Source organism: Rahnella sp. AA (assembly GCF_002834385.1).
In the GTDB taxonomy this organism is placed as follows: domain Bacteria; phylum Pseudomonadota; class Gammaproteobacteria; order Enterobacterales; family Enterobacteriaceae; genus Rahnella.
Map to the genome: position 1 here is coordinate 1 of NZ_PITQ01000003.1, position 57,671 is coordinate 57,671.

The 57,671-nt window shown below is 53.1% G+C and carries 50 protein-coding genes (1 of these 50 running past the window's edge); 39 read left to right on the forward strand and 11 right to left on the reverse strand.

All coding sequences use genetic code 11. The features are described 5' to 3' along the window. The first annotated feature begins 82 nt into the window (after positions 1-82). From CWS43_RS08320 to CWS43_RS08365, 10 genes are all read left to right on the forward strand, one after another. The gene (locus CWS43_RS08320; RefSeq protein WP_101076483.1) at positions 83-952 is read left to right on the forward strand and encodes a hypothetical protein; all 870 of its coding nucleotides are present in this window, start codon (positions 83-85) and stop codon (positions 950-952) included. Between the two features lie 3 nt (positions 953-955). After that, positions 956-2,977, forward strand: coding sequence for a hypothetical protein (locus tag CWS43_RS08325; RefSeq protein WP_101076484.1), 2,022 nt, complete (start codon positions 956-958; stop codon positions 2,975-2,977). Next, on the forward strand, positions 2,974-3,231 hold the full coding sequence (locus CWS43_RS08330; RefSeq protein ID WP_101076485.1) for a PAAR domain-containing protein: 258 nt from the start codon (positions 2,974-2,976) through the stop codon (positions 3,229-3,231). Before CWS43_RS08325 ends, CWS43_RS08330 begins: the two co-directional genes overlap by 4 nt. Beyond that, a complete protein-coding gene (locus CWS43_RS08335; protein WP_101076486.1) occupies positions 3,231-4,670 on the forward strand; it encodes a hypothetical protein in 1,440 nt (479 codons plus the stop codon). Before CWS43_RS08330 ends, CWS43_RS08335 begins: the two co-directional genes overlap by 1 nt. An 11-nt stretch (positions 4,671-4,681) precedes the next feature. Then, positions 4,682-7,771, forward strand: a complete 3,090-nt coding sequence (locus tag CWS43_RS08340) for an ImcF-related family protein (protein ID WP_232776859.1) — start codon at positions 4,682-4,684, stop codon at positions 7,769-7,771. A gap of 13 nt (positions 7,772-7,784) precedes the next feature. Then, complete coding sequence (tssF, locus tag CWS43_RS08345) at positions 7,785-9,560, forward strand: type VI secretion system baseplate subunit TssF (RefSeq protein ID WP_101076488.1); 1,776 nt, start codon at positions 7,785-7,787, stop codon at positions 9,558-9,560. Further along, the gene (gene tssG, locus CWS43_RS08350; RefSeq protein ID WP_101076954.1) at positions 9,560-10,591 is read left to right on the forward strand and encodes a type VI secretion system baseplate subunit TssG; all 1,032 of its coding nucleotides are present in this window, start codon (positions 9,560-9,562) and stop codon (positions 10,589-10,591) included. The genes tssF and tssG overlap by 1 nt, the downstream gene beginning before the upstream one ends. A 102-nt stretch (positions 10,592-10,693) precedes the next feature. Continuing rightward, entirely contained in the window at positions 10,694-11,041 is a 348-nt protein-coding gene (gene yajD / locus CWS43_RS08355; protein WP_101076489.1) for an HNH nuclease YajD, read from the forward strand. 259 nt (positions 11,042-11,300) lie between these two features. After that, positions 11,301-12,284, forward strand: coding sequence for a DUF1852 domain-containing protein (locus CWS43_RS08360; RefSeq protein WP_101076490.1), 984 nt, complete (start codon positions 11,301-11,303; stop codon positions 12,282-12,284). Positions 12,285-12,310: 26 nt separating this feature from the next. After that, positions 12,311-13,342: a methionine synthase gene (locus CWS43_RS08365; protein WP_101076491.1), complete on the forward strand. Its 1,032-nt coding sequence runs from the start codon at positions 12,311-12,313 to the stop codon at positions 13,340-13,342. Between the two features lie 50 nt (positions 13,343-13,392). Here CWS43_RS08365 and CWS43_RS08370 read toward each other — a convergent pair whose 3' ends face one another. After that, a complete protein-coding gene (locus CWS43_RS08370) occupies positions 13,393-13,797 on the reverse strand; it encodes a helix-turn-helix domain-containing protein (protein WP_101076492.1) in 405 nt (134 codons plus the stop codon). A 99-nt stretch (positions 13,798-13,896) separates the two neighbouring features. Between CWS43_RS08370 and CWS43_RS08375 the strand changes: the two genes are divergently transcribed. Further along, a complete protein-coding gene (locus tag CWS43_RS08375; RefSeq protein WP_101076493.1) occupies positions 13,897-14,628 on the forward strand; it encodes an SDR family NAD(P)-dependent oxidoreductase in 732 nt (243 codons plus the stop codon). Between the two features lie 177 nt (positions 14,629-14,805). Next, the gene (locus tag CWS43_RS08380) at positions 14,806-15,483 is read left to right on the forward strand and encodes a class I SAM-dependent methyltransferase (protein WP_157825364.1); all 678 of its coding nucleotides are present in this window, start codon (positions 14,806-14,808) and stop codon (positions 15,481-15,483) included. Here CWS43_RS08380 and CWS43_RS08385 read toward each other — a convergent pair whose 3' ends face one another. Beyond that, positions 15,484-16,521, reverse strand: coding sequence for an NADP-dependent oxidoreductase (locus CWS43_RS08385; protein ID WP_101076495.1), 1,038 nt, complete (start codon positions 16,519-16,521; stop codon positions 15,484-15,486). It abuts the gene before it with no gap. Positions 16,522-16,641: 120 nt separating this feature from the next. Continuing rightward, positions 16,642-17,748 carry an NADH:flavin oxidoreductase gene (locus CWS43_RS08390; protein ID WP_101076496.1) on the reverse strand — a complete coding sequence of 369 codons (1,107 nt, stop codon included), beginning with the start codon at positions 17,746-17,748 and terminating at the stop codon, positions 16,642-16,644. A gap of 222 nt (positions 17,749-17,970) precedes the next feature. Between CWS43_RS08390 and CWS43_RS08395 the strand changes: the two genes are divergently transcribed. Continuing rightward, positions 17,971-18,549 carry a TetR/AcrR family transcriptional regulator gene (locus tag CWS43_RS08395; protein ID WP_101076497.1) on the forward strand — a complete coding sequence of 193 codons (579 nt, stop codon included), beginning with the start codon at positions 17,971-17,973 and terminating at the stop codon, positions 18,547-18,549. 208 nt (positions 18,550-18,757) lie between these two features. Here the strand turns inward: CWS43_RS08395 and CWS43_RS08405 are convergent, their stop codons facing one another. After that, the gene (locus CWS43_RS08405; RefSeq protein WP_101076498.1) at positions 18,758-20,083 is read right to left on the reverse strand and encodes a CitMHS family transporter; all 1,326 of its coding nucleotides are present in this window, start codon (positions 20,081-20,083) and stop codon (positions 18,758-18,760) included. Between the two features lie 43 nt (positions 20,084-20,126). Further along, positions 20,127-20,822 carry an RraA family protein gene (locus CWS43_RS08410; RefSeq protein ID WP_101076499.1) on the reverse strand — a complete coding sequence of 232 codons (696 nt, stop codon included), beginning with the start codon at positions 20,820-20,822 and terminating at the stop codon, positions 20,127-20,129. A gap of 125 nt (positions 20,823-20,947) precedes the next feature. Between CWS43_RS08410 and CWS43_RS08415 the strand changes: the two genes are divergently transcribed. The 5 genes from CWS43_RS08415 to CWS43_RS08435 all read left to right on the forward strand — a co-directional run bounded on the left by CWS43_RS08415 (position 20,948) and on the right by CWS43_RS08435 (position 27,721). Next, the gene (locus CWS43_RS08415; RefSeq protein WP_255414156.1) at positions 20,948-21,871 is read left to right on the forward strand and encodes a LysR family transcriptional regulator; all 924 of its coding nucleotides are present in this window, start codon (positions 20,948-20,950) and stop codon (positions 21,869-21,871) included. A 171-nt stretch (positions 21,872-22,042) separates the two neighbouring features. Next, positions 22,043-22,681 (forward strand): NAD(P)H-dependent oxidoreductase, encoded by a 639-nt coding sequence (locus CWS43_RS08420; RefSeq protein ID WP_101076501.1) that lies wholly within the window; start codon positions 22,043-22,045, stop codon positions 22,679-22,681. A gap of 340 nt (positions 22,682-23,021) precedes the next feature. Continuing rightward, positions 23,022-23,738 (forward strand): hypothetical protein, encoded by a 717-nt coding sequence (locus CWS43_RS08425; protein WP_101076502.1) that lies wholly within the window; start codon positions 23,022-23,024, stop codon positions 23,736-23,738. A gap of 99 nt (positions 23,739-23,837) precedes the next feature. Then, on the forward strand, positions 23,838-26,030 hold the full coding sequence (locus CWS43_RS08430) for a GTPase (RefSeq protein ID WP_157825365.1): 2,193 nt from the start codon (positions 23,838-23,840) through the stop codon (positions 26,028-26,030). Beyond that, positions 26,030-27,721, forward strand: a complete 1,692-nt coding sequence (locus tag CWS43_RS08435; protein WP_101076503.1) for a LeoA/HP0731 family dynamin-like GTPase — start codon at positions 26,030-26,032, stop codon at positions 27,719-27,721. Before CWS43_RS08430 ends, CWS43_RS08435 begins: the two co-directional genes overlap by 1 nt. 52 nt (positions 27,722-27,773) lie before the next feature. Here CWS43_RS08435 and CWS43_RS08440 read toward each other — a convergent pair whose 3' ends face one another. Further along, on the reverse strand, positions 27,774-28,178 hold the full coding sequence (locus CWS43_RS08440) for a GFA family protein (RefSeq protein WP_101076504.1): 405 nt from the start codon (positions 28,176-28,178) through the stop codon (positions 27,774-27,776). A gap of 161 nt (positions 28,179-28,339) precedes the next feature. On the opposite strand from CWS43_RS08440, the gene CWS43_RS08445 reads away from it, so the two are divergent. Then, on the forward strand, positions 28,340-29,551 hold the full coding sequence (locus tag CWS43_RS08445; RefSeq protein WP_101076505.1) for a multidrug effflux MFS transporter: 1,212 nt from the start codon (positions 28,340-28,342) through the stop codon (positions 29,549-29,551). Here the strand turns inward: CWS43_RS08445 and CWS43_RS08450 are convergent. Further along, positions 29,548-30,504: a helix-turn-helix domain-containing GNAT family N-acetyltransferase gene (locus tag CWS43_RS08450; protein ID WP_101076506.1), complete on the reverse strand. Its 957-nt coding sequence runs from the start codon at positions 30,502-30,504 to the stop codon at positions 29,548-29,550. The genes CWS43_RS08445 and CWS43_RS08450 overlap by 4 nt on opposite strands. Before the next feature lie 141 nt (positions 30,505-30,645). Here CWS43_RS08450 and CWS43_RS08455 point away from each other — a divergent pair, with 141 nt between their 5' ends. From CWS43_RS08455 to CWS43_RS08500, 10 genes are all read left to right on the forward strand, one after another. Then, entirely contained in the window at positions 30,646-31,497 is an 852-nt protein-coding gene (locus tag CWS43_RS08455) for a MurR/RpiR family transcriptional regulator (protein WP_101076507.1), read from the forward strand. 24 nt (positions 31,498-31,521) lie between these two features. Further along, entirely contained in the window at positions 31,522-31,818 is a 297-nt protein-coding gene (locus CWS43_RS27180; protein ID WP_157825366.1) for a hypothetical protein, read from the forward strand. Continuing rightward, the gene (locus CWS43_RS08460) at positions 31,751-32,587 is read left to right on the forward strand and encodes a transporter substrate-binding domain-containing protein (protein WP_101076508.1); all 837 of its coding nucleotides are present in this window, start codon (positions 31,751-31,753) and stop codon (positions 32,585-32,587) included. The genes CWS43_RS27180 and CWS43_RS08460 overlap by 68 nt, the downstream gene beginning before the upstream one ends. 3 nt (positions 32,588-32,590) lie before the next feature. Then, entirely contained in the window at positions 32,591-33,220 is a 630-nt protein-coding gene (locus tag CWS43_RS08465) for a DUF1989 domain-containing protein (RefSeq protein WP_101076956.1), read from the forward strand. Further along, positions 33,204-33,851: an urea carboxylase-associated family protein gene (locus tag CWS43_RS08470; RefSeq protein ID WP_101076509.1), complete on the forward strand. Its 648-nt coding sequence runs from the start codon at positions 33,204-33,206 to the stop codon at positions 33,849-33,851. Before CWS43_RS08465 ends, CWS43_RS08470 begins: the two co-directional genes overlap by 17 nt. A gap of 3 nt (positions 33,852-33,854) precedes the next feature. Continuing rightward, positions 33,855-34,508 (forward strand): amino acid ABC transporter permease, encoded by a 654-nt coding sequence (locus tag CWS43_RS08475; protein WP_101076510.1) that lies wholly within the window; start codon positions 33,855-33,857, stop codon positions 34,506-34,508. After that, positions 34,508-35,173 (forward strand): amino acid ABC transporter permease, encoded by a 666-nt coding sequence (locus CWS43_RS08480; RefSeq protein WP_101076511.1) that lies wholly within the window; start codon positions 34,508-34,510, stop codon positions 35,171-35,173. The genes CWS43_RS08475 and CWS43_RS08480 overlap by 1 nt, the downstream gene beginning before the upstream one ends. Positions 35,174-35,187: 14 nt before the next feature. Then, positions 35,188-35,865 (forward strand): DUF1989 domain-containing protein, encoded by a 678-nt coding sequence (locus CWS43_RS08485; RefSeq protein ID WP_101076512.1) that lies wholly within the window; start codon positions 35,188-35,190, stop codon positions 35,863-35,865. A 662-nt stretch (positions 35,866-36,527) separates the two neighbouring features. Next, a complete protein-coding gene (locus CWS43_RS08490; protein WP_101076513.1) occupies positions 36,528-37,181 on the forward strand; it encodes a hypothetical protein in 654 nt (217 codons plus the stop codon). Positions 37,182-37,448: 267 nt separating this feature from the next. Further along, positions 37,449-37,928: a type VI secretion system tube protein TssD gene (locus tag CWS43_RS08500; protein ID WP_101076515.1), complete on the forward strand. Its 480-nt coding sequence runs from the start codon at positions 37,449-37,451 to the stop codon at positions 37,926-37,928. An 80-nt stretch (positions 37,929-38,008) separates the two neighbouring features. Here CWS43_RS08500 and CWS43_RS08505 read toward each other — a convergent pair whose 3' ends face one another. Further along, a complete protein-coding gene (locus tag CWS43_RS08505; RefSeq protein ID WP_101076957.1) occupies positions 38,009-38,644 on the reverse strand; it encodes an NADPH-dependent F420 reductase in 636 nt (211 codons plus the stop codon). Between the two features lie 104 nt (positions 38,645-38,748). On the opposite strand from CWS43_RS08505, the gene CWS43_RS08510 reads away from it, so the two are divergent. After that, positions 38,749-39,636 (forward strand): LysR family transcriptional regulator, encoded by an 888-nt coding sequence (locus CWS43_RS08510; RefSeq protein ID WP_101076516.1) that lies wholly within the window; start codon positions 38,749-38,751, stop codon positions 39,634-39,636. Between the two features lie 17 nt (positions 39,637-39,653). On the opposite strand, the gene CWS43_RS08515 is transcribed toward CWS43_RS08510, so the two are convergent. Next, positions 39,654-41,969 carry a molybdopterin-dependent oxidoreductase gene (locus tag CWS43_RS08515; RefSeq protein WP_101076517.1) on the reverse strand — a complete coding sequence of 772 codons (2,316 nt, stop codon included), beginning with the start codon at positions 41,967-41,969 and terminating at the stop codon, positions 39,654-39,656. A gap of 247 nt (positions 41,970-42,216) precedes the next feature. On the opposite strand from CWS43_RS08515, the gene CWS43_RS08520 reads away from it, so the two are divergent. From CWS43_RS08520 to CWS43_RS08540, 5 genes are read left to right on the forward strand one after another with little or no spacing between them, the layout of a single operon-like run. Further along, positions 42,217-43,764, forward strand: coding sequence for an ABC transporter substrate-binding protein (locus tag CWS43_RS08520; RefSeq protein WP_101076518.1), 1,548 nt, complete (start codon positions 42,217-42,219; stop codon positions 43,762-43,764). Then, positions 43,764-44,762, forward strand: coding sequence for an ABC transporter permease (locus CWS43_RS08525; RefSeq protein ID WP_101076519.1), 999 nt, complete (start codon positions 43,764-43,766; stop codon positions 44,760-44,762). Before CWS43_RS08520 ends, CWS43_RS08525 begins: the two co-directional genes overlap by 1 nt. Then, entirely contained in the window at positions 44,759-45,574 is an 816-nt protein-coding gene (locus CWS43_RS08530) for an ABC transporter permease (RefSeq protein WP_101076520.1), read from the forward strand. Before CWS43_RS08525 ends, CWS43_RS08530 begins: the two co-directional genes overlap by 4 nt. Next, positions 45,574-47,199, forward strand: a complete 1,626-nt coding sequence (locus CWS43_RS08535; protein ID WP_101076521.1) for an ABC transporter ATP-binding protein — start codon at positions 45,574-45,576, stop codon at positions 47,197-47,199. The genes CWS43_RS08530 and CWS43_RS08535 overlap by 1 nt, the downstream gene beginning before the upstream one ends. Then, a complete protein-coding gene (locus CWS43_RS08540) occupies positions 47,196-48,200 on the forward strand; it encodes a dipeptidase (RefSeq protein ID WP_101076522.1) in 1,005 nt (334 codons plus the stop codon). The genes CWS43_RS08535 and CWS43_RS08540 overlap by 4 nt, the downstream gene beginning before the upstream one ends. 631 nt (positions 48,201-48,831) lie before the next feature. On the opposite strand, the gene CWS43_RS08545 is transcribed toward CWS43_RS08540, so the two are convergent. After that, on the reverse strand, positions 48,832-51,609 hold the full coding sequence (locus tag CWS43_RS08545; RefSeq protein ID WP_101076523.1) for a flavocytochrome c: 2,778 nt from the start codon (positions 51,607-51,609) through the stop codon (positions 48,832-48,834). Positions 51,610-52,199: 590 nt separating this feature from the next. Between CWS43_RS08545 and CWS43_RS08550 the strand changes: the two genes are divergently transcribed. Then, positions 52,200-53,711, forward strand: a complete 1,512-nt coding sequence (locus tag CWS43_RS08550) for an anion permease (protein WP_101076524.1) — start codon at positions 52,200-52,202, stop codon at positions 53,709-53,711. Positions 53,712-53,792: 81 nt separating this feature from the next. Here the strand turns inward: CWS43_RS08550 and CWS43_RS08555 are convergent, their stop codons facing one another. Next, a complete protein-coding gene (locus tag CWS43_RS08555; protein ID WP_101076525.1) occupies positions 53,793-54,458 on the reverse strand; it encodes a GntR family transcriptional regulator in 666 nt (221 codons plus the stop codon). Positions 54,459-54,643: 185 nt separating this feature from the next. On the opposite strand from CWS43_RS08555, the gene CWS43_RS08560 reads away from it, so the two are divergent. The 3 genes in view from CWS43_RS08560 to CWS43_RS08570 are tightly spaced (at most 1 nt apart) and all read left to right on the forward strand, a layout consistent with a single transcriptional unit that may run on beyond the window. Next, the gene (locus CWS43_RS08560) at positions 54,644-56,137 is read left to right on the forward strand and encodes an ABC transporter substrate-binding protein (protein ID WP_101076526.1); all 1,494 of its coding nucleotides are present in this window, start codon (positions 54,644-54,646) and stop codon (positions 56,135-56,137) included. After that, a complete protein-coding gene (locus CWS43_RS08565) occupies positions 56,134-56,979 on the forward strand; it encodes an ABC transporter permease (RefSeq protein WP_101076527.1) in 846 nt (281 codons plus the stop codon). Before CWS43_RS08560 ends, CWS43_RS08565 begins: the two co-directional genes overlap by 4 nt. A 1-nt stretch (position 56,980) precedes the next feature. Then, positions 56,981-57,671, forward strand: the 5' portion of a protein-coding gene (locus CWS43_RS08570; RefSeq protein WP_101076528.1) for an ABC transporter permease. The gene runs 224 nt beyond the window's last position; the window shows 691 of its 915 coding nt (coding positions 1-691); the start codon lies at positions 56,981-56,983; its stop codon lies beyond the right edge, outside the window.

Below are 57,671 nucleotides of genomic sequence, written 5' to 3' on the forward strand. Positions count from 1 at the left end.
ATAAATTAGGTTCCTCACTGAGTAGTAAATTTAGTTGTAACGTTGATCTGATGCCGACTAAACCAAAAAATCAAGGATGACCATGAAAAAGCTAACATTACTCTCAGGTGCACTAATATTTTCGCTGTCCAGCCTGAATAGTTGCACCGTGCCACCGCCTCCGGTGCAAGCATCGACGCAGCCCGAAAAGCGGGCAGTACAGACCATCCCTAACCCACCGCAGGTGATTTATCGTATCGATAAAAATCGCTATCTCACGCTGGAGGATTATACCAACTGCGATGATGGCTCAATTTATTATCATAATGATGTCAAGAAGATAAAAACGAAGCTTTGGTTCCTTTCCAAAGGAACAATGAATTATAAAGGCAAGTTTATCTGGGCCGCGAAAAACGATGACATGCTGGCGATTCCATTTGTTCGTGGTGATAACGATGCATGCGGCGACTCGCTAAGAGGCTGTGCTTACAGCATTTTGTCAGCAAGTATCGATGGTGGGAAAAAATTTAGTGATATTAAATTTGGTGCAATTAATAGCTCAAGCTCTAAAAATCACACAATCGTTGTGACTGATGATGCAATTTACTTCAAAAGCAACCTATATCCATCTACTGATAAGTATGCAATCAATAGCAATGGCGAGTTTTATAACGTAAGGCAAGCCTGGATCCAAGATGAATTTTACAAAGGGATGTTGAAGTTAGGTGTTCCTGAAGACGTTTTGGATAAAAAAAATCCAATGGGTTATTCCGACCGCTGGCTAACAAATAAGTATCACTATTCAGATGCACAGGTAAATGAGCTAGGTTTAAAGGCTAGTGCGCTTTTTGATAAATATAATAATTCTCCGCATACCGAAAAACTTCCCGATATAAAGATAAATAATATTGCCAGTGAGCAGTTTAGTTGTAATTCCGCACTAATTCCTTCCCAGCCAAAAAATCAAGGATGACTTATGCCTGAAGCCTATCAACATGACGAGCCTACTCGTTTGCTAAACAGTGAAACGACACCTAATGGTATTCAACAAGCCAGAAGTACTATGAGCCCGCAAAATGTTTGTGTTCGGGGGGAGGTAAGAAAAGGTATTCAACTCCCAGGCTTGGTTATCTTTGTTCACGGCGTAAACTCAGAAGGTGAATGGTACAAAACAGCCGAACAATATCTTTGTGAAGGCCTTAATCGACGTCTTGGTCTGGAAGGCTGTGAATTCGCTTTAACCCCCATAACATACAATGAAGACAGTGCATTTCCAGTACAGGTAATTACTAAAGGCCGTTCCCCTGTTATACGCTTCTACTGGGGCTACTCAGCAAAACCAGGTACCGAAAAGGATTTCGTCATACCGCTAAGGACAGAAAAAGGAGTTAGCTGTACAGATCTCAATGATGAAGAGACCAAAAATAGTAAATATCCTTTTTTCTGGGGAGGAGGTCCCTTCCAAAACGGTTGTACTTCGTTGTATTCGTTGTGGAGTAAATACGGCTTCAGTAAATGGGTCAAAAAAATCCCGATCCCGTTCAGTACGCAGTTTATCAACGAGGAAACTGACCGTCTGTTAGCGAATGCACCGCCGCGTGAATATTATTCTCATGCTGCTGAACGACTGGCAAATTTGGTGAGAAAGATCCGTGAACTCAGCCCGAAGGATACCGTCACCGTTATCTCTCACAGTCAGGGCACGATGATTGCCGCCGCAGCGGCCGCAATGGAGGGCGCCGCGCCCGATGCGCTCTTTGTAATGAATTCCCCGCTCTGTCTGGAAAGCAAAGGGATGGACTATCTCTCTTACCCGTTAGCGGAATGTATTTCTGATGCCGCGAGACGCGTCACCTTTGCTGATATTGTCGGCAAAGTGGCTGAAAATAAGGACCGGCTTAAAAACGCCGATCCTAAGAAACTCGTCTGCGGTCTTGATGGTGCGTGCGAAAACTGGCAACCGGATGGGAAAACCTCAAACCCTGACGTTCCTGAGCGCGATAATCACGGACGCACGTATATTTATTGCAGCCCGCATGACCGGGTAATGGGGTCGTCACCGTTATTGAGTATCGGCTGGCAAGGGCTTCCCAATACGAAAGCCAGCAACTATACCCAGCCGCACCCGGTTTTTGCGATGGTTCCGGAAAAATCCCTTTTCGTGCGCATGCTCGCCCGCAATATGGCCTGTGGTGAAGCGCCTGATGCGCAAACTCCGTTTGGTACGTTGCCGGATATGAGCAGGGACTGGAAACCAGATGGCGGCAAAAAATTCTGGGACAGTAATGACTCTGTGTTTAGTCGTCAGGCATGGCCAAATCCGGACTCAAACCAAAAGCTGTTTATCAATGCCGAACAGGTCCCTCAACCTATTACTGCGGAGCAGCTGGCTGATTTCGATAAAGACCGCAAACATATTGAAGACTTACCCGCCGATAAAGCGGCGCATGAGATCTATCTGGCCGACAAGGACTATGACGATTATGGCTACGGATGGGGGAATAAAGATCCGGCTTCAAAGGGTTTCAACGACAATACCTACAAATATTACATCAAACTCTATGGCTTCAATGAGCGTAAAACCTTCCCCGCTCCACCTGGCTCTCCCTATGATAAACGCAATGTTGACAGGGAAAGCGTTGAGCATATGCGCTCGCGTATCAGCCAATATATTTCCCGGCCTGCCGACCACAGTGATTTGCCCCAAAACCCGTTGTTTCTTCAGCAGGTGGTAGCCTACGACTTGCCGATAGGGTTCTGTAATATTGGTCAGAAAGAAGAATGGATGCTGATGTTAAGGAGAATGGCTGACTGGACATATCAAGGTAGCGATTCTTATTACAAAACAGGCATATTCACGCCACCTAAGCTTCCCCCCATAATCCGTAAAGACGTAGATACCGATGCCCGGCAGCGTTATGACGACGCGGTGAAAAAGGCCGAGGCTGACAATATCGCGTTAGTCCGGGCACAGAAACCGCAGGGAGAACTCGCATGAAAAATGTGGTGGTTCTCGGGGATAAAACCTCCCACGGCGGCACGGTGATCTCTGCTTCATCAACGTTTGAGATTGAGGGAAAAAATGCGGCACTGTTACATGACAGCGTGAGCTGCCCTGAACACGGCCCAAACCGCATTATTGAATGCGCGCAGGGTTATGAAGAACAGGGAAAAGGCATTGTAGTGCAGGGCTGTAAAACCGAATGCGGTTCGGTGGTGTATGCCAGCCTGACTGATGCAGGGTTCGAATAATGGGCTGGTCAGTTCCTCAGGCTAAACCTCAGCAAAAGCCACCTGCGTGGTCGCCGTGGGTGTGCGTGTTTATCTTCCTGACGGCTTTTGCACTGGCATTAGTCTGGATCGTGCTTGATACGCCATCAACCGGATTGTATCCGTTGTCTTCAGGTCATTATCTGCCGCTGACCGGTTTCACGCTGGTCGGAATACTGGCGTGCCTGTCGCTTTATCTCCTCTCATGGGAGGTGAGTGCGCTGATGTATTACAGCTGGACACACTGGCAGGCAAATACCCACGCGGCATGGCAAAACTGGACACATCAGCATCTGCACATTGTTGATAGCGTGAACTTCACCACCCGCCTGGATTTATACCCGCAGATCGCGGGTTTATCCCGCGATGAAGATGATGAAGAGGAACCTGCCGTGTTGCTGTTTCCTGAGGACGATGCGCCGCCGGGTATTTATCGCTTTGAAATCATCTGCCGCCATATCCTGACGTCGTTTGAAGCCGCCATTAAAACGCTGAATCTGCCCGGGCAGGGAACGATCAACCTCTACGTGCAGACACAAACGGAGGTAACTGAAACACACATTCTCTACCTCGAAGAACTCTGGCAAACGCTTTATCCCGAAAACATCTTGCAGATAAAACCTGTCGGGCCGCAGGCGTCTCTGGAAACGCTGGGATCCTGCTTAGACGCACGCATACCCTCTGTCGTTATCGCCATGCAGTACTACGACGGAGTGGAGGAAAAGCCTCTTTGCGAAATCGCGACCGGCCTGTTGCTATCACCTGCCAACCAGCTCAAACCTGATGCACAAAAAAATACCCCGCAGCTCTTCAGGGCCATGCCATTAAATCTGAAAAAACTGCCGGAAGATTTGCGGGAACTGCGCGATATGACACAACAACCGGCTGATTCACTCCGGCTGGTGTGGTTCTCCGGGCTGACTGACACACTGCGTCAAAAGCTCAATGCCGTTATCCATGACCTGAAATTGCCACTACGCCACGAAGCTCCGATGGGCGGGCAACTGGATTTCGACAAGGGGTGTACCGGGTATGGCCCTCTTTCAGGCTGGCTGATGCTAGGCGCCGCCGCCGACATGATTAAGCGTGGTCAGGGCAGCCAGTGGGTATTGGCTGCTTCAGAAGAATCTGCCTGGGCAGTCGTTGTCGGGAATCGAGCGCCGGTTCAGGCCGACTATCAAAGCCAGCTACCTCGCGATGTTTACCCTGCCGGATGCGTGGTCGCTTCACTGCTGTTCAATCTGGTGCTGTTCTGGTCCCTCGGCCATGCCTTCCCGGACTGGCTGTTTTCTTTCTGGGGCGCGGTCACGCTGATCCTGACACTGGTTGTCACAATGATTGGCAGCGCCGTTGGCCTGCGGGTCATACTGAATCGCCTGCTTGAGCCAGGCTTTATCCGGTCTGCACAGCAAGGAAGCTGATTGTGAAGAAAATGATTAAGCCACTGGGAATACTGTTCCTGCTGCTGGCTGTTGCGATTGCGATTATCAGTGTGATCCTGCAACTCAGCGTGTTTTCTTCGTCCGCAAATGGCCCGGGTATTTCAATATCAGTTCTGGTCATCACGCTGATTATCACGCTTATTGTCCTGTCATTGAACCTTGTCACCACGTCGGCCAACTGGCGGGCGCCTGTGCATCCAAAGCGCGCAACGGCGGATACCGAATCGGATCGCCCTGTTCAGGCTTCCATTGACGTCAGCCGGTTGAAATCTGCACTCCGGCATCGCTACGGCCTTCGCTGGAAACGCAAACTCCCCTGGCTGCTGGTGATGGGTGAAATGACCGATGTTGAAGCGGTTGCCCCGGGGCTGACTCAATCTGGCTGGATGACGGTCGGCAATACCCTGCTGTTATGGGGCGGGTTGCTGGCCGCAGGCGGCAATACCGCAGACCTTCAGGCGTTACGCCGTCTGCGTCCTCACGCCCCTGCCGATGCGCTGGTCTGGGTCAGTCATGAGGCGCACTATACTCAGGCGGCGCAGGCTGACGCGGTGCTTCGCGGTTACGAAATCGTCCGCCATCATCTGCGCTGGGAGCTGCCGGTCTATCTGCTGGACCGGCGCGAAGAGAAGTGGCCGCAACCCGAACGGCCGGTGCAGCTGGTCGGGGTGTTCGAGAACAAAAGGCTGACACCGGAGTCTTTATCGTCTTCTGTCGATTCACTGCTCCCCGAACTTCGCGCACAAGGCATGGCACAAATCAGTGAAAACCTGCGTCATGCGTTTTTGTTGCAACTGGCCAGCGATTTAAAAGCACGTCTGGCTGGCTGGGCGGCAGCTTTTAAACCCCTGCTGAACAGCTATCACCCGTTGCCTCTTTACGGCGTGGCGTTTTCACCGGCGCTTGTGTTACACACCTACAGCCCGCATGAACATTCGGATTCTCCAATCTGGCGGGAGTTGTCTGCAGGCATTCACCGCCGCGCCGGTCGTCCGGTTGGAATAACGGCGCGAACAGTGGCGAAGTGGAGCGCCGCGACCGCGATGCTGGTGTTGGCCATCGGTACAATCGTGTCCGGCATCAGTAATTACCGGCTGGTGACCGGCAGCGCGGAGCAGGTCCAGCAGGCGAAAAACTCGCCCTCACCTGCCGTCTTGTCTTCATTACAACAGAAAGTGCAAACCTTACTGACTCAGCAGGAACAGGGCACGCCGCTGTACCGCCGTTTTGGTCTGGACGTTACGGATTATCTGCTTCCCACGCTCTGGCCGGAATACTCGGCGCTGGCGGAGAGGCTTATCGTTCAACCGGCGCAGAAGCAGCTGAGCGCGACGCTGGTATCATCCACGCCGTCTTATGACGCCCTGAAAACCTACCTGATGCTGGCACATCCCGACAAAAACACCGGTGCTGAAGCACAACAGTACTTAGCGCTGCAACTGACGCCGTTGCTGAATAACATCGCGCCGCAGGATATTGCTTTTTTCGCCTCACAGCTTGCGCTTCATCCTGGCTGGAAAATCACGCCTGACACCACGGCGGTCGCTCAGGCGCGGTCGGCCTTGCTGAACGCCATGAGCGGCGCGGACGCTGAACAGAAACTCTATGGTTCCCTGATATATCGTACTTCGCGCAATTTCGGCGATTTGTCTCTGACTCAGTTGCTTGACGGTCAGGAGACTGGCGGGATGTTTACCCTCGCGGCAGAAGTGCCGGGCAGCTTTACCCGTCAGGCGTATGAAGGTGCGATAGCGCCGGAAATTGCGGCGCTGGTCATACAGCGTCAGGAGCAGGTCAGCTGGGTGCTGGCAGAGCCGGAGCATCCTGTGGAAACCTCGCTGTCACCCACGGCTTTGGGCGAACGGTTAACGGCGCGCTACTTTGCCGAGTACGGCACTGCGTGGCAGAAAACGCTGAACCAGCTGAAGGCGCATACGGCGGCGGATCCGGCGGGACAGCTGACGCTCGCCTCTGATGTCAGCCGTTCACCACAGATAGCCCTGATGAAACAGCTGGCCTGGCAGGGGCTGGCAGGCAGCCCGAACGCACGGCGCAATGAGCTGAATCCCGCGCTGCAACCGGTGTTTGGAGGTATCGTTTCAATGGCGAGCGGTGCCGGTAAAAGCAACGGACTTACGTTATCTGCGTGGCGGTCACAAACGGCTGGCCTGCGTGACAAAATGCGCAACCTGTCGGCGGCCAGCGGCGGCACGGCGGCGCTCTCACAATCGGTTTTTCGCGGCACGCAGATTGATAACACGGTCTCTGAGTTACCCGCCCGCCTGAGCGTTCAGCTGGGCAGCGGCTGGCAACCGATGGCACAGGCACTTTTTTTATCGCCGCTTAGCCAGACATGGAAAGGCGTGATGACCACCGGCGTGAAGGGTATGGATGCGCAGTGGCAGCAGGAGATTGTCGCAGCCTGGCATAAAGAATTCGATAACACCTTTCCGTTCACCGGCAGCCAGAAAGACGCGTCGCTGGTGGCGCTGAATGATTTTATCAACCCGCAAACGGGCCAGATTGTCAGTTTTATCCGCGGGCACCTGAACGGCGTGCTGGAGTACAAAGAAAACCGCTGGCAGAAGGCCGACAAACTGCCGCCGGGGCTGACGGTCAGCCCGGCCTTTCTCAGTAAGCTGAATCAGCTCGACCGTTTAGGTCATGCGCTGAACGATAACGGCTGGGGTTTTCGTTTCAAACTGCAGGCGGGCACGGCCAGAGACGTGGTGCAGACCGGGCTGAGCATCGACGGTCAGAGACTGGTGTATTTTAATCAGATGCCGTTCTGGGCGGATATTCAGTGGCCGGGCGACACCTATTATCCCAATGCCGAACTGGTGTGGACCAGCGTGCGCGCAGGTGCGCGGCTCTATTTCGATACGCCGGGTACCTGGGCGTTTTACCGCCTGCTGAAGAAGGCCAAAATCTCGCCGGTGGACGACACACATTATCAGCTGACCTGGACCGCCGAAGACGGCCTGCCGCTCAACTACCGGCTGGCCTTTACCGCCGGGAACGACCCCGTCAGTTTGCTGAGCCTTGATGGCTTCCGGCTCCCTGACACGATATTCCGTTAACACAGGTAACGACATGGAAGACGATTTCTTAAAATATTTTGACGGCGAAATGCGCTACCTGAAGGAAGCCGGGCTGGAGTTTGCGAAGGAATTTCCGGCGCTGGGCCGTACGCTGGGTCTGGACGGCAGTCCGGTGCCGCGTGATGAATCGGTCGAGCGGTTGTTTCAGGGCTTTTCGCTGATGATGGCCAAACTGCGGCAGAAGATTGATGACGACATTCCGGAACTGACCGAACCGCTACTCTCGCATCTTCTGCCGGTGATTAACCGCACCCTGCCCTCAACCGCCGTGGTCGAACTGACGCCCGCCGCGCCGGAGCTGCACGTGCGCGAAGAGGTATTACCGGCAGAAAGCGAACTGTTCACCCAACCACTGGGCAATGACCGCCAGCGCTGCGCCTACCGCACCGTCCGCGCCATGAAAGTGCATCCGTTTGCGCTCGATAATGTGTCGCTCTGCACCCTGCATGAAGGGCAGCAGGCGCTGCGGCTGCGTTTCACCCTGCCCGCGCTGACCGAAGTCCGCCCCGCCGACTGGCAGGATCTCAGCCTGTATCTCAATGGTGACCGCGTGCTGCAGTCGGCGCTGTATCTGGCCCTCAGCCGTCAGGTGAAACGGGTGAACGTGCGGTTCTGGCAAGAATCAACCGAGCTGATGCCGGTGGACGCGCAGTTTATCCCGCGCTGGCAGACCGAAAGTGATGCAAGCCTGTGGCCGGAGAGCGACAGCCCGGCGCTGTGCGGCGAAGTGCGCCCGTGGCTGGAGTATTTCACCTTCCCCGAACGTTATTTCTTTATGCAGCTGCGCGGGCTGGAAACCCTGAGTTTTCCGCCGGAGACCACGGCATTCGATATCGAGGTGACGCTCAGCGAGCGCTGGTCATACGATTTGGCCGTGCCGCCGGACGCCATCCGCATGCACTGCGTGCCGGTCATTAATCTGTTCCGCCTGCTGGCTCAGCCGCTAACCGTAACCTCGGCGGTCAGCGATTACCGCCTGCGACCGCACCGGCTCAGCGATGGTCACACGGAAATTTACGCGGTAAACGATGTCGCGGAAGTCACCGAAGACAACGCCGAATTCAGCTATGTGCCCTACAGCCAGTTCCGCCAGAAAGGCGGGATGCTGAAATATGAAAAGTCCTGGCCCGACCGTTATTACCACACCCGCATGTACCGCGGCACGTCCGGGCTGAACGAAACCATTCTGATGCTCGGTGGCAGGACGCACGCAGAACAGGACGGTCTGAAAATGCGCCTGAACATGACCTGCACCAACGGCGCTTATCCTCGCATGGCGTTACAGGAAAGCATCTTCGATGGAGAAATGGCCCCCGGTAATCTCAAGCTGAAATGTGCGACCCGCACGCGCCCGTCCATGCCGTATTACCCGCCGGCCGCCGGACTTTATCAGTGGCAGGTGCTGTCATTACTGCATCCGCAGGCCATTGCCGGACTGATGGAAACCGATACGCTGCGTCACGCGCTGACGCTGCTGGACTGGACGCATGATCAGGATAATGCCCGCCGCATTGCGGGCATTACGCACGTCGGATACACGCCCTCCCATTACCCCGCCGAAGGCTGGCACGGTGTGGCGATCCGCGTGACGCTAGATGAACATCAGTTCTTCGGGCAAGGCGACGCGCTGCTGTTTTGTGAGGTTCTGGAGCAGTTTTACACCCAGTACGCCGATGTCCGCCGCTTCACGCAGCTGACGGTGACGCTCAGTCAGTCCGGAACAACGTGGACGTGGCCGGAACGACGCTTAAAACGGATTTTATTCTGATGACGACGGATGATAACGAAAAGCGTCTGAAGGAATTCTGGCGGGACAAGGACGGCAATGACCGGGCGCACGCCTTTAATTTCTATCGCTTTTGCCAGCTGCTGGAAAAACAGCTGTCAGATCAGAAACCGATCGGCAGCACCTTCACGCCGAAAGACGACCCGGTGCGTTTTCGTCCGCACCCCGGAATGGGTTTTCCGGCCAGCGAGCTGAAAGCGGTAGAAACGGATCCGGAACGACCGGACGCGCCGCCGACGGTGCGCACCACGTTTATGGGATTGTACGGCGTGGATTCCCCGCTGCCGACCCGTTACATCGATGACATTGCCCAAAAACGTGAAGGCCATGAAGCGCTGGAAGCCTTCTCAGATATCTTCAACCACCGGATGATGACGCAGTTTTACCGCATCTGGCGAAAGTACAGCTATCCGGCCACCTTTGAAGACGGCGGCACGGACAAAACATCGCGCAGCCTGATGGCGCTGACCGGTATCACCGACAGCGGCGATGTCCCCGCCTCGCGCCTACTGGCATTACTGCAGCCGCTGGTCAGAACTACCCGGACGGCGGAAGGAATCGCCAGTGTGATCCGCACGCAGGCCCCGAATACGCAGGTGACAGTCAAACCGCATAAAGTTACGCGTATGCCCGCCGGTAAACGGGCGAAATTCTCGTTTTCAGATCAACAACGGCTGGGTGATCACCCGGTACTGGGCAGTCAGACATCGGATGTGAATTACTGTATCGGTGTTGAAATGCTTACCGAAGACGCGGCAGAGGCCAGAGGCTGGTTGCCCGGCGGCCTGCTGAGTAAGGACGTATTCGAGCTGCTGCGCGTTTATCTGGGCTGTGATTACGATGCCAGCCTGACGCTGACTATCCCGATGAAACTCGCACCGTTGCCGCGCCTCGGCGACCGTTCACTGCTGATGGGCTACAACGTGGTGCTGGGGTTGCGGGAGGATAATCTGGATGAAATGCCGGATCAGGTGACAATGAAACTGGGGCGGATCCAGGATAAAAAGAACTGAAGTAAATACGCAGAGGCGGCTTTCTTTTTTCCTCCCGCACGATTGTGGGATATATTGGACGCACGCTCTTAAAATCATCTCTTTGTAACGGATAACATCGCCATGGCACTGATCCCAAAAAACTACTCGCGTCTGGAAAGCGGGTATCGTGAGAAAGCACTCAAAATCTATCCCTGGGTCTGCGGACGCTGCTCGCGGGAGTTTGTGTACTCCAACCTGCGTGAATTAACGGTTCACCATATCGATCACGACCATACCAATAATCCGGAAGACGGCAGTAACTGGGAGTTGTTGTGCCTGTATTGCCATGACCACGAACACTCAAAGTACACGGAAGCTGACCAGTACGGCACACGCGTTGTCGCGGGAGAGGATGCGCAAAATGATGTTGATGCGGCAACCTATAATCCCTTTGCCGATTTAAAATCGATGCTTAATAAGAAGAAGTAATGTCAGCAATGTCGGCCTCTGACGCAGGGGCTGACAGCAACAGCGCCCGCCCCTCACTACCCCGTCGGTAATCCTCCTTTTTCTTCGCGCTGCTACGGGTTGTTCAACCGGCGAAGATGAACATCTCCCCTGAATCTACACCTGATCATGAATATCGTTCATGTTTAATGAAATTAAATCACTTTTCCTCAATCAATGACTCAGGCATAAATTATGCATAGCAATTATCTCCAGATATAAACCAGGGCGCCGGATGACAATGAATAAAAAATTTGCATTTACTATTAAGAGCATTCGCTTCGACGAAAATTATAACCCTTCAGAAAGTACGCGTATTACGACTAACTTTGCTAATTTGGCCCGAGGTGAGAAACGCCAGGAGAACTTACGCAATACCCTGGTGATGATTGACAACCGTTTCAATTCTCTGGCGCATTGGGATAATCCTAACGGAGATCGCTATTGCGTCGAACTTGAAATCATTACTGCTCAGTTGAATATTGCTATTGAAGGTAAGGCCGACGCCTTCCCGGTGATTGAAATATTAAAAACAAATATCGTTGATAAAAAAACCAACGAACGCATTGAAGGTATTGTCGGGAATAACTTCTCCTCTTACGTGCGGGATTTTGATTTTAGCGTTTTGCTACCAGCGCATAATAAGGATAAAACCCAGTTTTCCCTTCCGGACAACTTTGGTGAATTACACGGAAACATATTCAAACAATTCGTCAATTCAGAGACTTATAAAAACAGTTTCAATAAAACGCCAGTTATCTGCCTGAGTGTTTCAAGTAAAAATGTTTATTACCGCACGGGAAATGAACATCCTGTATTGGGTATCGAATATCAGCAGGACGAACTTTCACTGACAGATGAATATTTTGCAAAAATGGGATTACATGCCCGCTATTTTATGCCTGCAAACAGTGTCGCGCCTTTGGCCTTTTACTTCACTGGCGATTTGCCCAGCGATTACACTAATCTTGAACTTATCAGCACCATCAGCACGATGGAAACGTTCCAGAAAATTTACCGACCTGAAATTTACAATGCTAATTCCGCCGCGGGGAAATGCTATCAGCCCAGCTTAAATTTCCAGGATTATTCTTTAACTCGAATTGTTTATGATCGAGAAGAACGTAGCCACTTAGCGATTGAGCAGGGAAAGTTTACTGAAGAGAACTTTATTAAACCTTACCAAACTGTTCTTGAGCAGTGGTCCGCAAGTCCCGTTCTTTGATTAACTAAAACACAGGGTCATCTATTATGAAAAAGTTATTACCCACTTCAACGGCGGGCAGTTTACCTAAACCTTCCTGGCTGGCACAGCCTGAGGTACTTTGGTCACCCTGGAAACTGCAAGATCAGGAATTAATCGACGGTAAACAAGATGCCCTGCGCCTGTGCCTGGAAGATCAGCAGCAGGCAGGCATTGATATTGTCAGCGATGGCGAGCAAACCCGTCAGCATTTTGTCACCACGTTTATCGAACACCTTAACGGCGTTGATTTTGAGAAACGTGAGATCGTTAAAATCCGTGATCGCTATGATGCGAGCGTGCCGACCGTCGTGGGACCCGTGAGCCGCCAAAAGTCGGTGTTTGTTGAAGATGCCAAATTTTTACGTCAGCAAACAGACCATCCTATTAAATGGGCCCTGCCGGGTCCCATGACGATGATCGATACGCTTTATGATAACCACTACAAAAGCCGTGAAAAACTCGCCTGGGAATTCGCTAAAATTCTCAATGAAGAAGCCAAAGAATTAGAAGCTGCGGGTGTCGATATTATTCAGTTTGATGAACCCGCATTTAATGTTTTCTTTGATGAAGTGAACGATTGGGGAATTGCCACGTTAGAAAGAGCCATTGAAGGGCTTAAATGTGAAACGGCTGTGCATATTTGCTACGGCTATGGCATCAAAGCCAATACAGACTGGAAAAAAACGCTGGGAACAGACTGGCGACAATACGAAAAGATTTTCCCGAAATTGCAAAAATCGAATATCGATATTATTTCACTGGAATGTCATAACTCGCATGTTCCTATCGAACTGCTGGAACTCATTCGCGGTAAAAAGGTGATGGTTGGCGCGATTGACGTGGCAACCAATACTATCGAGACGCCTGAAGAAGTCGCCGCGACGCTTCGAAAAGCATTGCAGTTTGTCGACGCCGACAAACTCTACCCTTGCACTAACTGCGGCATGATCCCTTTGCCACGTGGAGTCGCACGAGGCAAACTGGATGCGTTAAGTGCAGGCGCAGAAATCGTACGCAAAGAACTTTTGGCTAAATAACGCCACCAGACAGTCAAACGCCTGAACAACTCTCTGACCGGGTTGAGCGATCAGAACGATCGCTCAACCGGTATCTCACTTTTTTCATCCGCATGTATCCGGTCATAGGCCGCCTGAGCCTCTTCCAACGCCGGGCCAAACTTCAACGCCCAGTCATACAACGCCACAAACGGCTGCTGCAATGTTTGCGCCAGCGGTGTGAGGCTGTATTCCACGCCTACCGGCGAGGTCGGTAACACCTCACGCCTGACCAGTCCGTTTCGTTCAAGCCGTTTTAAAGCATCGGCCAGCGCTTTATGCGTAATGCCATCCAGCCGGCGGCGAATTTCATTAAAACGTGAAGGCCGGGTGCAAAGTACCGTGAGAATTAAAATCGACCATTTATTGGTGATGTGCTCAAGCACCGGGCGCGTTTTTCCTACATCTCTCAAGCTGTTACCGTCGATTTCTGCCATGCCGATATACTCCGCTATACCTGATATCAATAAAGTGCGTAATTGTTATCTAGTATAAATTTTATATCATCTGTTTTCCAACCCAACGGGAGATGACAGATGAGCAGATTAGAAAACAAAGTGGCCGTGGTATTGGGCGGCGCGAAAGGTATTGGTCTGGCAATCAGCCAGCGGTTCGCCAGCGAAGGCGCAACAACCTGGCTGACCTCACGCCGGGAAGAAGAGCTTAAAACGGCCAGCGGGAAAATATCAGGCACTTCAATCCCGCTGCGTGCTGATGTCAGCCAGCCTGTCGAACTGACCCGCATTATGCAGACCATTAAGGACGAATCGGGTCAGATTGATGTGCTGGTCATCAACGCCGGAATGTCGGAGTACGCCACCATCGGCGAGATCGGCGAAACGCATTTTGATCAGATATTCGGCCTTAATGTCCGCTCGCCGGTTTTTGCCTTGCAGGCTGCATTACCTCTGCTAAAACCCGGCGCCAGCGTCGTGCTGATAGGTTCAATCGCTGATGTCATTGGCACTCCGGGATACGGCGTTTACAGTGCGAGTAAAGCGGCGTTACGCTCTTTCGCGCGAACCTGGACTCGCGAACTTTCTGCACGCGGCATCAGGATTAACGTGGTTGCACCCGGCCCCGTGGATACTGAAATGATGGCGGCAGCCTCTGATGAAGTGCGCGAAGGATTAACCGGTGCAATCCCGCTGGGAAGGCTGGGCAAACCTGAAGAAGTCGCCAGTGCCGCACTCTTCCTTGCGAGCGACGAGAGCAGCTATATTGCCGGTGCTGAAATCTGCGTGGATGGCGGCCTGACGCAGGTCTGATACGGTTCTCTCTTACTTTACAGCTATCCCCGGATAGCTGTTTTTGCCTGTTTATCTTTACTTAAATCTGATGGGGCAACGTCTGCCTATTTTTAACAGACTGCTCGTACAACTGGAATGTCATATGATGAGGGCCAAACTATATTCTACCGTTCCAATTGTTCGGATAACGCTGCCATGACCATCAATCAGTACGAGCAAATCTACCAGACGCTTAAACATCAGGGGGCCCCCGCGTGGACCGATAAGGGATACGCCAGAGCGTGGGAAAACCTCTGTATCACACTTGCTCGTATACAGGACTCCGGCATTCTGCCTGCACCGGGGGCCATTTCTCTTGAACTGGGATGTGGCAACGGAGCAATGGCTTCATTGTGGTTATCACGCCACGGATATCAGGTTTACGGCGTGGATATTTCGCCAACGGCCATCGGGTGGGCAACCGAATCTTTCAGAGCACAAGGTCTGGAAGGCCATTTTAACGTGGCGGATATCAGCGCGCCGGTGGCGTTGCTTTCGCAGCACTTTGATCTGATTTATGACGGAAGTTGCCTTCATTGCCTGACGGGCGAACAGCGAACACACTGCTTTGAAAATATCCGTCATGCCCTGAAGCCTGAAGGAATGCTGATTATCAGCAGTATGTGCGGTGAACCGAAGCGGGACGAAGACCGCCTGAATTACGATGCTGAACGTTTTCAGCTCAATAAGGATGGTCAACCCTGGCGTACATTGTTGCCACTGGACCTCCTGCAAGAGGAGATCACAGCACAAGGTTTTGTTATCGCACAGACACAGGTGCATGAAAACCCGTGGTGGGATCATGCAACGTTGTGCTGCTATCTGAGGACGTGATTACCCTATCTGGCGGTTTAAATCCACGGGAACTGTTGCAATGCCGAGATCAATAACCACTTTCCCCTTCGTCCGTCCAGACTCCACGTAGGTTAGTGCCTCTGCCGTCTGCTCAAAAGGGAATACCTGGTCGATGACAGGACGAATAACCCCTGATTCGATCAGTGCGGTTATCTCACTGAGCTGGCGTCCGCTGGCACGCATAAAAAGAAAGGAATATTTTACACCCTGCCGCTTTGCCTTCTTTCTGATGCGGTAGCTCATCAGCCGCATAATTTGCCGGAGATACCACGGCAAACCCTGTTCAGTTGCAAATTCTGGCGTTGGCGGGCCGGATATCGAGATAAGCTTGCCCCCGGGTTTCAGGATGCTGAGCGATTTTTCAAGAACGTCCGTTCCCAGGCTGTTGATCACCACGTCGTAGTCACGATCGCCGTTTTCAAAACTTTGCGTCTTATAGTCAATGACCACATCCGCGCCCAGCGTTTTGACCCATTGAACATTTTTTTCACTCGTCGTGGTGGCAACAAAGGCACCCAAATGTTTGGCGAGCTGTATCGCAATCGTTCCGACGCCTCCCGATCCCGCATGAATAAAGATTTTCTGCCCTTTTCTCAACTTGGCGACATCAACCAGCGCCTGCCATGCCGTCAGGCTCACCAGCGGGACAGAAGCCGCCTGCAAGAAATCCAGATTGTCAGGTTTAAGCGCCAGAGCACTTTCCTTAACTGCAATAAATTGTGCGAAAGAACCGATGCGCTCCTGATCAGGCCGGGCATAAACTTCATCGCCCGGCCTGAACGCATGAACGGCAGACCCTGTGCGCACAACGACACCGGCCACATCGTTACCCAGAGTCAGTGGCAGCCGGTAAGGCAGCAGCAGTTTAAATTCGCCTGCTCTGATTTTATTGTCGAGGGCGTTCACACCCGCCGCGTGAACGCGGATGAGAACGTCATCGTCCTGCATCTGCGGCTCCGCAACCTCCGCTATCCGCCCGCTGTGGGTGCCGTACTTATCGATGATGAATGCTTGCATACTTTGGTCGTTATCCCCATGCAGAAACGATATAAATGATATTCGTCATTTATATATTCAAAATTAAACCGACAGTTTTAGTCTAAACAACATGTCGGTTTACAGGCGTTATTCAGAAACTCAGACCAGTGCGCCCAGATCTGCCGCGTTAAAGCCTTTCAGCTCTGCCAGTTGCGCATTTTTCACTTTCTGCACCCAGTGCGCGTCTGAAATTAATGCACGCCCGACGGCAATCAGGTCAAACTCTTCACGTTCCAGCCGCGTGTAGAGATTGTCCAGAGCCGCTGTGCCTGAGCCTTCACCACCGAAAGCGGCAAAAAAGTCAGAATCCAGCCCGACGGAGCCGACGCTGATGGTAGCTGCACCGGTCAGCTTCTTCGCCCAGCCTGCAAAATTCAGCCCTTCAGTGCCATCGATCTGTGCAAATTCTGGCTCCCAGAAACGGCGTTGTGAGCAGTGAAGAATATCCACGCCAGCCTCAACCAGCGGAACCAGCCAGCTGGCCATCTCATCCGGGGTATTCGCCAGACGCGCTGCGTAATCCTGTTGTTTCCACTGGCTGACCCGAAGAATTAACGGGAAATCAGGCCCCACGGCAGCACGAACTGAGCGGACAACTTCAGCGGCAAAACGAGCACGTTCGCGAATCGTTGCCCCGCCAAATAAATCAGTGCGTTTATTGGTGCCGGACCAGAAGAACTGGTCAATCAGATACCCGTGCGCCCCGTGCAGTTCGACCGTATCAAAACCCAGTCGTTTAGCGTCTGCCGCCGCGCTGGCGAAGGCAGCTACGGTATCGGCAATATCTTCTTCCGTCATTGCCACGCCACGGGCTTCATCCGGCCCCACTAAGCCGGACGGGCTCTCAACCGGTGCGTCAGGTTCCCAGCCACGGCCATGCGTTGAACCGGTGTGCCACAGCTGTGGCCCGATGCGGCCACCGGCGGAATGGACAGCTTTTACAACAGAATCCCAGCCAGCCAGGGCTTTTTCGCCGTGGAAGAACGGGATCCCGGCCATGTTTCTTGAGGCCGGGCGGTCGACCACAGTACCTTCTGTGAGGATCAGCCCCACATCGCCCTGCGCGCGTCGCCGGTAGTATTCTGCATTCGCTGCACCGGGGATCCCGCCTTCCGCCATACCCCGTGTCATGGGGGCCATGACGATTCGGTTAGGCAAAGTCAGGCCTTTCAACGTAAAAGGGCTAAACAGAATATCGCTGGACATAAATCTTCCTTCTGAGTGTTGAAATCATTGAACCCGGATGGGATGAGAGGAATTACCCCGAACCCATTTAAATGATGGTTATCATTTATTTTGGATGTTATGATCATGCCTCACCACTGTCAACGATGAAGATTTCAGTACGGCAAACGGATTAGGGAAAACGATGTCAGGGATTTATTGGTATCATCGCGTATAAAGTGATGTTTTTGGAGGATAAGATTTATGCCACGGGTATCGAAACAACAGATGGAACTCAACCGCGAGGCGATTATTCAAACGTCTTCTCAGCTCTTTCGCGCCAGAGGGTTAAACGGCGTCAGTGTGAATGATTTAATGGCAGCTGTCGGGCTAACCCACGGCGGTTTTTACGGACACTTTGCATCCAAAGACGAGCTCGCGGCTATCGCAAGCGGTAAGGCACTTAAGGACTCAGAGGCCCGCTGGCTTGGGCTCAGCAGCCAGCCAGGACAGGATAATCTGCGCACATTGGTCGAATTCTATCTCTCCCCGGCCCACCGGGATAATATCGCGGAAGGCTGCGCCCTTACTGCGCTGGCAAGCGATGTCGCCCGTGAAAGCGATGATAAACCGGTCTGCAAAGTCTATTTAACCGGGGTGAATTATATGCTGGAAAAACTGGCTTCTTTCTCGAATCTCGACGATGAGGCATCGCGCAGAGCCGAGGCACTTAAACAGTTTTCATTATTGTCCGGCGCCCTGGCATTAGCGCGTGCGACCGCTGGCGATAAAGTATCAGATGAGTTTCTCGATGCGGCCAGGAAAGCCTTGCTGGGGGAATGACGGGATCCATCACGACCGGCATTGCCTATGACAGCAGCTTTTACAGGTCGCAGGACAATACGTCTCTGACCATGCCTTCCGGCGCTGCGTGGCGGTTCAGTGCCGGGGTGCAATACCAGCTCATCCCGGCCTGCAAGACAGGATGTGAGAATGGGTTGCGCGCTCTCCTGGTCGCCCCCGGTCAGAACCGGAGGCTGAGATATTTTTTTCAGAAGGGCACGGTATTCGTCAGTACTAATGAAAAGACCATGATTAATGAAATAATCACAACCGGTGTGAATGAGAAACGGATATGATCTTTCAGCTCGACGCCGGTTAAACCGATGGCCAGATAGGTTGTGGCAAATACAGGGCTCAGCATCATCGTGATATTTTTCCCCACCACCATCGTCAGCCCCATTTGCTCCCACGTCAGCCCGTAGCTTGTGCCGACTTTCGCGACCAGCGGATAGATCCCGTAGAAGAATGCATCCGGGCCGATGACAAAGCCGATTAACCCGCCTAATACGCCCATGATGATATGCAGATGCGTTCCCAGCGCGGCGGGCATGACATGCAATACCACATCTGCCATTTCCGTCAGGATTGAGTGCTCACCACCGCCCCCCAGAATACCGACAAATGCCCCCGCGGCCATGACAGTGCCGGATATCATATAGGCAGAATAAGCATATTTTTTCATCACGCCCTCCTGCAATTTCAGCGACCGGTGGTTAAAGATCATCGCAACTGAAAAGGCGCACATGAAAATGACGTAGGCCTGAATTTTCGTCACCAGGAGCAACACGGTCACACCGATGACCAGCAACACGTTCATGTAGAACAGCGCTTTATTACCTGGTGCGGCGTTATTATGCACATCGCCCTGCACATATTTTTCCGGTTCGGAAACATTCTCGGGAATATCCAGACCGAGGCGAATACGCTTTTGTTCGCGAACGCCAAGGAAGGCCCCCAGAAAAATAATACATACCAGCCCCACCACCTGAGTCGGGATCAGATGATGGTAAAGCTCGTTAACGTCCAGGCCTGAAACCGCGGCCACGCGCGCAAGCGGGCCTGCCCACGGCGTGATATTTGTCACCCCCATCCCGGCGGCGAGCATACACAGCAACACCACGGGGCGGATCCCCATCTTTTTATAAACCGGTAACATCGCGCCGACGGTAATGAGCACCGAAGGCACCGAGGAGCCATCCAGATGGGCTACGGTGGCAATAAACCCCGTGACAATGACAATAGCGGTGACGTTATTCCCAGCCAGTTTCGTCAGCCAGTTAACCAGCGGCTGAAATACGCCCGCATCAGTCATAATACTGAAGAAAATAATTGAAAATGTAAAAAGTACAGCATTAGGTGCCGTTTGCATGACACCTTTAATGATATATTCATTCATTTCTAACGGTGAGTAACCGGCACAAAAACCGGCGACCACTGACAGGAAAATAAACAGCGAAATTGGCGTTGCTTTCCCTTTAATTAAAAAGAACATCAGACAGGCTATGAGCACATAGCCAACCAAGGCAAGGTACATTGGATTTTCCTTATTTTAATTCTTTATATTTTTATAAATAACGTCAAACAGGACAGCCCGCCTGACGTAAAATGGAATTAAACCGCTCAGGATCACTGGTGCCATTTTCATTACTTTCCCGGATTTTGGCCTCTTTACACAAATGCGCCAATGCTTTGGTCAGGATATTTTCGGCCTGTGACGCCGATATAGCAACCGCACCGTCACTGTCAGCAATCACTAAATCGCCGGGGTTCACTACCATTCCCGCGCAGGTTATAGCGACATTCACCATGCCCGGCCCCGATTTGTCAGGCCCGCGATGCGTGTGCCCTTTCGCAAATACCGGGATCTGACCGTCTGCCCATTCCGCCAGATCACGGATAGCGCCATCAACAACGAATCCGGCAATCTTTTTAGTGATTGCTGTCGTTCTGATCAACCCGCCGATCAGTGCCTGAGTCAGATCGCCACCGCCATCAATCACAATGACATCACCGGGTTGTGCCATTTCCAGGGCTTTGTGAATCATTAAATTATCACCCGGACGCACTTTCACCGTAATTGCCGGGCCACAAATCGTAATACTTACATCATCATGGTAACGGTGCATATTCATGGTGCCGGTATTACGCCCCATGCAGTCTCCGGCAACGGCAGCAGGCACCACTTTGAAGGCTTCAATGGTTTTTTTATCAATCACGTTCAGCCGTGGTGCAATATAAAAACCGGCTGGCCAGTCGGCATGTTCATTACGCATAGCAATCCTCAATCTTGAAAAAATTCCGGGATATTAACCTCATCTTTGCGTGGAGATTATTGACCCTTCGACCTATGCCTTCTAATATATTTTTTTATTAAACCTATGAATTTAAGATATAGATGATGAATAACAGAGACTTAGATTACTTTGTTGCGGCGGCACAGATAATGAATCTGGGATTAGCATCACAAAACCTGAATATCACGCAGCCTGCGCTCTCGAAGTCTATTTCACGGCTGGAAAAAGAGCTTGGGGTAAAACTCTTCAAGCGCGCCGGACGCGGGCTGGAGCTCACTGAAGCGGGGAGATTGCTTTACCAGCGGGGCTTATCGCTGCAAAGCGCGTATAACGAAACCACGACGGTGATAAAGGAGCTGAGCCGTGGCACCGGCGGTATTGTCCGTATGGGGATTTCCGGTTCTGCGACACAATTTCTGTTACCGGAAATGTGCAAAGTGCTGCAATCAGAAGTCCCCAATGTGAAACTGGAAATTCAGATCGGCATGAACGACGTCCTCTACCATCAGCTCGAGCGGCATGCGCTGGATATTGTGATCGGTCCTCTGATTAACTATGAGCGGGCGTTAGTACAGCTCCCGGTAACTGCGGACCGGGTCGTGGTGGCCGCATCACGCAGCCATCCTCTGGCCGGCAAGCCAGCGTCCCTGCATGACCTTAGCCGTTACGGGTGGATTTTACCGGCCAAAACCGTCTCTATGCGACAATGGCTGGACCGGGTGTTTTATGAGAATAATTGCCCGGTACCTGACGTTAAAATTGAGATCAGCTCGCTGGCCGCCGTGCCCGGCCTGATAGCGAAAAGCGGGTTGCTGAGTTTTTTGTCGGAAAACAGTCTTAAGGAAGAAGAGTTCGCGTCAAGATTAATTCGCATCGATAATGATCAGCTCATCATGGAACGACGCGTTGGTATTACTTACCTTGAGGATGCATTCCTGACGCCGGCAACACAAAAGGTTGTTGAAGTGACACAAATTTTAGGGCAAAAAATGGGGATAACGCCCCGCCGCCATAATGATCCACAGTGAGACCCGTAGCCGCGATAACCGAACCTCACGCTGCGGGTGATTTAAGATATTTTCAGGGCTCAAATCCATAAAACCTTAAATAGCGTTCATGCGACTATCTTGCGGCTATTTGGGGAAGTAATTAACGAGCAAAGCGCTCCCTGCATTCAAACTGTTGATAAGGAAAATATTATGACGACCTTAAATGAGAGACTGGCATGGCGCTATGCCACTAAAAAATTCGATGCGACCAAAATTGTGCCGGCAGACAAGCTTGAACGCATCATCGAGGCCGTCCGCCTTGCCCCCACGTCAAGCGGCCTGCAACCGTTTGAGCTGTTTGTCGTCACCAACCCGGAAGTTCGCGAAAAAATCCGCGCCGTTGCGTGGAATCAGGCTCAGGTGACTGACAGCTCTCACCTGCTGGTTTTCGCAGCATGGGATGACATCACCGAAGAACGCGTGAATATGATGTTCGATCTGACCAACGACGTACGCGGTTTCGTCAACGAAGGCTGGGAAAACTATCGCAAAATGTTGCTGGGGATCGTCGCTGAGCGCGGAACCGAAGCAAATTATCAGGCCGCTGCCCGCCAGGCTTACATCGGCCTGGGTGCTGCGCTGATCGCCGCCGCTTTCGAAGAAGTGGACGCCACCCCGATGGAAGGTTTTGATCCGGCTGCCGTGGATGAAATCCTCGGTCTGAAAGAGAAAAACCTGCGCAGCGTGATCATCCTGCCAATCGGCTATCGCGCACATGAAGGCGACTGGCTGGTTAACCTGAAAAAAGTCCGCCGCAGCCGCGACAACTTTGTGACTGAAATTAAATAATTTCTGAAGAACCCCGTCTTTACGGCAGCGAAGTGGGCGTATTTCGCCTCAACCTGCCGGTAAGGATGGGGCTCATTTTACTGACAAAGCTCCCTCTGTATCCCTTCACGCAGCGATCTGTCCTCTGATTCCCCGCACCTGCCCGGCCTTTGCAATTCATCACCCGAAAACATCGCATCATTTTTTACCCGAAAAGCTAAAGATTTGGCATAAGGTGCCGATGATCCCCACGCTGGCTTTAGGGTCATTTTTCTAGAAAAAAGAAGCAGCCTGGAAAACCACTCATCGATATAGCTAAAAGCAATCAATCAATAATGGGTTATGATAAAGGAATATATAAATGGCACCACACAACGCTAACCGTGGAATTTTAGTCATAGAAGCCCCCTGGGAACTGGACGAAGGTGATTCCAACCGTTCTTCTGTCGTTCCTTTCATTGAGGGTATTGCGAAATTTGTCGGTGATACCGAAGTTTATTACGCAAATTTCTACGATAAGAAAAGTTTCAATTATGCGCTGGATTGCTTATGCAAACGCCCTTTCAAAGATACCCTCGTTTATATCGCGGCACACGGTAACCGGAAAAAAATCAATAATGTTGATATGCAGGAAGTGTTGCGGGCAATCGGGAATAAATCTAAAAAATACAATATTACCGGTGTAATATTAGGATCCTGCTATGTAGGCAAAAATACCGATCTTATCGAGGCAATGACGACCGGCAATAACCTTCGCTGGTGTTCCGGCTACAGTTCAAGCGCTGAATGGTTGCCGGCCACCATGGTTGACTGCGCTATTATTAGCCAGATACTGCAACTCGATGATCCTGATTACAAAGATCGTGACGAAATGATCCGCACTTTTGCCGATGCCATCGCACCATTTAATGTTGACTATGTCATTGGTGAGGATAATAAAGGCAGGGCCGTCGTGCTGAAAGACTCACTGCAATTTATTGTTCAGCCTGGCGGACAGGGCTATAAACCCAAAACGGTATCCGGCGATGTATTTTCCCTGGCCGGCCCCGCTGATGACGAAGACACGGCAGATCAATAATCATTGAAAAACCCGATTTATTTAAAGTAAAAAGAGCCGCGTATTTATACATTCACCAGTCTGCGCTAATGTGAAAGTTATGTTTCATAAGGACATATAATGACCACGTCGATTCATTCACCCCATATGATTTATCAGCGAATCGCTAAAGAAGTTGAAATAATACTGGACAGCTTGTCATTGACAACCTCTGATGACTCTTTGCAGCAAGCCAATAATAACGCGACAGAAATTCTTCAGAAATTTCAAATAAACCTTAATAATAATATTGCCGAACTGCAAAAAAATGCCGAGTGGGATACTTTCACGATTGCTTTTTATGGCGAAACAAATGCCGGTAAATCGACCTTAATCGAGTCACTGCGTATTATCTTAAAAGAAGAAAGCAAAGTGGCTCAGCAACGTGCGTTTATTGCGTTTCAGCACAAGCATAAGCTGAGTGACGAGAATATATCCAGACTGAAAACAGCGATGAGCGATCTGGACCTCAAAATCAGGGAACTGGCGCAGGCTGCGGTTGCTGTTAAAGAGCGCTATGCTCAGCAGGAAAGCGAGCTTCAGGTCCACATTGATACGCTGGCCTCTCTGATAGCGGCACATCATAAACAAAGCAATCTCTGGCAAAAATTTCTTAACTTGTGGGTGAAAACGCCGGAGCAAAAAGAACAGGCTCATTCGCGTGAAAATCTTCTGCTACTCGGGGGGGATAAAAGTCGCGAGCTTGGCGCAATAACCCACAACCAAAATGCGGCTGAGGCTGAAAATAAAGCACTGGCGCTGGAATACGCCGGAATGGAAGCGCATTTTTCACATCTGAATACGTTGTCTGATGGTGTCATTATTGGCGACGGACGTTCCGATTTCACACTCGATACAACGCATTATCACTTTACCGCCAATAATCAAAAATTTGCCTTGCTGGATGTTCCGGGCATTGAAGGTAAAGAAAATAAAGTCCGTGAACAAATTCACTCAGCAGTGCAAAAAGCCCACGCCGTCTTTTATGTCACCGGCAAAGCCACCGCCCCGCAAAAAGGAGATGACAATACACAAGGGACGCTGGAAAAAATCAAAGAACATTTAAATGCACAGACTGAAGTCTGGACACTGTTCAATAAGCGAATTACTAATCCGCTTCAGCTAAACCGCCCGACGCTGGTGAGCGAGGATGAGCAGGAAAGCCTGACCGACCTCAATACCAAAATGCAGGAACAGCTAGGCGATAATTACCGGGACGTAGTGCCGCTCAGTGCCCTTCCCGCCTTTTTGAGCGTCGCGGAACATCTGGTACCAAATACCGAAAATGCGAAAAAGCGCGAAAAGCTGCTGGAAAAATATGATGTGCCACAGGTACTTGAAAAATCAGGAATGACCGCCTTTCTGACGCTGCTGACTCAGGATCTCGTCGCGAACAGTAAAACAAAGATCATGCGTTCGAACCTCAGTAAAGCCAGAAACACGGTTCAGTCCGTCATCATTAAGATCTCTGCACTTCGGGAAGGAACCTACTGCCCGATTGTCCGGCAATTAACCGAAAATGCTCAAAAAGCTGACGAGCGCCTCAACACTGCTCTCGAATCACTCAAGGCCCGGCTTAAAATAGAGGCTGAATCGGCGGTTGATGCCTTCCGCAATACCACCCGTGAAAAAATTTATGAGGTTATCGAAAAGGACATCAGCAACGATGAATTTAAAGATGCGCTGGATGCCTGCATTAAAAAACAACATTCCAGTCTGGAAAAATGCCTGCCGGAACAACTGAAAAAAGAACTGGAAATATTTCGGGAGGAAGTTTCAGGTATTATTACCCGCTTCCAGCAGTTTGCCGGAGAAATCGTATCCACTTATTCCAGTTTGAAAATTGATAATAATTTTGATTTGAAAATAGATATTGATAATGGTCTGAAGCTCACCAGCCTGATAGCAACACTCGCGGGTAGCGCGTTGCTGTTCTGGAACCCCGTTGGCTGGCTGGTTCTGGCACCGGCCCTGGCGGGCATGGCATTTGCCGCTTATAAAGCAGTGCGCAGTTTCTTCAGCTCAGGATATAAAATGTCCCAACAACGAAAATCTGCGGATGAAAACCTTGAAAAGGTCGAGAAATCAATAAGATCATCAATTTTTGAAGGGTTGGAGAAAGCCTACCCTGAACTGGACAGTAAAGTCGCCGGGTTGAAAACTATGCTTAAAGAACCGGCACAGCAGGCCTCTGAAATAGAGCGCGTATTACACGACACCGTGACCAAACTCACCGCATTATCGTACAGCCTGATACCTGAAGGAGAAAAATAATGGAAAAAACGCTGAATGCATTTAAATCCCGACAATCCCGGGCCCTCGATATTTTAAATAGCCTGAGCGCTTTCCTGAAACAAGGCGAGGAATTCGGGATCCAGATGGATACGCAGTTAAATAATAAGCTGCAAACGGCGATTCACACCGCCGCCAATGAAAAACTCAAAATTGCGCTTATTGGCGGGTTTTCTGAAGGTAAAACATCCATTGCCGCTGCATGGATGGAAAAGCTGGATAAAGCCAGCATGAACATCAGTCATCAGGAGTCCTCCAACGAGATCAAAGTTTATGATGTCGGTTCGGATTTCGTCCTGATCGACACCCCGGGGCTGTTTGGATTTAAAGAGGACAGCGATTCAAAGGAAAAATATAAAGACATGACGAAAAAGTATGTGAGTGAAGCACATCTGATTCTGTACGTCATGAACTCCACGAATCCCATTAAAGAAAGCCATAAAGAAGATTTGCTCTGGCTATTCCGGACACTGAACCTGTTGGATCGCACGGTCTTTGTGCTGAGCCGTTTTGATGAAGTCGCCGATGTAGAAGATGAAGCCGAATATCAGGCCAGTGCAGCCATTAAATATCAGAACGTGACATCACGTTTGCAAGATTTGATTGCCCTGACGCCAGATGAGCAGAATAAACTCAGCATCGTTGCTGTCGCGGCTAACCCCTTCGATATGGGCACGGAGTACTGGTTATCTAACCCGGATAAATTCCGTTCTCTTTCCCATATTGCCGGTCTGCAAATGGCAACAACGGAGAAGATCCAGCACAATGGCGGCGCGATGGTGCTGGTAGAAGAAACGCGAAAAAGCGTCGTCCGGGACGTCCTCACCCGGCAGTTGCCGGTGGCCATTGAGCGGGATGAAAAAATTCGCGGCGAAGTGAAAAATCTTAGCGTGATGAGCAGCCAGCTGAAAACGCAATTGGGTGCCGCAAAGGGTCATATCACTAATGTCAGGGTTGGCCTGCGCACATTTGTGAACACATATTTTACCGATCTCATCCTGCAACTGCAGGGGCAAAGCATGGAAACTTTTGCTGATTTCTTTGAACGCAAAATTGGCAACGGGGGCATAATTCTTTCAACACATTTGCAAAATGAATTTGACCTACGTTTGCAATCCGTCTCGCACGAGCTCAATAAAATACGCCAGAGCTATGATAATGAAGTTAATCATTATAACAACACGCTGACCAACTTCGGCAGGCAAGGCCTGGACTATGTGGTGAAGAGCAAAATGGTCAATAACACGACCATTATTGCCGCCCGTGACGGGATCGCTTCCGTCGCTAAGGCGGTCGGACTGGATTTAGGGAAAATGCTAAATTTCAAACCCTGGGGCGCGGTTAATCTGGCGAAAAACATCAACGGCGCACTGGCGATTGTCGGGCTGGCAATAGAGGCATGGGATAGCTGGGAGGAAGCCAAACGTGAGAAAAAATTCGTTGAAACGATCCTTGTCATGAAAAATAACTTCGAACAACAGCGAGAGGAACTGCAGGATTTGCTAAGCGCAAGTGACTTCGAAGAGAAGTTTTGTGGTGATTACATCAGCCTGCAGCAGCAAATCAGTGAACTGGATCAGACGTTGTTGCAGAGCCAGGAGCGCCAGCGTCAGTTCGAAACATGGCGTCATCAGGCCGAAGCGATTGATGCTGAATTCACCCGCATCGCCTGATACTTCCGGTGCGATTAAAACTCCACGCAGCCGCGTGGAGTGATTTCAAAAATTACTTTGGCTGGTAGGACAAAATGCCTGCCACACCGCCCCCGCCGCCGTCTTTCGGATGGTTAATACCGTCAGTCACCTTCAGTGAAGAAAAATCAAACGGCGATACGCCGTCTATACAGGCAACATTCACGGCGAACTGTTCCGGGTTCGAACGGCTCTGGTGGAATGTGTAGATACCGCAGACGGAACAAAAGTAATGGGCAACGGATTTGCTGTTAAAGCGATATTCCGTCAGCACCTCTTTACCTTTCACGATCTCAATCTCCGATGCGGCTGCAACCACGGCACCGCGCATCCGGCAGAATGAACAGTTACAACGCCGGGCTGTATTCAACCCGTCAATCAGTCCGACCTTAAATACAACCGCGCCACAATGGCAGCGGGCAGGCATTTTATCTGACATAACCATCTCCACAGAAAACGGAACGAAGGGATATTTGCATAAATTAATATAACCAACTGCATTAATGAATCCCACTCATATGCCTATGCTCTTTCGGGGGATTATCCTTTGCAGATTTACCGGTAACATACGTTTCTTTATTGAAAACCAGAAGAATAACGATGAATGAATCTCACGCGCGAGCACAAACTGCCACCGGAAAATCGGCCGGACTGACTTTTATTATTATCCTCAGCGCGTTAATGGCGTTCACCTCTTTGTCTACTGACATTTATCTGCCCGCAATGCCCCTGATGGCAAAGGATCTGCACGGTAATGCGGAGCTGACCATCACCGGTTTTTTAATCGGTTTTTGCATCGCACAGTTAATCTGGGGGCCGATCAGCGATCATTTTGGCCGCCGGCTGCCACTGTTTGCGGGAATGGCCTTATTTATCATCGGCTCTGCAGGTTGCGCCCTGGCTGACAATATTCCGCAAATTGTTTTCTGGCGTGTTTTTCAGGCACTCGGTGCCTGTACCGGCCCGATGCTGGCGCGGGCGATGATTCGTGATCTGTTCAGCCGGACACGGGCGGCACAGATGCTTTCTACACTGATGATCATCATGGCCATCGCGCCGATTGCCGGCCCGCTGCTGGGCGGGCAAATGATTAAATTCACCACATGGCACACCATTTTCTGGCTACTGGCTGTGATCGGTGCACTGATGTTTATCTCTTTATTCTGGCTGCCGGAAACGCTCACGGAAGAAAAACGGGTAAAAGCCTCCCTGCCCGGCGCATTTCGCAACTACTATGCCCTGCTGACGAACGTCAGATTCATGCGCTTTACGTTATGTCTGACCTTCTATTATGTTGCAGCATACGCCTTTATTACCGGCTCACCTTTTGTCTATATCACCTATTTCGGCGTGGATCCGCAGCACTACGGCTGGCTGTTTGCCGTAAATATTGTCGGGCTGATGGCCGTAAGCCTGGCAAACCGCCGTCTGGTCCATCTCTATCCGCTTGAAGTGCTGCTTAAACGCGCCGTGCTTATTGCCGCCCTCGCCGCCCTGGTGCTGGCATTTGCGGTAAAAATGCAAACCGGCGGCGTGGTCATCATCGTCATCACGGTATTTGTCTTCTTCTCAATGAACGGTGTGATAGCGGCAACGTCAGCTGCTGCCGCACTGGATGAAGTGCCCAACGTGGCGGGCTCCGCGTCAGCGCTGATGGGCTCACTGCAATATGGCAGCGGAATCATTTCATCTTTACTGCTGGCACTGCTGAGTGACGGTACGCCGTGGACAATGTCGTGGATCATTGCCCTGTTTACCGTCATCAGCGCCGCCATTGCCCTGACTACGCGGGTTTCAGTCAGAGCGGATTAACGCTGACCCGCAGATTTTCGGGTGAATTGCTGTTCAGTCATGGTCATTCCCCACTGATCGCCCGACCATTCATTGAACAATTCAAAACCAAAAGACTCATAAAGACGCCGCGCGGCATTGAGGCCACTGAAGGTCCAGAGCTGAACGGCGTCGAACCCGCGTTTATCACAAAACGTCATCGCCTCACGGAGCAACGTCCTGCCTGTTCCGCTTCCCCGGCAACCCTCATCGAGAATAAACCAGCGCAAATGCGCTTCGTTATTTCCGAGATCCTGACCATCAATGGCGACAGAACCAATAATTTTTCCGTGGCTGACGGCCAGCCAGATTTGATTGCAAGGCTCATGTAAACGTCCCGCGAACTCAGCCAGCCCTGACGCGACTTTACCTTCAAAGAAATGCCCGAATCCGTAGTTTTTCGCATAATACATGCCATGCATTTCCGCAATCCGGCCTATCATGCCGGGCTGGTAGCCGGTGATAATTTCAATATTATTTAGCGGCGAGGCACTATGCACACTGCGGCAGCGCTCAAGTGCACGGGCGTAAGTCGTCAGCCCCTTCGCCACGGCTAACTGCTGTGTATCATCAAGTTTTTCCAGCGCGTTAATCACCCGCATCGCGCCATAGTCATTTATCCGGCTGACCGTCTGCCGGCCCTTTTCGGTCAGTTTCAGTTGCTTCACTCTGGCATCATGAGCAGAGGGTTCTTCCCGCAATTCCCCTGCCGCTAACAGCCGTGAAAGCATCCGGCTGACGCTGGACTTTTCCAGCCCGAGGATCAGCACCAGTTGCGCGGCAGTCATTGCGCCCTGATTTTCAATTTCCACCAGGCTGTGTACGGCAGAAGGCGAATAGTCAGTGGCCGCCAGTGTTGAATTCATAAACCCCAGCTCACGCACCATAAGACGCGAGGATGAGCGGATTTCTTCTATTAATACCGGGTCAGGCATGCGTTATTCTTTTATGGATAATAAACGGTTGTATAATACAACCATCTTCCGCATCCCGCTGTCAATACGCAGGATCAGATTCCGGATGACAACCCGGCACGTTCTGTGCAGGATGAGACTTTTGTTTTCCGGGGATTATGCATGAACGCAAAAACGGCATCGTTAGAAGGCCGTATCCGCCAGAACTGGGATCAGCTCTCGTTGCACGAGCAACGTTTAGCTGACGTCCTGCTTGCGGCGCCAGGCCAGTTAGCAATGAACACCGCCACCGAACTGGCACAAAGCGCCGGGGTATCCAAAGCCACCGCAACGCGCTTTTTCCGCCACATCGGATATGAGAGCTATGATGCCGCCCGCCGTCAGGCGCGTGAAATGCAAAACAGCGGCTCGCCTTTGTATATTCAGGCCGCACCCAGCGCTTCGCCCCCTGACAGCCTGATGCAAAACCATCTGGAAAAAGAGATTTCTAACCTGGTGAATACCTTCCGCTCGCTGGAAAGCGATCAGATGGCCGCCTGCGTGGAAACCATTGCCAAATCGCGCCGCGTGGTGGTGATGGGATGGCGTCACAGCCAGAGTATTGCAATGCTGATCTACCGTGACCTGATCCACGTTCACCCGGATGTCCGTTTGCTGCCGCGCCCCGGCGATTCGCTGGCAGAGCAACTGGCCGCACTCGGGCCGCAGGATATAGCGATTTGCGTCGGTTTGCGCCGGCGAATGCCCGCACTGGAGGCCGCCATGGGTGCCCTGCAGGAACTCAATGTGCCGATGCTCTATATCTCCGACGTTCTGGCGGGCAAACCGGCAAAGCACGCCCGCTGGGTATTTCGCTGTCACACCGATGGCAGCCTGATTTTTGACAGCACCGTCGCGCTTTCCGGCGTGTGTAACCTGCTCTGTTCGCTGGTAGCACGCAGCATGGGGAAATCTGGCAGCGACCAGCTTGCCGCCATTGAAGCCCTCCATCAGAGTCTCGACGAACTCGAATAACACTGCGCCATGCCGGTGCATGGCGTGAACAACTCCCCCCAAAACAGTGCAATATGGCATTCTGACGCGCCGCCTTTGTTTGGCGGCGTGAAACCAGAGAAATTTAATTACCAGATAAAGAAACAAATGTTTCTTATTGATTCTCTAAGAAAAAAACGTTTCTGGTTATTTTCATCTGCATGCTGGTTAAAAAAGTGGCACGAAACCTGCTCTGTTGTGAATGACATTTCACCAACACCAGGGAACTACCATAATGAAAAAAACAGCACTGCTGATCGCCACTTTGCTCACGCTCGGCGCAGCAACAACCGCTCAGGCTGATACGCTTTCTGATATCAAGAGCAGCGGAAAAATCACCGTTGGCATCGACCCGACCTTCCCACCTTATGAATTCACCAATGACAAAGGCGAGATCACCGGTTACAGCGTGGCGATCATGCAATCGTTCGCCAAAGACCTGGGTGTGAAACTCGAGTTTCAGAAAACCGCCTTCAGCGGCATTTTGCCTGGCCTGATTTCAGGGTCGTTTAATGCCGAAGGCTCTTCCCTGAATGTGACCGCCGAGCGCGCGAAAAAGGTGCTGTTCACCGTGCCTTACAGCAAAACCGTTAACGGTGTGCTGGTACGTGAAAGTGAGGCGAAAAAATTCAGCGGCAAAACGCTGACCCCGGAAGATCTCTCCGGCCTGAGCGGCGCGGTGAAAAGTGCCAGCGTGCCGGAGCAATTGCTGAAAGGGTTTAACGAGACGCTGACCAAAGAAGGTAAAAAACCGATCACGATTATCAGCGTGGATACGCTGGATCAGACAGTCAGCACACTGATGACCAAACGCGCTGATTTCGTCTTCGACGATATCTCGGTTCTGGCACCGATCGTCAAAAAATACCCAAATAAAGTGGTACAGGCAGGTGAAGCCGGCCCTTCTCAGTGGATGGCGTGGGCGACGCGTAAAGATGACACCAGCCTGAACAAAGCCATCAGTGACCACATTCTGGCGATGCAAAAAGACGGCGAACTCAGCGCGCTGCAAAAACAATATCTCGGCACCACTTTTGTTGTGCCCGCCAGTAATTTCATTCCCCAGGAGTAAGTTATGTGCCAATCCATGCTGACGGTTCCCGCCGGTCACGGCAAAACCTTCAAGGTGAGCAAAGGGCAATTTATTACCGTCATTGACGCACAGGGCCAGCAGGCCGCCGATTTTGTGGCGGTCAGCGCTGATGACCTCAGTGAAAAGCTTTCGCCGGTGCATACACGCCAGCACCTGCGCTCACTGTTCTTTAAACCCGGCGACTCACTCTGGTCGAGTGCAAACCGCCCGATGTTGCGCATTGTCGCCGACACTATCGGCATTCACGATGCCAACGTACCGGCCTGTGACCGCACCCGTTTCAGCATCGATTTTGGCGTTGAGGGCCACCGTAACTGCGTCGACAACCTGCTCGAAGGTATGAAGTCGCACGGTGTGACTTACTTCACCCTGCCGGAGCCGTTCAATCTGTTCCAGAACGGCCCGGTCACCGCCGATGGCCGGATGGAAGTCACCGACCCTAACAGTAAAGCCGGTGACTGCATCGTGTTTGAAGCATTGTGTGACCTGATTTGCGCCGTTTCATCCTGCCCGCAGGACATCATCCCGGGCAACGGTTTGCAGGTAACGCCAATCGATATTCAGGTCAGCAATCATTACCACGGAGAGATTCAGCATGCTGTTAATGCGTGAGGCCTGGGCCGAAAGTGAAGTGCGTCCGCTTGCCGCACCGGTCGACATTAAAGCAGGCGAGACGGGTTCCATCCGTGTGCTGCGTGGTCAGTTACTGCGCATCACCGCACTGGGTGAAGGTGCCGTCGCCTCCCTGTTTGGATTCAGCCTGACCGATCCCGACGTCTGGTTGTCCGTCCACCACACCCGCGTATTCAGCAACAGCTATCTGCTGGGTTCCGGGATGCGGCTGGTGAATAACCGCCGTCGTCCGGTCATGGTACTGGGCAAAGACAGCGTGAAACGCCACGACCTGCTGCTACCGGGTTCCACCACCGCATGGCTGGCAGAGCAGGGTTATCAGGGCGAAGGTTGCATAGAATCGGTGAGCAGCGAGCTGGCTCGTCTGGGTATGCAAGTTCCGAAACTGCCAGATCCGATCAATCTGTTTATGCATGTCCGTCTGACGCGTGAAGGTGAAATTCTGCCTGAAGTCAACCGCACCCAGCCGGGCGACAGCATCACCTGCCGCGTCGTTGCTGACACCCTGTTTATTGTTTCCGCCTGCTGCACCGGCATTGAAGGCAACGATCAGCCTGCTCCGCTGCGGCTGTCAGTGGCGGAAAATTTGTCCGCTTTTGGCGAGGAATAACGCATGTTGGGGCTGAGTGAACAGGTCATTGCCGCCTTTCCCGAATTAGGGCGTGGCCTGCTGATGACCGTGATCCTGACAGCCCTCGCGGCGCTGCTCAGCATCGTTCTGGGGCAGATTGTCTGTTTTCTCCAGCTCCGCCGTGCGTGGCCGTGCCGTGCGTTCGGGCGGCTTTATGTCAGCCTGATGCGCGGCACACCGGCCATCGTGCAGCTTTTTGTGGTGTTTTTTACCCTGCCGCGTCTGGGGCTTGGCGGACATCCGATGCTCGCCGCAGTCCTGGCGATCGGGATGAACAGCGGTGCTTACGTCGCGGAAATCTTGCGGGTGAACCAGAGCCTGGTCACCCGGGGTCAGCGCGAAGCGGCCCGTACGCTGGGGCTGAGCCGCTGGATGACCTGGTGGTTTGTGATCAATCCGCAAATCCTGCGCGCCAGCCTGCCAATGCTGGTTAACGAGTTTACTATTTTGCTGAAAACCACGCCGCTGGCGTCAGTCGTGGCACTCACCGAACTGACCTACGCCGGGCAAATTGTGATTGCCCGTACCTATGACGCGACGCAGGTTTTGCTGCTGGTTTCAGCGGGATATCTGCTGATTGCGCTGCCGCTGATCGGTGCCGTACGCCACCTCGAAGCTAAAAGGAGAGCGGCATAATGGACTGGCAGGCAATTATCACCTCTTTACCTTCGCTGGGCGACGGTATGATCGCGACGCTGAAACTTTGCGCCATCGCGGCATTTTGCTCACTGGCGTGGGGCACGCTGATGGCGACCGCCCTGATGCGTGCGCCCGCTTTCTGGCAGCGGATCCTGCAGGCCTACACCAGCCTGACGCTGGCACTGCCGCTGCTGATCGTCATCTATTTGCTCTACTTCGTTTTGCCGGAATACGACATCACGTTCAGTTCGCCACAGGTTGGCGTGCTGGCGCTGACGTTGTATTACGCGCCGTATATCGCACAGGTGATCCGTTCCGCGGTTGAGGCGTTACCGCGCGGCCAGTGGGAGGCCTGCCGGGTTCTGGGGCTGAGCCGCACCGAACAGCTGCGTGACGTAGTTTTGCCACAAACACTGCCGCAGATGTTATCGCCGCTGGTCGGGCTGATGATCGGCCTCATCAAAGATTCCGCCCTGCTGTCGATTGTCTCGGTGCAGGAATTTATGTACGCCGCCAAACAGGCGATTTCGGATACTTACGCGCCGCTGGAGATCTATCTCACCGTGGCGTTGTGTTACTGGGTGCTGAACAGCCTGATTGACTGGCTGGCGCGCCATATTGAATTTCGCATGACGCGCTATCGTCGCGGCCTGCAACATTAACCAGGAGAAAAAACATGTCAGCTGACCTTGAACATCGCGACATCCAGCTCATTCCGGCGCGCCACGGCAAAGCGGTGCATTTGAAAAAGGGCGAAGCGGTGCAGGTGGTGAATTTACACGGAACCCAGGTGGTCGATTGCTGGGCGTATAACGCGGCGGACGTCAGTGAATATATGTGCATGGAAGCCACGCGGGTGTGGAATCAGCGGCTGAATCCGCAGGTCGGCGACAGCTTTATCACCAGCCAGCGCCACCCTATTCTCACGCTGGTGGCCGACACGTCGCCGGGCGTCCACGATACCTTTATGGCCGCCTGCGATGCACGTCGTTACGAACTGCTCGGTTGCACCGAACCGCACCGCAACTGCCACGACAACCTGTTCGAAGGCATGGCGGAGCTGGGTGTTAATTTGCCGCACGGCAACCTGGCGTCGTTCAACATTTTCATGAATATCCAGGTTCAGCCCGATGGCCGCACGCTGAAAACCCTGCCGGTCGTCACACGCCCGGGTGATTACATCATTTTGCGCGCCGAGATGGATTGCTATGTCGCCTTCTCCGCCTGCCCGCAGGATATTGTCAGCATTCAGGGGCAAGGCGATAACACGCCACGCGACGCCGAACTGCGCATCCTGACAGCGGGGTTCCCGCAGGTGAAATTGCAGGGGGCGTGGGTGCCGGAAGGGGTTTGAGGCCAGCAACCTGGGCTCACCGCCCAGACTGGCTTCAGGCCAAAATCAAGACCTTGGGCTCGCCGCCCAAACTGGCCCAAAGGGCGCGTTATCGCGCGCGCCCTCTGGACACCCACGCTTTTAACTGCGCGCTACCGCTTGCTGGCTATGTTTTAGTAACTTCTGCTATTGCCGCAAAATCCCGCCGCTGCGCGGTTCCCTTCACTCGGGTTTCAAACCGCGCGAAAAGAGTCGCGGTTTTCCACCTCTCCTTTCAGCGTGATTTTTGAAAGCGGCGAGAGGCTATGTAATTCGGCAGATTTGCTTGTTTTTTTGCCGGTCATTTTTTTGGAATACAATTTAATGAATGTATATTTGTTTTCGCTTCCCCCTGCGAAGGGGGAGACGAAGTTTTATTTGCAAATCCAGCAAATAAATATTTAGGGATACTAATTCTTCTCAAATGAAATTTCATTCATACGCTGCACAGACCCTTATGTATACTCACATAATTAAGAAGAACAGATAATTTTTCAAATCTATACATCATCCATAATGCATAGATTCTTTGCATTATACCCACGCAAGCCACCGGAGTATATTAGCGGGCATTAGAAAATGCTAAAGAATGGCGATAGAAAATTTAGAAAAGAATGTAATAACTTACTGTTTAATGGACTAACATGACAGATACTGATGATATAGCAGATCGGATAGCGGAAATTATTTTATCTCCAGAAACTATCACGGGGTTAGTGCATGGTGCACTTACTGTTCCTCTCGATTTCGGGTATCTGGTGTATGGGGTTTTTGATACAGATTCCCACTACAAACACGAAACCACCAGAATAAGAATGGCTGATGCCATTAAAAATGACATTCTTAATTATGAAAATATAACTAATGCTGTGAGCATGGTATTTAATACGTTCAATGAATATCTCTCTGAGTCAGCGCAAGATAAAGTGTATCGTAATGTCATCGCATCAATCATTGGGAGGATGGGAACCAATACAATAATATCGATCACCACTGCCGCCGTACTAGAGCGTGTTTCTTTTATAACAGCCACTTTTAAATCAAGACCCATAGCCGCGCTAACCGGTGTTCTGCTCATTGGCGGCATGATGGAACGTTCGATAAGAACGTCAGAAAGGTTGGAACAACAGAGCCCAGACATATACAAGATGCTAAGGCAACGAAATTACGATCTTCTTTATTTTTTATTTGAAGCCTCTGCACAACCCTTCGTTGATGCGATACAAGTTCGCGTTACGCAGGGAGCGCCTGCATTCAGAAAAATAATGGAAAAATTGAGAGGAAAACTGAATGCATGACAATCGGCTATTTTTTAAAACTGTCAAATCCATACTTAATGCATTAAGAAAAACTCTGTCATTTTTAGTTTACTATGCACTGGAATTTTTATATCCCTTGTTGGTAATAATGGGCTCACTACTGTGCATTATGAAGCTTGAACCATGGCCTGCGAAGTTTATTGGCATGGCTCTCTGGCTGGTCTTTCTATACGGATTATATAATATTATTGATAGGTTTTTCGGGAAAAATTAAGAACATCACAATTCACTTAAAAAGGTTCTCGTATGTCAAATCCAGTTTATCTTTGGTTAAATGACGAAAATGGCTCTCCAATTATTGGAGAGTCGTTAGTGACAGGGAGAATTGGCTCAATTGAGATAAAATCGCTGAGTCATAATATGCATATTCCTGCGGATGCACACACTGGAAGATTAACAGGCACCCGAGTTCATGAACCGATTACACTGCAAAAGGAATTTGACCGAGTAACGCCTTTTCTGTATCAGGCCTTAACAAATGGGCTAACGCTCAAATCAGCAGTCCTTAAAATGTATCAAATTCTGGATGCCGGGATAGAAAGCGAATACTTCAATATTATTTTGGAAAATATAAAAGTAACTGCAATTACCCCGAACTTGTTTCCGGGTGGGATGACAGGAACACATTTAGAAAATATTCAATTACGCTATGAATCAATTACATGGAAACATTGTAACGGTAATATAATACACAAAGATTCATGGAACGGACGGATAACCGCATAGATAAAACGATATCCAAAAAATATGACAACATCACTCTGAACATCAAAACCCAGTCATCCCTCCGGGCTTTGATGCCTGTATTACTGCCCTTCCCGCGTCGTCTTCTCCAGTCCCGCTTTCAGATCTTCTTTCGACATCAGCACGCAATAGGTCGGCGTACCGCGTTCAAAGCGCCAGCCTTCAGAGAGTGCGCCTGCATCAACGACGTCGAAACCAAACGCATCGTATAAACCGGTCACAAGCTTTTTCGTTTCGGCGTTGTCACCGGCCAGCGGGAGTGCGCGGCGTTGCGGGTCGCTGGCGGGTAAGCCTTCGTTTTCAAGATCGATCATCCGAATCGAGTTGAACGCCTTAGTGATGGCCGCACCCGGCAGGAAACCGGCGAGATATTCGCTGGTCGTCGTAGCGTGGTTATCCAACTCGGGCACCTGACCGTCGCGATCCGGGTAATAATTTACTGCGTCGATGACCTGTTTCCCGGCGAGTTCGGCGGCCGGTAATTGCCCGATGGCAGTCAGCGGCACGGCAATCACCACGATGTCACCGAAAATTGCGGCTTCCGTGGCAGTACCGATTTCACAACCAATCATTGGTTTCAGGCTGAACAATGTCTGCGGCCCGCGTGAATTACTCAACATCACCTGATGCCCCGCCTTTAGTGCCAGTTTGGCGACTGCGCGGCCGACAAACCCCGCGCCAATAATGCCTATTTTCATGATTTCACCTTTCATTTCGTTGCAGAAAGATAAAGAATAATTCAATACTCAGTGTTGATAAATCGCCGTCATCGATACAGACAAACAACAAAAAGGAGCGAATCTTGGACCGGTTAACCAGCATGAATGTGTTCGTCAGGACGTCCGAACTGGGCTCTTTTGCCGCCGCCGCAGAGGCATTGCGGATTTCACCGCAGATGGTGGCGAAGCACATTGCCCGGCTCGAATCGCGGCTGGGCACGGTGCTGATCAACCGCACCACGCGCCGCCAGCACCTGACCGATATTGGCCGCAGCTACTATGAACGCTGCAAACTGGTGCTGGCCGAGGCAGAAGCCGCCGATGCGATTGCGCTGGAAATGAAAGCCACGCCCTCCGGCGTTATCCGCGTGAATGCGCCGGTGACTTTCGGCTCTTCGACCCTTGCGCCCTTTATTACGCAATACCTGGATAAATTCCCGGAAACGCAGGTGGAGCTGACGCTGACCGACCGGATGGTCGATCCGGTCGAGGAGGGTTATGAGGTGATTTTGCGCATTGGCGAACTTACCGACGGCCCGATGATTGCCAGCCCGCTCCGGCCTTACCGGCTGATTGCCTGCGCTTCGCCGGGCTATCTGGCGCAGAACGGTGTGCCGGATACGCCTGCCAGCCTGGCGCAGCATTCGTGTCTGGTTTACGGGATCTGGTCACCGCAGGATCCGTGCCGCTGGATATTCAGCAAGGACGGGAAAACGCATGAAGTCCACCCCGCCGGGCGTTTGCGTGCCAATGACTGGCGTGCCTTGTTGCATGCTGCGGTCAAAGGTTACGGCGTGACGCTGGGGCCGGAAGATGTGCTCAATGAGGAAATTACGCAAGGACGGCTGGTGCAGATTTTGCCGGATTACACCGGCCCTTCCCGGCCGATGCATGTTCTGACACCGGCCGGGCTGAGGCAAACTGTGAAAATCCGCTGCTTTATTAATGCGATTAAAGAGGCGTTTGGCTGAATCGCACCGTCATAGATTTACGAATCTGCCCCGACAAAAGCCGGAGGCTGAAACGCCGTCACATCCGGCAGTGGCGCATCCCAGCGTTCAATCTCAATCCAGCAACTTTGCGCGGTACACCCCTGACCAAGCCGCGAACTCCCGCGATCTTCCGTCAGTACGTTCGGATTGCCGTGCTTATCGATTGAATCCGGCTGCGTCGGATCCTGCGGGTCATACCAGGCCCCGGTAGACATCTGCACCACGCCGGGACGCAAATCTTCCGAGATATGCACGCCCGCTAAAATCGCCCCGCGATCGTTAAAGACGCGCACGATGCTGCCTTCGGTGATGCCGCGCGCCGCTGCATCCTGCGGGTGAAGCCACAACGGTTCGCGATCCTGCACTTTGGTGCTGCGGCTGACAGCACCGTGATCGTACTGGCTGTGCAGACGCGTACGTGGCTGGCTGGAAAGCAGATGCAGCGGCCATCGGGCGCTGAATGCCTGCTGTTCCTGCGCATCCTGTTCATACCAGAACGGGAAACCGGGACATTCTTCGTAATCAAAACCGGCGACAGTCTGCGAAAACAGTTCGATTTTTCCCGATGGCGTGGCGAGCGGCGAGCCTTGCGGGTCATCGCGAAACGCCTTCAGGAAGATCTGCGGCGCGTCCGGGCGCGCGTATTCCATTTTTCCCTGTTGCCAGAAATCTTCAAAATCCGGCAGTTCGATACCGTCGGCTTCCGCGCGCGGACGCGAGATTTCATAGATATGGCGCAGCCATTGCGCCGGGTCGCGCCCTTCGCTGAATTCCTCGCCAAAGCCCATTTTGCCCGCCAGTTCAGCGAAAATGCCGTAGTCACTTTTCGCTTGCGCGAACGGCGGAATATGCTGGCGCATGGCAATCATAAAGCCGTCATTGCTGGCACTGCCGATATCTTCACGCTCCAGCGACGTCGTCACCGGCAACACGATATCGGCGAATTTCGCCTGCGCCGTCCAGTACTGTTCGTGAACCACAACGGTGTCCGGTTTACGCCAGGCATTGATGAGCCGGTTGATGTCCTGATGATGGTGAAACGCGTTGCCGCCCGCCCAGTACACCACACGGATATCCGGATACCGGCAATTTTTGCCATCAAACTGATATTCCGCGCCCGGATTGAGCAGCATGTCGGACAGTCGCGCGACGGGAATATGTTCGTGCACCAAATTTTTGCCCATCGGCAAACGCGGGCCGGAGAAAGTGCGACGGTCGGAACCGGCGAGATTAGTCGAGGCATAGGCAAAACCCAGCCCACCGCCCGGCGTACCGATTTGCCCGAGCAATGACGCCAGCGCCACTGTTGCCCAGAAAGTCTGTTCGCCCTGCCTTGCCCGCTGCAATGACCATGCGATGTTGATCATCGTGCGTTTTTCCGACATCTCACGCGCCAGCGCCCGGATGCTTTCCGCGCTCATACCGGTCAGGGGCTCTGCCCACTCCGGCGTTTTGGCTTTGCCATCTTTCGTGCCGGTCAGATAATCGCGCCAGGTGTCGAAGCCGACCGTATGGCTGGCAACGAAATCCGCGTTGTAGCGGGATTCGTCGATCAACACATAGCTCAGCGCCAGCAGCAGCGCGGTATCGCTGCCCGGTTTGAGGGACATCCACTGCGCGGATTTCACCGAAGACAGATCGTTTTTCACCGGGCTGACGTTGATAAAGCGTGTGCCAGTTTGCTCCATCGTCTGAAGCCAGTATTTCAGGGAGTGATCGTTCGCGCCGCCGCCGTTAACCTGCGCATTGCGCCACGGCAGGCCGCCAAAGGCGACAAACAGCTCGCAGTTTCCGGCCAGAACTGACCAGTGCGTGTGTTGTTTTTGCAGAACATCCAGGTCGCCGATGATGTGCGGTAACAGGCGCTCGGCGGCGGCCAGGCTGTACGTGTTGGTGCTGCCGGTGTAGCCGCCAAACTGGTTGAAGAACCGGTGCATCTGGCTTTGCGCGTGGTGGAAACGCCCGGCGCTGGACCAGCCGTAGGAACCGGCATAAAACGCGGAATTGCCGTGTTCGGTTTTCACCCGCTGAAGTTCACCTGCGATGAGCGATAGCGCGGTGTCCCAGCTGACTTCTACAAACGGCTCTTTCCCGCGCCCTTCGCGTGAGGCCGCGCCGTGTTGTAAATAGCCGAGGCGCACCGCGGGGCGGCGGATACGGCTTTCACCGTCGACGCCACCGACCAGCGACTGGCCGATTTCAGACGGGTTGCGATCCCATTCCACCGGTTTAACAGATTTCAAAACACCGTCATCCGTGGTGACGCGGTACGTCCCCCAGTGCATAACGGCCAGATCGTGATTGTTTTTCATTATTAGCAGGCTTTTATTATTGGCAAAGATTGGCAGGCAAAAACGCACATTAACATGGCCGCAACCGTGCCGCTATGCCATCGGTGTTATTCCCACTTTTATCATGTACTTATCTTTTTTTCACATTAGACAAAATGTTACCCATTTTTTAGGATTACGCCCCTTTGGGGCATTTTTCGACCGCTTCGGGTGGTCAATAGCAGCAGGGTATTTACACCGTTTCAGCACATAAAATTAGGATAATAAAATGTCAACTTCCTGGAATCGTCGCGATTTTCTCAAATTTTCTCTGGCCGCCGGAGCCGCCTCAGGCATGAGCCTGACGCTGCCCGCTCAGGCTGCCGACAACACGCCGAAAAAAGGCGGACACCTCAAACTCGGGATTGACGGCGCGGCCACCACCGACCTGCTGGATCCGGCCACCTGGATAAGTTCCTACATGATGGTCGTTGGCTGCGCGTGGGGCGACACGTTAGTGCGCACCGATCCGGCCAGCGGCAAAGCCATTCCCGGCCTGGCGGAAAGCTGGGAAGGCAGCGAAAAATCAACGCGCTGGGTGTTTACGCTGCGCAAAGGCGTGCTGTTCCACAACGGACAACCGCTGACCGCCGACGATGTGGTGAAAACCATTCTCCGCCATCGTGATCCGAAATCCCGTTCCGGCGTGGTGGCGTACCTGTCGTCCATTCAGTCGGTAACGGCGGAAGGCGATAAAATCACCCTGACGCTCAATGAAAGTAACGTTGATTTTCCGCTGGTGCTTTCGCTGTGGAACCTGCAAATCCAACCGGGTGGCGGCGTAGAAAATCCCAATGCTGGCATCGGCACGGGTCCTTACCGCATTGTGAAATTCGAAGCGGGCGTCTACACCCAACTGGAGAAAAACCCGCACGACTGGGACAGCGAACGCGGCCACGTTGCCAGCGCAGAAGTGATTGCGATTAACGACGCGTCTTCCCGTGTGGCAGCGCTCTCCACCGGCAAAGTACATTTCATCAGCGGCCTGAGCCCGAAGATTGTGGCATTGCTCAAAAATGGCCCGGTAACGGTTTACAACACGCCGGGGCGCGGACATTACACGCTGCCGATGATGGTTAATAAGCCACCCTTCGATAATAACGATCTGCGCCTTGCGCTAAAATACGCCATCGATCGCCAGCAGATCCTCGACCGCGTGTTGGGCGGCTATGGCTCGCTGGGCAATGATTTTCCGGTAAACAAGGCCTACCCGCTGTTCCCGGCCGATATCCCGCAGCGTCAGTATGATGCAGAGAAAGCGGCGTTCCACTTTAAGAAATCCGGTTACACAGGGCCGGTTGTGCTCGACGTGGCGGAAGGCGCATTTCCCGGCGCGGTTGATGCTGCCACGCTTTTCCAGCTCAGCGCGCAAAAAGCCGGTATCAAAATCGATATCCGCCGCCAGCCTGACGACGGCTACTGGAATAATGTCTGGCGTAACAAGCCGTTCTGCGTATCGTCATGGGGAACGCGTTTAACGCAGGATCTGATTTACTCCCTCGAGCTGGGCCCGACCTCCGCCAGTAACGAAACGAACTTCGCTAACCCGCAGTTTGCCAGCCTGCTGAAGCTGGCGCGAGCAGAAGAAGATGAAGCCAAACGTCGCGCGCTTTACCACGATATCGCGCTGATTGTGCGCGACGAAGGTGGCACGCTGCTGCCGGTATTCAATAACTATCTGAACGCCAGCAGCAACAAACTTCAGGGCTATACCGAGGATGTCGGCAACGACTTATCAAACGGTCAGGTAATTTCACGCGTCTGGCTGAACAGTTGATGAAAAGAACTCTGGCTAACGGGGTGAGTTTTGCCACACCCCGTCATCCGCTGGCACGCGCATTAGGACACCGCCTGTTGCTGGCGGTGATTTTGCTGTGGGGCGTTTCGCTGCTGATTTTTATCGCGGTGAACACCCTGCCCGGCGATTTTGCGGCTACCTCGCTGGGCAGAACCGCCACGCCGGAAGCGATGGCCAGCATCCGGCAAAGTCTGGGGCTGGATAAACCGCTGGTGACGCGCTACTGGCACTGGGTGGCGCAGATTTTCCACGGTGACTTCGGGCTGTCGTGGGCCAGCCAGCAGCCGGTCAGCGCCCAGCTCGGGCACCGGTTGCTGAACTCATTATGGCTGGCGGGTGCTTCGGCGCTGCTGGCGGTGCCCGTCGCGCTGCTCGGCGGGTTATTTGCCGTGCGCTATCTGCACCGCCTGCCGGATCGACTCATTACACTGATATCGCTGCTCATTCTTTCCCTGCCGGAATTTTTCATCGGTTATCTGCTTATTCAGATTCTGGTGTTGCACGTCGGCGTGTCCACCTTCCCTTCAACAATCTACGACGGCATGACCCTGCCTGACCGGCTTTCCGCGATGCTTTTACCCGTGCTGACGCTGGCGATTGCCGTTCTGGCGAACATGTTACGTTCCGCGCGCAGTGCGCTGATGTCCGTCACCAACACGCCGTGGATGGAAACCGCCCGCCTGAAAGGCCTGCCGCCGTTGCGTATTTTGTGGAAGCATGCCGCCCCCAATGCCATTTCGCCCGTGCTGACCGTGATTGCCATGAATCTTGCCGGGCTGATCGTGGGCGCCATGATCATTGAGGTAATTTTTGTTTATCCCGGCGTAGGTCAGTACATGGTGGATGCCGTCACGGTGCGCGATATTCCTGTGGTCGAAGCCTGCGGTCTGGTCTTTGCGGCGGTCTATATCCTGCTTAATTTGCTGGTCGATATGCTCGCGATGGCGGCGAATCCCCGCCTGAGATTTCCAAAATGAAAACGTTGTTCTCTTCTGTCAGCGCTATCACCGGCGGCGTTTTGCTGGTGGTATTTATCCTTGCCGCCCTGGCGGCTCCGTGGCTGGCGCCTTTTGAGGCCGGTCAGATCGCCGGTGACATCTGGCAACCCATGAGCGCCACGCACTGGCTGGGTACCGATAATCTCGGGCGGGATTTGTTTTCCCGCCTGCTTTACGGCGCGCGCCTCACGTTGTTTTTTGCCTTTGTGATTTCGGCGCTGGCGACGTTGCTCGGCACGCTGCTGAGCTTTCTGGCTGTCAGCGTCGGTGGCGGATTTGAAATGCTGTTGTCGCGGCTGAACGATCTCTTTATGTCGCTGCCGTCACTGATCATTGCGCTGGTAGCGCTGGCTGTTTTACCGCAAACCAACCTCACGCTGGTGGCCGTTCTGGTCGCCATCGGCGCTACCCGGGTTTACCGGTTGGGTTACAGCCTTGCGTCGCATATTTCCGCCACGGATTATATGGAAGCGGCAATACTGGCAGGCGAAACCCACTGGTATCGCATCACGCGGGAAATGCTGCCGAACGCCCGTTTCCCGCTGCTGGCCGAATGGGGAATGCAGTTCAGCGCCAGCATTCTGTTCATCTCCACGCTGTCTTTTATCGGGCTGGGCATTCAGCCACCGGCCGCCGACTGGGGGGCTATCGTCCGTGAAAATAAAGATGGCATTTTGTTTGGCGTCAGCGCGGCCTTCTATCCGGCAGTGGCGATTTCCCTGCTGGTGATCGCTATCAACCTGCTGGTCGATGCGCTGAGCAGAAAACTGCAACAACAGGAGATTCTGTAATGTCTGACGCCATTTTGCAGGTGCATGAACTCAGCGTGGGCTTCGGGGAAACGGTGCTGGTGGACAAAGTTTCTTTCACATTGCGCCGGGGCGAAGTGCTCGGGCTGATCGGAGAATCGGGTGCCGGAAAATCCACGCTCGGTCTGGCAGTCATGGGGCATTATCGTGGCGCGTTACGCCCGCTCAGCGGCGCGATTACGTTTCTCGGCAACGTCTACCGGCCGCAGGATGCGACGCATTTAGCCTTACATCAGGGCAAACGGATTTGCTATGTGGCACAGTCGGCCAGTGCCGGGTTTAATCCGGCGTTAACCCTCGGTGCGCAGGTGACTGAAGCCGCCTGTTTTCATGGTGTCATCAGCAAAACTGCAGCACAGGAACGGATGTTGCAGCTGTTTGGTCTGCTTGGATTACCCGACCCTGCTCAGTTCGCCCGTCGTTATCCCCATCAGGTTTCCGGCGGGCAGTTGCAGCGCGCAATGACCGCCATGGCGCTGTGTTCATCGCCGGACGTGATTGTGTTTGACGAACCGACCACCGCGCTGGATGTCACGACCCAGCTCGACGTGCTGGCCGCCATCCGCCGCGCCGTAAAACAGACTCACACCGCAGCGTTATATATCTCGCATGATATTGCCGTGGTATCTCAGATTGCCGACAGCCTGCTGGTGCTTCGCCACGGCAAGCCGGTTGAAAGTGGCCGCACGGCGGAGATTTTGCGTGCGCCTGCACAGGCTTACACGCAGGCGTTGCTCAGTACCCGACACCCCGCACCGCTGGCTACGCCTGCGCAAACGGCACCCGTGCTGGAACTGCGCAATCTCACCGTGGGATATGGCAGCGGCGAGCCGGTCATTTCCCGGTTTTCACTTTCCCTGCCGCGGGGGCAAACTTTCGCATTAGTCGGCGAATCGGGTTCGGGGAAATCTACCCTTGCCCGCACGCTGGCCGGTTTGCAAAAACCCACATCCGGCGAGCTGTCGCTTGAAGGTGAAGCGCTGTCATTTGACTGTCAGCGCCGGACACCCGCGCAGCGTCAGCGGATCCAGTACATCTATCAGAACCCGGACACCGCGCTGAATCCGCGCCATCGCGTACGCGAACTGGTGGGACGTAACGTGGCCCGGCGCACCGGTTTACGCGGCGCGGCGCTCAGCGAGCAAATCAGCCAGTTACTCGGGCAGGTCGAACTCTCACGCGATCTGATTGATCGTTTTCCGTCTCAGCTTTCCGGCGGCCAGAAACAGCGTGTGGCGATTGCCCGGGCGCTGGCGGCTGAACCGGACATTCTCATTTGTGACGAACCGACCTCAGCGCTGGATCCTCTGGTCGCGCAAGGCGTACTTGCGCTGTTCCGGCAGCTTCAGCACTCCACCGGTCTGACGCTGCTTTTCATCACCCATGACATCGCAACCGTGCGCAGCATCGCGCATTCCGTCGCCGTCATGCACCGGGGGAAACTGGTGCGTCACGGCCTGAGGGAAACGGTGCTGGCACCGCCTTTCGACGATTACACCGCGCGCCTGTTACAGGCAGAACCGACTCTCGAACCTGGCTGGCTGGATAACGTCTTAACGCAGCAGTCACCCGCTCAGACTTTTTTATTACAGGAAATTCCGACATGACGCAGACAGACATCGCACAACGCGCCCGTTCACTTTTTTCCGGTTCGCTGGTGTGGGACGGACACTCCGGTTTTATGCCCGATCCGGCGGCGGATCTGAATAATTTGCAGCTCTGGCGCGATGCCGGAGTACATTATCTGTCGGTGGATGTCGGGTTTGACGTCCTGCCGTGGGAGCAGACAGTGCGGAATCTGGCGGCCTTCCGCCACTGGATCCTCGACCACGCCGATGATTATCTGCTGGTCAGCCAGCCCGAAGATATTCTCACCGCGCGCGCCGCCGGAAAGCTGGCAATAACCTTTGATATCGAAGGCATGAATGCGCTGGATGGGCGTGTGGAAATGGTCGAGTTTTATCATCATCTTGGCGTGCGGCAGATGCTGTTCGCCTATAACCGCAACAATCTGGCCGGCGGCGGCTGTCATGATGAAAACACGGGTTTAACCACGTTTGGCAAGGAAGTCATCGACGAAATGAACCGCGTCGGGATGTTTGTTGACGTATCGCATTGCAGCCTTCAGACCAGTCTCGAGGCGATCGACTATTCCCGCAAACCGGTAATTTTCTCCCATTCGAACCCGAAAGCCGTTCACGCGCACGGACGCAATATCAGCGACGAGCAAATCCGCGCCTGCGCGAAATCCGGCGGTATTATCGGCGTTAACGGTATCGGGAAATTCCTGGGTGCCGGTAAGCCGGATGCCGCCCTGTTTGCCCGCCACGCTGATTATCTGATTAACGTCGCCGGGCCCCGCCATGTTGCCATCGCGCTCGATTATGCCTTCCCGGTCGGTAACGCCAGCACCGATGAAATTCTCGCCGCGCACCCTGAATACTGGCCTGCGGAAGAGTATTCAGGCGTCAGTGATTACGTCGCGCCGTCTGCGCTTGAAGAGGTCGTCGGGTATTTACTGCAATCCGGCCACAGCGACAAAGTGATCAAAGACGTGCTGGGCGGGAATTTTTACCGGCTGGCGGAGGAGATATGGCGCGGGGAGTAGATCAGGTCAGGATTGTGGGTTTCACCCAAACTGGCTTCAGGTCAAAATCAAAACCTTGGGTTGCCACCCAAACTGGCCTTAAGAGGCGCCTATCGCCGCGCCTCTTAAGAATCTCCGGCTCTTTCACTGCGCGCTATCGCTCGCTGGCTATGTTTCAGCTACTACGGCTAGTGCCGCAAAATCCCGCCGCTACGCGGTTCCTTCCAGTCGGATTACAAACCGCGCGAAAAAATACGCGGTTTTCCACCTCTCCTTCCAGCGTGATTTTTGAAAGCGGCCAATGGCTTATCTAAATTCAAATGCAGACTGGTTTTAATCTTCTAAAAAGGTGAACTGGCGCGCTCAGAAAGCTTGCTGAATGAGCGTTTCGAGACCTATGGCTCGAAGACCGAAATGAAGGCACCGCGTAGCGGCAAGATTTCGCGCCACGCGCCGGAGTAACAGAACATGTCCATCGACCCAGCGATAGCGCGTGTTGAAAAAGACGTGGAGATTCCAAAGAGGCCCCGTCCTGGGCCTCTTTGGTCGGTTTCGGCGTCAGCCGCTGAGCGATCACTGCAATTGAAAAACCGAAACTTTCTCGATCCAGCTGTCAGCAGCTATACCCGCTTAAGCGCACAACGCGTATTGTTTATCCTTTCGAAAATGCTGTCGCCTTCCTCCCCGCCAGGGTCCCGAAGATGATGATATCGGCCACGGCGTTGCCGCCAATCCGGTTTGCGCCGTGGATGCCGCCGACCACCTCGCCCGCCGCCCAGGCGCCGGGGATGATTTGCTTCTGCGCATCCAGAACCGCGGTATCCGTGTTAATAGTGACGCCACCCATCGTATGGTGGACACCCGGCGCGACGCGGATCGCAAAGAACGGCCCCTGATTAAGCGGGTGACGCAACGCGGTCGTCCGCCCGAAATCTTCGTCATTTTTCTCCACCACAAACAGGTTGTAGCGCAGCAGGGTTTCCGATAATGCCTGCGGATCCATATTCAGTTTTACTGCCAGCTCTTCCGGTGTCGGGGCGCTGAGCACAAAACCTTTGGCGATATATTCATCAGCCGCTTTGTTGTTGGCGCGCACCTGCTCATCAAAGATGACCCACGCACTTTTCTCCGGCAGCGCGATAATCTCTGCAGAAACTTTGTCGCGTGTTTCCATCTCGTTATAGAAACGCTTGCCCGCCTGACTGACCAGAATCGCCCCGCCGCCGCGGATGGCTTCAGAGATCAGATAGGACGTTGTTTGTTCCACCGTCGGGTGGATCTGAATTTCGCCCATATCAACGGTGTCTGCACCAATCTTTTGCAACATCGCAATCCCGCTGCCGGTCGCGCCTTTGTGGTTGGTCGTAACAAAGCCGTCCAGCTCCGGACGGTAGCTCACCACCATTTCACGGTTCGCACTGAAACCACCTGTAGCGACGATGACGCTTTTCGCATTCAGGATGCGGGTATCGTTGTATTCGTCCACCACTTTAACGCCGGTCACCACACCATTTTCAAACAGGATCTCATCGACTGATGTCTCCAGCAGAACTTCAATTTCGCGTTTATTGATGTTTTTCACCAGCCCGCTGATCAGGAACCCGCCTACCGCAGAACGGTCTGCCGGACGGTGTGTACGGTCGATGCTCATCCCGCCGGTAATGGTGATGTCGTTCAGTTCGATCTCTTTCGCCGCCAGCCATTCGATGGCTTCCGGTGCCAGCTCGACGAATTCGCGCAGCAGTACCGGATTGTTTTTAAATTTGCCGCCTTTAAGCGTTTCGTCATAGAACAGGTCTTTGCTGTCTTCGATACCTTTGAGTTTCTGGAAGCGGGTTTCTGCCGCGTTCATCCCGACCGAGGCTTTGATCGTGTTACCGCCAATGGTCGGCATCTTCTCAATGATCACCACATGCGCGCCGTCATCGTGCGCCTGAATCGCTGCCGCCAGCCCTGCGCCGCCGCTGCCGATGACCACAACGTCAAAGTTTTGCGGTGCCTGCGGATTACCCCCTTCTTCAATCACATGTTCTTTACTGGACGTCGCCATTGCGCGCGAGACAGCTTTTTTCAACGCCTCACTTTGGGTGGTCGCACCGGTAATGGCATCAACGTGCGGGCTGTTGGCCACCAGCATGCGGGTACGCAAACTTTCAAAAGTGGTGGTGAAGTCCACATCCAGCGAATCGTCTTTCACCAGCGCAATGTCGGTGATACGGTCGGTGTCCAGCGTGACGCGGATTTTCAGCTTCAGCGCTTCGGCTTCGACTTTCTCCTGATAAACCCCGGCTTTGTATTTACGCCCCGTCACGCTGGTGTCGCGGATCATGGCGTCAACCAGTGAGAAGCGCCACAGCGGCTCAGGAATATTCAGCTCTTCACGCTTATGGCTGTCGATGTACAGTTCAAGGTGATCGTTGTTGATAATGCGGTCGGCCCAGTCCGGATAGGCAATACAGGCTTTGCCCACGGCTATCAGGTCAAAGCCGTGTTCCAGCCCACGTTCCGCATCCGCTTTGTTCACCACGCCACCCACGCCGATGACCGGGATTTTCGCCAGCGTGTCAGAACGCATCGCACGGAATTTGGTGATAAGCGGGGTCGGATCCTGAGTATCGACAATGGACGGGCGCAGCAACTGGCCGACGGAGAAATGCACATAGTCCAGCCCGCGCGCCGCCAGCTTTTCCAGCAGATACATCGTGTCGTCAAAGCGGATGCCGGGCACTTCCAGCTCTTCCGGCGAGAAACGGTAACCGATAATAAAGGAAGCATCGGCAAAGCGTTTCGCCATTTTGTGGGTGATTTCCAGCACTTCCAGCGGGAACAGTGCGCGCTTATCGCGGTCACCGCCCCATTTGTCGGTACGCTGGTTGGAGTTCGGGGAATAGAACTGCTGAATCAGATACGTGTTGGCACCGTGGATTTCCACACCGTCGAATCCGGCTTTGATCGCACGGTTCACGGCATCACCAAATTTGGTGATCATGGTTTCCACTTCTTCACCGGTCAGCTCTTTCGGGGTGGTCGCCCCCTCGCGCGGCGCAGCGATGGCGCTTGGCGCAACGGGCGTACGGCCGCCAATCAGTTCCGGTTCAACCATCCTGCCACCGTGATAAATCTGCAGGATCGCTTTTGAGCCTTTGGATTTTATCGCATCAGCAATTTTCTTCAGACCGGAAATTTTGTTGTCGCTGTCGATGGCGATGGCGCCAGGGAACGCCGGTCCCATACGGTCAATAAAGCAACATTCCACAATAATGGTGCCGATACTGCCCGCCCGGTCGCGATAATACTCCACCAGTTCACTGGTCACCGTGCCGTCGTAAAAACCGGTGCAGGTGGTCATAGGGGCCATCAGCAGGCGGTTTTTCAACACCGCGCCATTGGGCAGCGTGAGCGGGTTAAGTACCGGGGTCAGCTTATTCATTATGATCAACTCCAAAATTTAAAAAGTCTTTAATTTTCCATGGCCGCATTACTTAACGTTGAATTAAGCAATCCGATGCAGGTGATGAATATAAAAATTTATTTGCTTATATAGGTGATAAATGCCGTTATAACTTTTGAGGGAACAGGAGTTGTCTATTTAACCGATATTAACGCAAATACCTCCTTCAATTGTTAATGATGGGTTGACAAAAATCAACTTTTGTTTAACATAAAAAATCCTTCCTGTAAAATCAGCGAGTTGAACCCTGAGTTTTGCTTTTACGAAAATTTACTCTACATTCTCATAAGAGGAATTTTTTAAAAGAAAAATAACCACACCTTTTATGCAGTTATTCCGCTAAATAAAAATTAATTCATGGGGCAATCTCAGCTGAAGTTAATCGTAATGTCTTAATCACGTCATACCAGATTCATACGGATTAAGTATTAGGTTACAAATTTCGGGTAAAGAGAAATTAATGTATTTCCAATGTCACAGTGAAATAACGCAAGCCCATTCAAAATGAAAAGCAATTGCAGGTAACCGGGGCGTAAAGCTCACACTCAATAACTGGCAGACAAAAAACTATGAAACCCACATCTGATTTGAATGATCCTAACAAGGCCGTTCCTGCCCCGTCGGGGCAAAAAAAACACCTGATCATGCTGTTCCTGCCTGTCGTGGTGGCAGTGCTGTTGTTGCTGACACCCGTACCGGCAGGGCTTGAGCCTTATGCCTGGCACTTCTTTGCCATTTTTGTCGGGGTGATTGTCGGCTTAATCTTCGAACCCCTGCCCGGCGCAGTGATTGGCCTGACCGGCGTCGTCGTGATTGCCCTGTTCAGCCAGTGGCTGTTGTTCAGCCCGGAAGAAATTGCTAACCCGAAGTTTAAAATGCCAACGGAAGCCTTTAAATGGGCAGTGAGCGGCTTTGGTAACTCGACGGTCTGGTTAATCTTCGGTGCCTTTATGTTCGCCGCCGGTTACGACAAAACGCAGTTTGGCCGCCGCCTGGCGCTGATCCTGGTGAAATATCTCGGTCGCCGCAGCCTGACGTTAGGTTACGCGATTACCTTCGCCGACCTGCTGCTGGCGCCGTTCACACCGTCCAACACCGCGCGCAGCGGCGGGACCATTTACCCGATTATTGCCAACTTACCGCCGCTTTACGGCTCCAAACCGAATGACCCGAGTGCACGTAAAATCGGTTCGTATCTGATGTGGGTCGCCATTACTGCGGCCTGTATCACCAGTTCGATGTTTTTATCCGCGCTGGCCCCTAACCTGCTGGCGCTGGCGCTGGTGAAAAGCATCGTCGGGTTCAATATCTCGTGGGGGATGTGGTTCCTGGCGTTCCTGCCGCTGGGCGTGATTCTGATCCTGGTTATGCCGCTGCTGGCGTACTGGTTCTATCCGCCGGAAGTCAAAATTAATGATGAAGTACCAAAGTGGGCGAAGGCTGAGCTGGAAAAACTCGGGAAATTGTCACGCAACGAAATCCTGCTGTTGATCTTCGTGTGTTCTGCGCTGCTGATGTGGATTTTTGCCGCTGCCTGGATTGAACCGGCGCTGGCAGCATTACTGGTGGTGGTGCTGATGCTGTGGACCGGCGTGCTGAACTGGAACGACATTACCAGCAACAAACCGGCCTGGAATACTTTCGCCTGGTTTGCCACGCTGGTCGCGCTGGCGGATGGCCTGGCACGCGTCGGCTTTATCGCCTGGCTGGGTAAAGAAGGCGGCCAGTTGCTCAACGGTTTCGACCCGCAGGTGGCTGCGGTCATGCTGCTGATTGCATTCTTCCTGCTGCACTATCTGTTCGCCAGTACCACGGCGCATACCACCGCACTGTTACCGGCGATGCTGACTATCGCAGCGGCCATTCCGGGCATCAATATGCCGGTTTACTGCCTGATGATGGTGACATCGCTGGGTGTGATGGGAATCATCACCCCGTACGGTACCGGTCCGAGCCCAATCTATTACGGCAGCGGTTATCTGCCGACCAAAGATTACTGGCGTCTGGGCACCATTTTCGGTGCCATTTTCCTCGGCGGCATGATGCTGATTGCTTACCCGTGGATGGTGCTGATGTTCTGATAAACGCTGCGGCGTTCTGAGTAAAAAGGTGCACTTTTGTGCACCTTTTTTGTGGGCGTGATCTGTCAGTACAGCGCTGAATTATTCCTGTGAAAAATAGTGCTCCACCAGAATAGCCGCGCCGTCATCAATCGCTTTATGGATCAATTTAACGCAGCGTTTGCCATCGCCGGCTTCCAGCGCCAGCAACAGCTGGTCGTAGTTGTGCTTTCCTTGTGTCATCGGTGAAGACTGCGGATAAAGATAGTTAAAGCACGGGCCAATTTGTACCCACAGTTGTTCGATGAGGGCGGTCAGCGTCGGCATTCCGGCCATTTCATACAGGGCAAAGCGAAACTCGCGATTATTCTGCAAAGCCTCTTCAACGTTGTTCTCCGCTTTTGCTGCCATAAATTCTGCATTCAGCGTCCTGAGCAGCGCAATGTTATCTGCGGTGATGCGCTCGCAGGCCTGCGACACGGCCAGACCTTCGAGGTTTTTGCGGATCAGCGTGATTTCCTGATAGCGCGACAGCGCAATTTTTGGCACCAGAAACGCCTGCGCGGGCGTGGCATCCAGCGCACCGGCGGAGACCAGCCGCAGTAACGCTTCGCGCACCGGCGTGACGCTGGTGCCCAGCTGGCTGGCAATCTCTTTCGTGACCAGTCGCGCGCCCGGCTTGAGTACACCGACAATCAGCGCTCCTTTCAGTTTGGCTTCAACCTGCATGGTCAGGCTGATTCGCTGCGCTTTTTCCATCTCAAACATGTGACATTTCCTTTAGCAAAAATTTGTCTTTTCTTTTGCGGTTTAAAGTCTGGCTTGCCAAAAATACATTATATAGGATATATCCTGTATTAAGGAATTGGACATTGATTAAACGTTTTCGACGCAGTGACTTCACTTTAATTCCGTCAACGCTTCTGGCGGCTTCACTTTGGGAATGACCGTAAATGAGAACACCTGCATTCAAACTGGCTTCACTGGCCTTGCTGCTTGGCCTCACGACTCCGGCGGTTTTCGCCTCTGAACTGGTGATCGCGCAAACCACCTCTGCCACGGCGATGGATCCGGGGTTCCTGAAAGAATCCGCCACGTTGGTGGACAACCTCTTTGACACGCTGGTGCTGCGCGATGCCAATATGCAGTTGCAGCCAGGGCTGGCGACCAGCTGGAAATCACTCGACGATACCACCTGGGAATTCACATTACGCCAGAGCGTGAAGTTCAGCGACGGTGAACCCGTAAACGCGCAGGCCGTCAAATTCTCCATTGACCGTATTCTTGATCCCGCAAACCATGCGCCAACCATCTCTTATATCCGCACAATCAAATCAGTGGAAGTCACCGGCGATTATCAGGTGAAAATTCACACCAGCGGCCCGGATCCGCTGCTGCCCACGCGGATGAGCCGTTACCCGACGTACATCGTGCCACCGGCGTATGTCACCAAAGTGGGCGCGGCTGAATTTGCGCGTAAACCGGTCGGGTCAGGTGCGTACACCTTGCAGACGTTTATCCCCGACGAAAAAGTGGTGATGCAGGCGAATCCTGATTACTGGCGTGGTAAGCCCGCAATCGATACCGTTACCTGGCGGCCAATTCCTGAAGCCACTGCGCGTATCACCGCCCTGCTGACCGGAGAAGTTCAGCTGGTGGATGGCGTTCCGGCCGATCTGGTTCCTGCGCTGAAAAACAAACCGGGCGTGCATCTTGAACAGGTGAAAAATGGTGGACTGACGATTTACCTCGGGCTGAAGAACGACCAGAAACCGCTGAACGACGTGCGCGTACGTCAGGCGCTGTCTCTGGCGCTGAACCGCACGGCGTATACCCGCGATTTGCTGCACGGTTTCGGCACACCAACCGGCACGATGGCCGGGCCGAAAGATTTTGGCTATGACGCGATCCCGGCACCGGCGCAGGACGTCGCGAAGGCGAAATCCCTGCTGGCCGAAGCCGGTTATCCGCAGGGCTTCACCCTGAAATTCCAGGCACCGCGTCGTTATATTGCCAGCGCCGATGTGGCACAGGCGATCGTGCAGGATCTGGCGGCGATCGGCGTGAAAGCTGAGCTGGAAGTCCCGGAATGGTCGGTCTATACCCAGCAGGTGGCGGCGCAGAAACAGGCTCCGCTGTACATGCTGGCGTGGGGTTCCACGCAGACGCTGGACGCCGATGCCGCGCTGTATCCGATCCTGCATTCCGGCGAACCGTATTCCACGGTGAACTCACCGGAGCTGGACGCCCTGCTTAACAGCAGCCGCACCACGGTTGACCCGGCGAAACGCGAGAAAATTTTACAACAAATCCAGCAGGTTGTGGCCGTACAGCAACCGCTGATCCCGCTTTACAAGGAAGATTCACTGTATGCCAGTGCGGATAATGTGACCTTCAAAGGCCGCGCAGATTCCCGCATTCCGCTGTTCGACCTGAGGCTTAAATGATTTCACTGCGTTCGGCTTTGCAGAGAAAACCCCGTCGTCGCTTTTATGGCGACGGTATTCTCGGCGGCCTTTTGCTGTTGCTGGTCATCATCCCGGCGCTTCTCGCGCCGTGGTTACCGCTGCCGGATCCGCTGAAGAACGATCTGGCGGCGGCGTTTTCTGCGCCCGGTGGCCAGCATCTGCTCGGCACCGATCAGCTGGGCCGTGATTTATTGTCGCGCATTCTGGCGGGCACGCGCCTCTCCCTGATGGTGGTGTTGCTGGCAGCGGTGATTGCGGCGGTGATCGGTTCGGTGCTTGGCATGATTGCCGGATATGTGGGTGGCTGGCTGGACGCGCTGATTATGCGCCTGATGGATATCCAGCTGGCAGTGCCGTTTATCCTGCTGATCTTACTGGTGATGGCGCTGTTCGGCGCGTCCCTTACCAATATCATCCTGATCATGGGCGTTACCAGTTGGGCAATTTATGCCCGCGTGGCGCGCGCCAAAACGCTGGAAATCCGCGAGCTGGAATACATCGAATCCGTCAAGGCCATGGGCTTTTCGACGCCGCGCATTTTGCTGCGCCACGTTTTACCCAACCTGATGACGCCGCTGATTGTCCTGCTGACGCTGGATATTCCGCGTCTTATCGTGCTTGAGGCGTCGATTGGCTTCCTCGGTATGGGCATTCAGCCACCGACGCCGACGCTGGGAAATCTGATCGGCGAAGGCCGTTCTTACATGCTGCTCGCGCAGTGGCTGGTGCTGTATCCGGGGCTGGTCATTGCCGCGCTGGTCATTGGCTGCAACCTGCTTGGCGACAGCCTGCTGCGTAAAACCCACACGAGGCTCGACTGATATGCTGCGTTATATCCTGCAACGCCTCGGGCAATCCGTACTGGTGATGTTTGGCGTCTCACTGCTGATTTTCTACAGTTTGCACCTCACGGGTGATCCGGCGGCGGTCATGATGCCGCCCGGCTCGAGCCAGCAGGAAATCGAGAATTTCCGCCACAGTATGGGCTTTGATCGCTCGCTTATCTGGCAATACTGGCATTACCTGACGGGCGTTTTACACGGCGATCTCGGCGAATCCCTGCGCTACAGCCAGCCGGTCACTGAGTTAATTGGTCAGCGCGTTCCCGCCACGCTGCTGCTCGCCGTCAGCGCCCTGCTCTGGAGCACGGTTGCCGGTTTGCTGCTCGGCATCGTCAGCGCGCTGTACCAGAACACCGCGTGGGATTTGCTCTCGCGCCTGCTGGCGTTCAGCGGTCAGGCAATCCCGGTTTTCTGGCTCGGCCTGCTGCTGATTATTGTGTTCAGCCTGAACCTGCGCTGGCTGCCGTCCGGCGGTTATGGCAGCGCCAGTCAGCTCATCATGCCCGCCCTGAGCCTCGGCGCGTATTACATGAGCGCCATTGCGCGCCTGATCCGCGCCAGCCTGATTGACGTGATGCAGCAGGATTACATCCGTACCGCGCGTGCCAAAGGGCTGAGTGCCTGGCGGATTGTCGTGCGCCACGGGCTGCGTAATGCGCTGATCCCGGTCA

What these genes read in the sequence shown, in the direction of transcription:
- CWS43_RS08405 (WP_101076498.1), bottom strand. Translation starts at nt 20,083, where the DNA reads ATGTACCTTGCCTTGGTTGGCTATGTGCTCATAGCCTGTCTGATGTTC.
- CWS43_RS08465 (WP_101076956.1), top strand. Translation starts at nt 32,591, where the DNA reads ATGTGCCAATCCATGCTGACGGTTCCCGCCGGTCACGGCAAAACCTTC.
- CWS43_RS08410 (WP_101076499.1), bottom strand. Translation starts at nt 20,822, where the DNA reads ATGCGTAATGAACATGCCGACTGGCCAGCCGGTTTTTATATTGCACCA.
- CWS43_RS08430 (WP_157825365.1), top strand. Translation starts at nt 23,838, where the DNA reads ATGACCACGTCGATTCATTCACCCCATATGATTTATCAGCGAATCGCT.
- CWS43_RS08370 (WP_101076492.1), bottom strand. Translation starts at nt 13,797, where the DNA reads ATGGCAGAAATCGACGGTAACAGCTTGAGAGATGTAGGAAAAACGCGC.
- CWS43_RS08485 (WP_101076512.1), top strand. Translation starts at nt 35,188, where the DNA reads ATGTCAGCTGACCTTGAACATCGCGACATCCAGCTCATTCCGGCGCGC.
- CWS43_RS08470 (WP_101076509.1), top strand. Translation starts at nt 33,204, where the DNA reads ATGCTGTTAATGCGTGAGGCCTGGGCCGAAAGTGAAGTGCGTCCGCTT.
- CWS43_RS08415 (WP_255414156.1), top strand. Translation starts at nt 20,948, where the DNA reads ATGAATAACAGAGACTTAGATTACTTTGTTGCGGCGGCACAGATAATG.
- CWS43_RS08535 (WP_101076521.1), top strand. Translation starts at nt 45,574, where the DNA reads ATGTCTGACGCCATTTTGCAGGTGCATGAACTCAGCGTGGGCTTCGGG.
- CWS43_RS08320 (WP_101076483.1), top strand. Translation starts at nt 83, where the DNA reads ATGAAAAAGCTAACATTACTCTCAGGTGCACTAATATTTTCGCTGTCC.
- CWS43_RS08530 (WP_101076520.1), top strand. Translation starts at nt 44,759, where the DNA reads ATGAAAACGTTGTTCTCTTCTGTCAGCGCTATCACCGGCGGCGTTTTG.
- CWS43_RS08520 (WP_101076518.1), top strand. Translation starts at nt 42,217, where the DNA reads ATGTCAACTTCCTGGAATCGTCGCGATTTTCTCAAATTTTCTCTGGCC.
- CWS43_RS08385 (WP_101076495.1), bottom strand. Translation starts at nt 16,521, where the DNA reads ATGCAAGCATTCATCATCGATAAGTACGGCACCCACAGCGGGCGGATA.
- CWS43_RS08395 (WP_101076497.1), top strand. Translation starts at nt 17,971, where the DNA reads ATGCCACGGGTATCGAAACAACAGATGGAACTCAACCGCGAGGCGATT.
- CWS43_RS08450 (WP_101076506.1), bottom strand. Translation starts at nt 30,504, where the DNA reads ATGCCTGACCCGGTATTAATAGAAGAAATCCGCTCATCCTCGCGTCTT.
- CWS43_RS08360 (WP_101076490.1), top strand. Translation starts at nt 11,301, where the DNA reads ATGAATAAAAAATTTGCATTTACTATTAAGAGCATTCGCTTCGACGAA.
- CWS43_RS08390 (WP_101076496.1), bottom strand. Translation starts at nt 17,748, where the DNA reads ATGTCCAGCGATATTCTGTTTAGCCCTTTTACGTTGAAAGGCCTGACT.
- CWS43_RS08545 (WP_101076523.1), bottom strand. Translation starts at nt 51,609, where the DNA reads ATGAATAAGCTGACCCCGGTACTTAACCCGCTCACGCTGCCCAATGGC.
- CWS43_RS08490 (WP_101076513.1), top strand. Translation starts at nt 36,528, where the DNA reads ATGACAGATACTGATGATATAGCAGATCGGATAGCGGAAATTATTTTA.
- CWS43_RS08565 (WP_101076527.1), top strand. Translation starts at nt 56,134, where the DNA reads ATGATTTCACTGCGTTCGGCTTTGCAGAGAAAACCCCGTCGTCGCTTT.
- CWS43_RS08335 (WP_101076486.1), top strand. Translation starts at nt 3,231, where the DNA reads ATGGGCTGGTCAGTTCCTCAGGCTAAACCTCAGCAAAAGCCACCTGCG.
- tssG (WP_101076954.1), top strand. Translation starts at nt 9,560, where the DNA reads ATGACGACGGATGATAACGAAAAGCGTCTGAAGGAATTCTGGCGGGAC.
- CWS43_RS08455 (WP_101076507.1), top strand. Translation starts at nt 30,646, where the DNA reads ATGAACGCAAAAACGGCATCGTTAGAAGGCCGTATCCGCCAGAACTGG.
- tssF (WP_101076488.1), top strand. Translation starts at nt 7,785, where the DNA reads ATGGAAGACGATTTCTTAAAATATTTTGACGGCGAAATGCGCTACCTG.
- yajD (WP_101076489.1), top strand. Translation starts at nt 10,694, where the DNA reads ATGGCACTGATCCCAAAAAACTACTCGCGTCTGGAAAGCGGGTATCGT.
- CWS43_RS08515 (WP_101076517.1), bottom strand. Translation starts at nt 41,969, where the DNA reads ATGAAAAACAATCACGATCTGGCCGTTATGCACTGGGGGACGTACCGC.
- CWS43_RS08560 (WP_101076526.1), top strand. Translation starts at nt 54,644, where the DNA reads ATGAGAACACCTGCATTCAAACTGGCTTCACTGGCCTTGCTGCTTGGC.
- CWS43_RS08380 (WP_157825364.1), top strand. Translation starts at nt 14,806, where the DNA reads ATGACCATCAATCAGTACGAGCAAATCTACCAGACGCTTAAACATCAG.
- CWS43_RS08330 (WP_101076485.1), top strand. Translation starts at nt 2,974, where the DNA reads ATGAAAAATGTGGTGGTTCTCGGGGATAAAACCTCCCACGGCGGCACG.
- CWS43_RS08340 (WP_232776859.1), top strand. Translation starts at nt 4,682, where the DNA reads ATGATTAAGCCACTGGGAATACTGTTCCTGCTGCTGGCTGTTGCGATT.
- CWS43_RS08435 (WP_101076503.1), top strand. Translation starts at nt 26,030, where the DNA reads ATGGAAAAAACGCTGAATGCATTTAAATCCCGACAATCCCGGGCCCTC.
- CWS43_RS08420 (WP_101076501.1), top strand. Translation starts at nt 22,043, where the DNA reads ATGACGACCTTAAATGAGAGACTGGCATGGCGCTATGCCACTAAAAAA.
- CWS43_RS08475 (WP_101076510.1), top strand. Translation starts at nt 33,855, where the DNA reads ATGTTGGGGCTGAGTGAACAGGTCATTGCCGCCTTTCCCGAATTAGGG.
- CWS43_RS08365 (WP_101076491.1), top strand. Translation starts at nt 12,311, where the DNA reads ATGAAAAAGTTATTACCCACTTCAACGGCGGGCAGTTTACCTAAACCT.
- CWS43_RS08325 (WP_101076484.1), top strand. Translation starts at nt 956, where the DNA reads ATGCCTGAAGCCTATCAACATGACGAGCCTACTCGTTTGCTAAACAGT.
- CWS43_RS08525 (WP_101076519.1), top strand. Translation starts at nt 43,764, where the DNA reads ATGAAAAGAACTCTGGCTAACGGGGTGAGTTTTGCCACACCCCGTCAT.
- CWS43_RS08500 (WP_101076515.1), top strand. Translation starts at nt 37,449, where the DNA reads ATGTCAAATCCAGTTTATCTTTGGTTAAATGACGAAAATGGCTCTCCA.
- CWS43_RS08480 (WP_101076511.1), top strand. Translation starts at nt 34,508, where the DNA reads ATGGACTGGCAGGCAATTATCACCTCTTTACCTTCGCTGGGCGACGGT.
- CWS43_RS08375 (WP_101076493.1), top strand. Translation starts at nt 13,897, where the DNA reads ATGAGCAGATTAGAAAACAAAGTGGCCGTGGTATTGGGCGGCGCGAAA.
- CWS43_RS08440 (WP_101076504.1), bottom strand. Translation starts at nt 28,178, where the DNA reads ATGTCAGATAAAATGCCTGCCCGCTGCCATTGTGGCGCGGTTGTATTT.
- CWS43_RS08425 (WP_101076502.1), top strand. Translation starts at nt 23,022, where the DNA reads ATGGCACCACACAACGCTAACCGTGGAATTTTAGTCATAGAAGCCCCC.
- CWS43_RS08540 (WP_101076522.1), top strand. Translation starts at nt 47,196, where the DNA reads ATGACGCAGACAGACATCGCACAACGCGCCCGTTCACTTTTTTCCGGT.
- CWS43_RS08555 (WP_101076525.1), bottom strand. Translation starts at nt 54,458, where the DNA reads ATGTTTGAGATGGAAAAAGCGCAGCGAATCAGCCTGACCATGCAGGTT.
- CWS43_RS08445 (WP_101076505.1), top strand. Translation starts at nt 28,340, where the DNA reads ATGAATGAATCTCACGCGCGAGCACAAACTGCCACCGGAAAATCGGCC.
- CWS43_RS08460 (WP_101076508.1), top strand. Translation starts at nt 31,751, where the DNA reads ATGAAAAAAACAGCACTGCTGATCGCCACTTTGCTCACGCTCGGCGCA.
- CWS43_RS08505 (WP_101076957.1), bottom strand. Translation starts at nt 38,644, where the DNA reads ATGAAAATAGGCATTATTGGCGCGGGGTTTGTCGGCCGCGCAGTCGCC.
- CWS43_RS08550 (WP_101076524.1), top strand. Translation starts at nt 52,200, where the DNA reads ATGAAACCCACATCTGATTTGAATGATCCTAACAAGGCCGTTCCTGCC.